Source organism: Pseudomonas frederiksbergensis, from assembly GCF_001874645.1.
GTDB classification, from domain to species: Bacteria; Pseudomonadota; Gammaproteobacteria; order Pseudomonadales; family Pseudomonadaceae; genus Aquipseudomonas; species Aquipseudomonas frederiksbergensis_B.
In genome coordinates this window covers 1233596-1291266 of sequence record NZ_CP017886.1, presented here as the reverse complement: position 1 = coordinate 1291266, position 57671 = coordinate 1233596, and the positions used below count along the sequence as shown (strand labels likewise).

The 57671-nt window shown below is 59.5% G+C and carries 54 protein-coding genes (2 of these 54 running past the window's edge); 53 read left to right on the top strand and 1 reads right to left on the bottom strand.

What is annotated here, in order from left to right:
* The 44 genes from BLL42_RS06485 to flhB form a co-directional block, all read left to right on the top strand.
* A protein-coding gene (locus BLL42_RS06485; RefSeq protein ID WP_071551311.1) for a flagellar hook-associated protein 3 crosses the window boundary here: on the top strand, positions 1-927 show its 3' portion. Its footprint begins 642 nt before the window's first position; 927 of the gene's 1569 nt are visible here — the last part of the coding sequence; its start codon lies off the left edge, out of view; its stop codon occupies positions 925-927.
* 114 nt (positions 928-1041) lie between these two features.
* Positions 1042-4638 carry a glycosyltransferase gene (locus tag BLL42_RS06480; RefSeq protein ID WP_071551310.1) on the top strand — a complete coding sequence of 1199 codons (3597 nt, stop codon included), beginning with the start codon at positions 1042-1044 and terminating at the stop codon, positions 4636-4638.
* A gap of 302 nt (positions 4639-4940) precedes the next feature.
* Positions 4941-5714, top strand: a complete 774-nt coding sequence (rfbF, locus tag BLL42_RS06475; protein WP_071551309.1) for a glucose-1-phosphate cytidylyltransferase — start codon at positions 4941-4943, stop codon at positions 5712-5714.
* Complete coding sequence (rfbG, locus tag BLL42_RS06470; RefSeq protein WP_071551308.1) at positions 5696-6778, top strand: CDP-glucose 4,6-dehydratase; 1083 nt, start codon at positions 5696-5698, stop codon at positions 6776-6778. Before rfbF ends, rfbG begins: the two co-directional genes overlap by 19 nt.
* A complete protein-coding gene (locus BLL42_RS06465; RefSeq protein WP_071551307.1) occupies positions 6775-7335 on the top strand; it encodes a dTDP-4-dehydrorhamnose 3,5-epimerase family protein in 561 nt (186 codons plus the stop codon). The genes rfbG and BLL42_RS06465 overlap by 4 nt, the downstream gene beginning before the upstream one ends.
* Positions 7332-8558: a class I SAM-dependent methyltransferase gene (locus BLL42_RS06460; protein WP_071551306.1), complete on the top strand. Its 1227-nt coding sequence runs from the start codon at positions 7332-7334 to the stop codon at positions 8556-8558. The genes BLL42_RS06465 and BLL42_RS06460 overlap by 4 nt, the downstream gene beginning before the upstream one ends.
* Positions 8555-9676, top strand: coding sequence for a DegT/DnrJ/EryC1/StrS family aminotransferase (locus BLL42_RS06455; protein WP_071551305.1), 1122 nt, complete (start codon positions 8555-8557; stop codon positions 9674-9676). Before BLL42_RS06460 ends, BLL42_RS06455 begins: the two co-directional genes overlap by 4 nt.
* Positions 9673-10338, top strand: coding sequence for an acetyltransferase (locus BLL42_RS06450; RefSeq protein WP_071551304.1), 666 nt, complete (start codon positions 9673-9675; stop codon positions 10336-10338). The genes BLL42_RS06455 and BLL42_RS06450 overlap by 4 nt, the downstream gene beginning before the upstream one ends.
* Before the next feature lie 25 nt (positions 10339-10363).
* Complete coding sequence (locus BLL42_RS06445; RefSeq protein ID WP_071551303.1) at positions 10364-11092, top strand: cephalosporin hydroxylase family protein; 729 nt, start codon at positions 10364-10366, stop codon at positions 11090-11092.
* Between the two features lie 55 nt (positions 11093-11147).
* Positions 11148-14078: a TIGR00180 family glycosyltransferase gene (locus BLL42_RS06440; RefSeq protein ID WP_071551302.1), complete on the top strand. Its 2931-nt coding sequence runs from the start codon at positions 11148-11150 to the stop codon at positions 14076-14078.
* A 110-nt stretch (positions 14079-14188) separates the two neighbouring features.
* Positions 14189-15358 carry a UDP-4-amino-4,6-dideoxy-N-acetyl-beta-L-altrosamine transaminase gene (gene pseC, locus BLL42_RS06435; RefSeq protein ID WP_071551301.1) on the top strand — a complete coding sequence of 390 codons (1170 nt, stop codon included), beginning with the start codon at positions 14189-14191 and terminating at the stop codon, positions 15356-15358.
* 34 nt (positions 15359-15392) lie between these two features.
* Positions 15393-16013 carry a pseudaminic acid biosynthesis-associated methylase gene (locus tag BLL42_RS06430; RefSeq protein WP_071551300.1) on the top strand — a complete coding sequence of 207 codons (621 nt, stop codon included), beginning with the start codon at positions 15393-15395 and terminating at the stop codon, positions 16011-16013.
* Positions 16010-16720: a pseudaminic acid cytidylyltransferase gene (gene pseF / locus BLL42_RS06425; protein ID WP_071551299.1), complete on the top strand. Its 711-nt coding sequence runs from the start codon at positions 16010-16012 to the stop codon at positions 16718-16720. Before BLL42_RS06430 ends, pseF begins: the two co-directional genes overlap by 4 nt.
* Positions 16717-18222: a UDP-2,4-diacetamido-2,4,6-trideoxy-beta-L-altropyranose hydrolase gene (pseG, locus tag BLL42_RS06420; protein WP_071551298.1), complete on the top strand. Its 1506-nt coding sequence runs from the start codon at positions 16717-16719 to the stop codon at positions 18220-18222. Before pseF ends, pseG begins: the two co-directional genes overlap by 4 nt.
* Positions 18215-19267 carry a pseudaminic acid synthase gene (gene pseI, locus BLL42_RS06415; RefSeq protein WP_071551297.1) on the top strand — a complete coding sequence of 351 codons (1053 nt, stop codon included), beginning with the start codon at positions 18215-18217 and terminating at the stop codon, positions 19265-19267. Before pseG ends, pseI begins: the two co-directional genes overlap by 8 nt.
* 227 nt (positions 19268-19494) lie before the next feature.
* The gene (locus BLL42_RS06410) at positions 19495-20421 is read left to right on the top strand and encodes a ketoacyl-ACP synthase III (RefSeq protein WP_071551296.1); all 927 of its coding nucleotides are present in this window, start codon (positions 19495-19497) and stop codon (positions 20419-20421) included.
* A gap of 82 nt (positions 20422-20503) precedes the next feature.
* Positions 20504-21796, top strand: coding sequence for a motility associated factor glycosyltransferase family protein (locus BLL42_RS06405; protein WP_071551295.1), 1293 nt, complete (start codon positions 20504-20506; stop codon positions 21794-21796).
* Positions 21793-22065 carry a hypothetical protein gene (locus BLL42_RS06400; RefSeq protein WP_071551294.1) on the top strand — a complete coding sequence of 91 codons (273 nt, stop codon included), beginning with the start codon at positions 21793-21795 and terminating at the stop codon, positions 22063-22065. The genes BLL42_RS06405 and BLL42_RS06400 overlap by 4 nt, the downstream gene beginning before the upstream one ends.
* 249 nt (positions 22066-22314) lie before the next feature.
* Positions 22315-23166, top strand: a complete 852-nt coding sequence (locus BLL42_RS06395) for a flagellin domain-containing protein (RefSeq protein WP_071551293.1) — start codon at positions 22315-22317, stop codon at positions 23164-23166.
* A 74-nt stretch (positions 23167-23240) separates the two neighbouring features.
* On the top strand, positions 23241-23591 hold the full coding sequence (locus BLL42_RS06390) for a flagellar protein FlaG (RefSeq protein ID WP_071551292.1): 351 nt from the start codon (positions 23241-23243) through the stop codon (positions 23589-23591).
* A gap of 83 nt (positions 23592-23674) precedes the next feature.
* The gene (gene fliD / locus BLL42_RS06385) at positions 23675-25090 is read left to right on the top strand and encodes a flagellar filament capping protein FliD (protein ID WP_071551291.1); all 1416 of its coding nucleotides are present in this window, start codon (positions 23675-23677) and stop codon (positions 25088-25090) included.
* 130 nt (positions 25091-25220) lie between these two features.
* Complete coding sequence (gene fliS, locus BLL42_RS06380) at positions 25221-25616, top strand: flagellar export chaperone FliS (protein WP_071551290.1); 396 nt, start codon at positions 25221-25223, stop codon at positions 25614-25616.
* Between the two features lie 10 nt (positions 25617-25626).
* The gene (fliT, locus tag BLL42_RS06375; protein ID WP_071551289.1) at positions 25627-25923 is read left to right on the top strand and encodes a flagellar protein FliT; all 297 of its coding nucleotides are present in this window, start codon (positions 25627-25629) and stop codon (positions 25921-25923) included.
* A 170-nt stretch (positions 25924-26093) separates the two neighbouring features.
* On the top strand, positions 26094-27569 hold the full coding sequence (locus tag BLL42_RS06370; protein WP_071551288.1) for a sigma-54 dependent transcriptional regulator: 1476 nt from the start codon (positions 26094-26096) through the stop codon (positions 27567-27569).
* A 128-nt stretch (positions 27570-27697) separates the two neighbouring features.
* Complete coding sequence (locus BLL42_RS06365) at positions 27698-28897, top strand: sensor histidine kinase (protein WP_167368555.1); 1200 nt, start codon at positions 27698-27700, stop codon at positions 28895-28897.
* Positions 28897-30297 (top strand): sigma-54-dependent transcriptional regulator, encoded by a 1401-nt coding sequence (locus BLL42_RS06360; RefSeq protein ID WP_071551286.1) that lies wholly within the window; start codon positions 28897-28899, stop codon positions 30295-30297. The genes BLL42_RS06365 and BLL42_RS06360 overlap by 1 nt, the downstream gene beginning before the upstream one ends.
* A 225-nt stretch (positions 30298-30522) precedes the next feature.
* Positions 30523-30852, top strand: a complete 330-nt coding sequence (gene fliE, locus BLL42_RS06355; RefSeq protein WP_071551285.1) for a flagellar hook-basal body complex protein FliE — start codon at positions 30523-30525, stop codon at positions 30850-30852.
* A gap of 15 nt (positions 30853-30867) precedes the next feature.
* Positions 30868-32655 carry a flagellar basal-body MS-ring/collar protein FliF gene (gene fliF / locus BLL42_RS06350; protein ID WP_071551284.1) on the top strand — a complete coding sequence of 596 codons (1788 nt, stop codon included), beginning with the start codon at positions 30868-30870 and terminating at the stop codon, positions 32653-32655.
* The gene (gene fliG / locus BLL42_RS06345; protein ID WP_019692390.1) at positions 32648-33667 is read left to right on the top strand and encodes a flagellar motor switch protein FliG; all 1020 of its coding nucleotides are present in this window, start codon (positions 32648-32650) and stop codon (positions 33665-33667) included. Before fliF ends, fliG begins: the two co-directional genes overlap by 8 nt.
* A gap of 4 nt (positions 33668-33671) precedes the next feature.
* Positions 33672-34481 (top strand): flagellar assembly protein FliH, encoded by an 810-nt coding sequence (fliH, locus tag BLL42_RS06340; protein WP_071551283.1) that lies wholly within the window; start codon positions 33672-33674, stop codon positions 34479-34481.
* Entirely contained in the window at positions 34471-35829 is a 1359-nt protein-coding gene (gene fliI, locus BLL42_RS06335) for a flagellar protein export ATPase FliI (RefSeq protein WP_071551282.1), read from the top strand. The genes fliH and fliI overlap by 11 nt, the downstream gene beginning before the upstream one ends.
* 6 nt (positions 35830-35835) lie before the next feature.
* Complete coding sequence (fliJ, locus tag BLL42_RS06330) at positions 35836-36285, top strand: flagellar export protein FliJ (RefSeq protein ID WP_071551281.1); 450 nt, start codon at positions 35836-35838, stop codon at positions 36283-36285.
* A gap of 162 nt (positions 36286-36447) precedes the next feature.
* Positions 36448-36747, top strand: a complete 300-nt coding sequence (locus BLL42_RS06325; RefSeq protein WP_071551280.1) for an STAS domain-containing protein — start codon at positions 36448-36450, stop codon at positions 36745-36747.
* A 5-nt stretch (positions 36748-36752) separates the two neighbouring features.
* Entirely contained in the window at positions 36753-38459 is a 1707-nt protein-coding gene (locus BLL42_RS06320; protein WP_071551279.1) for an ATP-binding SpoIIE family protein phosphatase, read from the top strand.
* A 30-nt stretch (positions 38460-38489) separates the two neighbouring features.
* On the top strand, positions 38490-38834 hold the full coding sequence (locus BLL42_RS06315) for an Hpt domain-containing protein (protein WP_071551278.1): 345 nt from the start codon (positions 38490-38492) through the stop codon (positions 38832-38834).
* Positions 38835-38938: 104 nt separating this feature from the next.
* Complete coding sequence (locus tag BLL42_RS06310; protein ID WP_071551277.1) at positions 38939-40318, top strand: flagellar hook-length control protein FliK; 1380 nt, start codon at positions 38939-38941, stop codon at positions 40316-40318.
* A gap of 228 nt (positions 40319-40546) precedes the next feature.
* Positions 40547-41047 (top strand): flagellar basal body-associated protein FliL, encoded by a 501-nt coding sequence (fliL, locus tag BLL42_RS06305; RefSeq protein ID WP_071551276.1) that lies wholly within the window; start codon positions 40547-40549, stop codon positions 41045-41047.
* A gap of 9 nt (positions 41048-41056) precedes the next feature.
* On the top strand, positions 41057-42025 hold the full coding sequence (fliM, locus tag BLL42_RS06300; protein ID WP_071551275.1) for a flagellar motor switch protein FliM: 969 nt from the start codon (positions 41057-41059) through the stop codon (positions 42023-42025).
* 69 nt (positions 42026-42094) lie between these two features.
* Positions 42095-42556, top strand: coding sequence for a flagellar motor switch protein FliN (fliN, locus tag BLL42_RS06295; RefSeq protein ID WP_071551274.1), 462 nt, complete (start codon positions 42095-42097; stop codon positions 42554-42556).
* Positions 42557-42988: a flagellar biosynthetic protein FliO gene (gene fliO, locus BLL42_RS06290; protein ID WP_071551273.1), complete on the top strand. Its 432-nt coding sequence runs from the start codon at positions 42557-42559 to the stop codon at positions 42986-42988.
* Positions 42988-43737 (top strand): flagellar type III secretion system pore protein FliP, encoded by a 750-nt coding sequence (gene fliP, locus BLL42_RS06285; protein ID WP_071551272.1) that lies wholly within the window; start codon positions 42988-42990, stop codon positions 43735-43737. The genes fliO and fliP overlap by 1 nt, the downstream gene beginning before the upstream one ends.
* Positions 43738-43761: 24 nt before the next feature.
* Positions 43762-44031 carry a flagellar biosynthesis protein FliQ gene (gene fliQ / locus BLL42_RS06280; RefSeq protein WP_071551271.1) on the top strand — a complete coding sequence of 90 codons (270 nt, stop codon included), beginning with the start codon at positions 43762-43764 and terminating at the stop codon, positions 44029-44031.
* Between the two features lie 3 nt (positions 44032-44034).
* Positions 44035-44817, top strand: a complete 783-nt coding sequence (fliR, locus tag BLL42_RS06275) for a flagellar biosynthetic protein FliR (RefSeq protein ID WP_071551270.1) — start codon at positions 44035-44037, stop codon at positions 44815-44817.
* A gap of 3 nt (positions 44818-44820) precedes the next feature.
* A complete protein-coding gene (gene flhB / locus BLL42_RS06270) occupies positions 44821-45960 on the top strand; it encodes a flagellar biosynthesis protein FlhB (protein ID WP_071551269.1) in 1140 nt (379 codons plus the stop codon).
* Positions 45961-46364: 404 nt separating this feature from the next.
* Here flhB and BLL42_RS06265 read toward each other — a convergent pair whose 3' ends face one another.
* Positions 46365-46661: a DUF3077 domain-containing protein gene (locus tag BLL42_RS06265; protein WP_071551268.1), complete on the bottom strand. Its 297-nt coding sequence runs from the start codon at positions 46659-46661 to the stop codon at positions 46365-46367.
* Between the two features lie 579 nt (positions 46662-47240).
* On the opposite strand from BLL42_RS06265, the gene flhA reads away from it, so the two are divergent.
* From flhA to BLL42_RS06220, 9 genes are all read left to right on the top strand, one after another.
* On the top strand, positions 47241-49370 hold the full coding sequence (flhA, locus tag BLL42_RS06260; protein ID WP_071551267.1) for a flagellar biosynthesis protein FlhA: 2130 nt from the start codon (positions 47241-47243) through the stop codon (positions 49368-49370).
* An 11-nt stretch (positions 49371-49381) separates the two neighbouring features.
* Positions 49382-50713: a flagellar biosynthesis GTPase FlhF gene (gene flhF, locus BLL42_RS06255; RefSeq protein ID WP_071551266.1), complete on the top strand. Its 1332-nt coding sequence runs from the start codon at positions 49382-49384 to the stop codon at positions 50711-50713.
* Between the two features lie 114 nt (positions 50714-50827).
* A complete protein-coding gene (gene fleN, locus BLL42_RS06250) occupies positions 50828-51658 on the top strand; it encodes a flagellar synthesis regulator FleN (RefSeq protein WP_019692370.1) in 831 nt (276 codons plus the stop codon).
* Positions 51655-52395, top strand: coding sequence for an RNA polymerase sigma factor FliA (fliA, locus tag BLL42_RS06245; RefSeq protein ID WP_007894214.1), 741 nt, complete (start codon positions 51655-51657; stop codon positions 52393-52395). The genes fleN and fliA overlap by 4 nt, the downstream gene beginning before the upstream one ends.
* A 165-nt stretch (positions 52396-52560) precedes the next feature.
* On the top strand, positions 52561-52932 hold the full coding sequence (locus BLL42_RS06240; RefSeq protein ID WP_064378627.1) for a chemotaxis response regulator CheY: 372 nt from the start codon (positions 52561-52563) through the stop codon (positions 52930-52932).
* A 31-nt stretch (positions 52933-52963) separates the two neighbouring features.
* A complete protein-coding gene (locus tag BLL42_RS06235) occupies positions 52964-53752 on the top strand; it encodes a protein phosphatase CheZ (RefSeq protein ID WP_071551264.1) in 789 nt (262 codons plus the stop codon).
* A 53-nt stretch (positions 53753-53805) separates the two neighbouring features.
* A complete protein-coding gene (locus BLL42_RS06230; RefSeq protein WP_071551263.1) occupies positions 53806-56040 on the top strand; it encodes a chemotaxis protein CheA in 2235 nt (744 codons plus the stop codon).
* A gap of 49 nt (positions 56041-56089) precedes the next feature.
* On the top strand, positions 56090-57229 hold the full coding sequence (locus BLL42_RS06225) for a protein-glutamate methylesterase/protein-glutamine glutaminase (RefSeq protein WP_071551262.1): 1140 nt from the start codon (positions 56090-56092) through the stop codon (positions 57227-57229).
* Positions 57229-57671 carry the 5' portion of a flagellar motor protein gene (locus BLL42_RS06220; RefSeq protein WP_071551261.1) on the top strand. 298 nt of this gene lie beyond the right edge of the window, so the window shows 443 of its 741 coding nt (coding positions 1-443); it begins with the start codon at positions 57229-57231; its stop codon lies off the right edge, out of view. Before BLL42_RS06225 ends, BLL42_RS06220 begins: the two co-directional genes overlap by 1 nt.

Here is a 57671-nt window from a genome sequence, read left to right as displayed (position 1 = left end):
AATAGCGCAACGTTCGATTCCAAGTTCGCCGCAGGTCAGCCTTACACCGTGAGTTTTGTCAGCAGCACGCAGTTGAAGATCACCGATGCACTGGGTGCCGATGTCACCGCCGAGGCCAGCCAGAACGGTGTGATCAGTAATAAAGACGCGTCTAACCAGACGGTCAGTTTCCGCGGTGTAGACATGACGCTGAACATCAATCTGAAGTCTGGTGATATCGTTCCGGACGCGGTGATTGCAGGCCATAGCTTCCAGTTGGCGGTCAAACCGGACACCATCAACGCTTCGCGCAGCCCGGGCAATCCGTCCACGGCAGTGATCTCCGGTGCGACCCAAAGCAACTCGACGGCCTATAACAGCACCTTCCCCACGGGTGAGGCGATCCTCAAGTTCACCAGTGCCACTGCTTACGATCTGTATGCGTCGCCGATCACGGCGAACAGCAAGCCGGTTTCTTCGGGCACCATGGCCGGCTCTACGGCGACTGCTGCAGGGGTCACGTTCACGCTTGGCGGTACTCCGGCAGCCGGCGATCAGTTTGTTATCCAGCCCAATAACCACCAGACCCAGAACGTTTTGGATACCCTGGGCCAGTTGCAAGCGGCATTGAATACCCCGGCGGATAACAACGCTGTGGCCTTGCAAAAAATGCAGGCAGCTGTCGCCTCGGGCATTGGCAACCTGGACACTGCGCAGGCGCAGGTGGGGTCGGCAATCACTGCCGTGGGCGTGCGTGGTCAGGCCCTGGATGATCAGACGGCAACCAACCAGAGCCTGGGCCTGGCCAACACCACCAGCCAGGCGGCTATCCGCGACTCTGACCCGGCGGCGGTCATGACCCGTCTCACGTTGCAGCAAACCATGTTGCAGGCCGCGCAACTGGCGTTCAGCAAAATCAGTCAACTGGGTCTGTTCAACAAGATCTAAGGGGGCCTGGCGCGAAAGCGCCCGGCCGTAAACCGCCGAATATCAATCGCCTTTTTTCAGCGGTTTCAGGGGCTCACCCGACCGGGTGAGTGTCCGCCGCTTGAGAGCCCCGCCGTGAATCCAGCCTCGTTAGTCAGCCTCGTCATTCCCGCCTTCAATCCACGCTTCTTCGCTCAGGCCCTGCGCAGTGCCCTGATCCAGCAATACGCCAACCTCGAAATCATTGTCTGCGACGACAGTCGCGGCGATGAGATCCAGCAGGTTGTCGAGTCGCTGACGGGCGACGCAGCGGAGCGAGTGCGGTATGTACGAAACCCGCAGACGCTGGGGTTTGTCGGCAATCTGCTGGCGTGTCTGGGTGAGGCAAAGGGCGAGTACATCAAGTTCCTCTGCGATGACGATCAGCTGTCTCCTGCGTGTATCGAACGTCAGGCGCAGGTCCTGAGCGAGCAGGCGGACATCAATCTGGTGCTGGCCCAGCGGGTGCTCTGGGATGCTGACGATCACCCGCTGCCCTCACGGCTGGAGAACAGCACGCTGTCGCCGGTTTGTGGGATATTCAAGGGCGATGACCTGCTGGCGATTTTCGAGAGCTTCCCGGTCAACTTCCTCGGTGGTTTCAGCAATGCGCTGTTCCGCCGCAAGGATATGCAGGAGCTGATGCCTGCCCTGACTCAGCCTGGCCATTGCTTTGTCGCGTCGCTCGATCTGGCCTTGTACATCTGCCTGATGCGCCGGGGCAACATAGTGCAGCTCAACTACGTGTTGAGTGTCGAGCGCTTGCATCCAGAGCGTTTGATTCGTCAGCAGCCGATGAAAGATGCGGCGGAGCTGGAAAAACAGTGGCTGGTGCAAATGCTCAAGGTTCGTGGTGGCGAGGGCGCACCGGCGGCGGGTTGGGTTCGTTACATGCCGTTGAGCCGCGCCAGCGAGGCACCGCGCGTCTGGGACGAGCTGCCCCTGAGTCGAACCCTGGGCGCTCGCCAGGCCAACCAGGAATATCGGGTGGGTATCGCCAGCGAAAGTTTTTCCCAGCTGTACACGCAGTGGCTGGCGTGTCGCACGCTCAGTGAGACTCAGCGACGTTTGTTGCCGGAAACCGTGGCCGGTTGGGCGCGGCAACCGAAAATCGTCCCGATCATCATCGATGAGCAGGCCAGCCGAGCCAATCTGGATCTCACCCTTGAAAGTCTTGCTGGACAGCTCTATGCGCCGGAGCTGACCCTGGTGTTGTCCAGCGCGTGTACCGAAGCTCAGCTCGATGAGCGGGTGTTCAACCTGCCGTTGCAGGAGGACTGGTGCGCGCAGCTCAATGCATTGCTGGCGCAACTCGACGGAGTCGACTGGTTCTACGTGCTGCGTGCCGGCGATCGTCTGGTGGAGCCGGCGCTGTTGCTGCTGGCCGAGCGCATCAGTGCATCGCCGAGTGCGTTGTGTGTGTATGGCGACGAAGGCGGGTTGCGCGACGGTGAGTCGGCAGACCCGGTCTTCAAGCCGGATTTCAATCTGGACCTGATGCGCAGTTATCCCTACGTCGGGCGATCCCTGGCGTTCCAGCGTGAGCGTTTCCTGGCGCTGGGTGGATTCAATTCAAGCTACGGCGAGCTGGCGCCTCACGATGTACTGTGGCGCATGGTCGAGGATGACGGCATCAAGGTCGTCGAACATATTGCCGAGGTGATGCTGGAGTCGACGCTCGGCCTGGCACAGTGGCTGGCACTACCCGAAGTCATTGAGCTCAACCCGCAAGTGTTGGAGGCGCATCTTCAGCGATTGGGCGTTGCCAACGAAATTCGCCAGGGCAGTTTTACCTTGCTCAATCGTGTCGATTACTTGCACGCGGATCGGCCGCTGGTGTCGATCATCATTGTCTGCAAGGATCAGTTGGCAGTGCTGCAACGGTGTGTCGAAAGCCTGTTGGAGAAAACTGCCTACAGCGAGTACGAGTTGCTGCTGGTCGACAACGGCAGTGAGTCTGCGCAGACGCTTGAGTGGCTGAGCGCCATGGCGCAGTTGGGCTCAGACCGGTTGCGGGTGCTGACGTATCCGCAGCAGGGGAATGTCGCGGCGACGCGCAACTTCGCGGCACAGCAGGCTTGTGGTGAATACGTGCTGATGCTTGACCCCTATGTGGTGGTCACCCGTGCGGACTGGCTGGATGAGTTGCTCAACCATGCGCAGCGTCCAGAAGTCGGTGTGGTCGGGGCCAAGCTGTTCAATCCTGACGGTTGCGTGCTGCATGCCGGCCTGATTCTCGGGCTGCAAGGGCCGGCCGGTTCACCGTTTTTCGGTGACTCGCTGAACGCCGCCGGCTACATGCATCGTTTGCAGGTGGTTCAGGACTTGAGCGCGGTCGGTGCTGATTGCCTGATGGTGCGCAAGGCGGTGTTCGAGAGTGTCGGTGGGCTTCAGGCGCAGGATTTTGCCTTGACCCTCAACGAGGTGGACCTGTGTTTGCGGGTCCGTCAAAACGGCTATCTGGTAGTGTGGACACCGTACGCCCAATTGGCTCTGGGGACACAGCCCGCGGTCGTGCCGGACAAAGCCGAGCTGGCGCTTCGCACGCAAGAACAGGAAACCTTCTACCGGCGCTGGCTGCCCATCGTTGCTCGCGACCCGGCGTACAACCCGAACCTGATGCTGAGCACGCTGGGAGGCTCCAGTTACAGTCTGGAACCCGGATTGCGCACCGGTTGGAGCCCGTTTTCGGTTCGCCAGGTACCGAAGGTCATGGCGTTGCCGGTCAATTCCTCGGCGGTCGGTCATTATCGGACGATCCAGCCGCTGGTCGAACTGGAGAAGGCTGGTCGGGCGACCGGGCGGATCTACTACGACCTGCCGTCGGTCATCGAGATCGAGCGTGAGTCGCCGGACGTCATCATTTTGCAGGGGCGATACAGTGAAGGGCCGATCAACGAGGTCGCCGCCTTCAAGCCCTACACCAACGCCCGACTGATTTTCGAGCTGGATGACTATGTCATCAAGGCGCCGAAGAAGAACGCGCACATTCGTAATATGCCGGACAACGTCGAGATGGAGCGTCTGGTCCGTCGCGGCATCGGCCTGTGCGATCGGGTGGTGGTGTCGACTCAACCACTGGCCGACGCGTTGTCGTCCATGCATCACGACATTCGGGTCGTGCCAAACATGCTCGCGACTCATCTTTGGGATGGCCTGCGCAGTCAGCGTCGCACCTCGAAAAAGCCACGGGTTGGCTGGGGTGGCGGTACCAGTCACTCGGGCGACCTAGCGATCATTGCCGACGTCGTTCGTGAACTGGCCAGCGAGGTGGATTGGGTGTTCTTCGGCATGTGTCCCGAAGAGTTGCGCCCTTACATGCATGAGTTCCATGGCGTGATCGACCTCAGTGTCTACCCGGCGAAACTGGCCAGCCTGAACCTGGACCTGGCACTGGCACCGCTGGAGTTTCATATCTTCAACGACTGCAAGAGCAATCTGCGTCTGCTGGAATACGGCGCCTGCGGCTACCCGGTGGTCTGTACCGATACCGAGGCGTACCGGGGTTATCTGCCATGCACTCGGGTTGTCAGCAACAGCACCGATGAGTGGTTGCAAGCCATCCGCATGCACCTGGCGGACCCGGACGCCAGCTACCGCATGGGCGATGAACTGCGCGAAGCGGTGCTGCGCGACTACATGCTGCGCGGAGATAACGTGCGGTACTGGGAAAGTGGCTGGTTGGCCGATTGACGCTCATTTGCTTTCTTGCTTTCTTGCTTTCTTGCTTTCGTAGGAGCTGCCGAAGGCTGCGATCTTTTCAATAGCGCAATCAAAAGATCGCAGCCTTCGGCAGCTCCTACGCCCCTTTCCGTTTCTGTTCCTGTGTCAGTAGCAGCTGGCGCGTTTCCTGCAAGTCCCCCTGAAAATCGCCATAAATCGAGCATGTGCGGTGCAGCCGGAAGGTGATGGGTGCAGCCTCATACGATTTATCCAGACGGTCGCAAAGCCTTGTAGGGCTTGGGCTGGCCCTGTGACGAACAAGAGGGGACAAGATGAAGGCAGTTATTCTGGCGGGTGGCCTGGGCACGCGGATCAGCGAAGAGTCGCACCTCAAGCCCAAGCCGATGATCGAGATCGGCGGCAAGCCAATTCTCTGGCACATCATGAAGCAGTATTCCGCGCACGGAATTCACGACTTCGTGATTTGCCTGGGCTACAAGGGCTACGCGATCAAGGACTTTTTCGCCAACTATTTCCTGCATACCTCTGACGTCACGTTCGACATGTCGAACAACCGCATGGACGTTCACCAGAACTACAGCGAGCCTTGGCGTGTCACCTTGATCGACACCGGCGAAGAGACCATGACCGGTGGCCGTTTGCGTCGTGCCAGCCGCTATCTGGAGGATCAGGAGGCGTTCTGTTTTACCTATGGCGACGGTGTTTCGGACCTGAATATTGGCGCGCTGGTGGATTTCCACTTGAGCAGCGGCAAGCTGGCTACGGTCACGGCGGTGCAGCCACCCGGACGCTACGGCGCGCTGGAGCGCGACGGTGATCTGGTGCGTGGCTTCATCGAGAAACCTCGTGGTGATGGCGGCTGGATCAACGGCGGCTTCTTTGTCTTGTCGCCCAAGGTGCTGTCGCTGATCACCGCTGACGAGACGGTCTGGGAGTCCGAGCCGTTGATGACGCTGGCGGCCGAGGGGCAACTGAATGCCTTCCAGCACGATGGTTTCTGGCACCCGATGGATACCCTGCGTGACAAGAACCATCTGGAGCACCTGTGGCAGAGCGGGGAGGCCCCATGGAAGCTGTGGGACTGAGCCCGCAATTCTGGCGCGGCAAGCGGGTACTGGTCACCGGGCACACCGGTTTCAAAGGCAGTTGGTTGACGCTGTGGCTACAAAGCCTGGGGGCTGAGGTCACAGGTTTTGCCCTTGACCCGTCCACCGAACCCAGTCTGTTCGAACTGGCACGCGTTGCTGAAGGCATTACTGACCAGCGCGGTGACTTGCGTGACCTGGGTGCGTTGCTGGAACTGATCGCCGAGGTTCAGCCTGAAATCGTCCTGCATCTGGCGGCGCAGCCGTTGGTGCGCGAAGGCTACCGTGACCCGCTCGGGACTTACTCGAGCAACGTCATGGGCACGCTCAATCTGCTGGAAGCGATTCGCCAGATCGGCGGGGTGCGCGCGTGCGTGCTAGTGACCACCGACAAGGTCTACGCCAATCAGGAGTGGCTGTGGCCCTATCGCGAGAACGAAGCCCTTGGCGGCCATGATCCTTACAGCAGCAGCAAGGCGTGCTGCGAGTTGTTGGCGCAGTCTTACGCGGCCTCGTTTTTCCCTGTCGAGCGGCATGCCGAGCACGGTCTGGCATTGGCCACGGCGCGTGCCGGGAATGTGCTCGGAGGCGGTGATTTCGCCCCGGAACGGTTGATTCCCGATGTGCTCAAGGCGTGGTCGGCGAATGAACCGGTGACCCTGCGTTACCCACAAGCCGTTCGCCCTTGGCAGCACGCGCTGGAGCCGCTGGCCGGTTACCTGCAATTGGCGGCGGGTCTGTATGAGCACGGTCCGCAATTCGCCGGTGCGTGGAACTTCGGGCCGAGTGAAAGCGATATGTGCAGCGTCGGTGAAGTGGTTGAACTGCTCTCCAGGCGTTGGCCGCACGCGCGAGGTTTGCGCGTCGAACCGAGCGAGTTGCATGAGGCCGGCCTGTTGCGCCTGGACAGCAGTCGCGCCCGTCAATTGTTGGCATGGCAGCCGCGCTGGTCGCTGCAAGACTGCCTGACGCACACTCTGGATTGGCACCTGGCCTGGGAAAATGGCGATGACATGCGTGCCGTCACCTTGAGCCAGTTGAACCTGTATCGGGGGCTGCGGTGAGCGAAATCCGCATCAGTGCGTTACCTCTCCAGGGCTTGTTCAGTGTTCAGCACAAACGCCATGAAGATCAGCGCGGGCACTTCGCCCGGCTGTTCTGCGAGGGCAGCCTGAGCGCCTTTGGCGAGCCGTTCCATATTCGTCAGATCAACCAGTCCTGCACCCGTGAGCGCGGCAGCGTGCGCGGTTTGCATTATCAGAATGCCCAGGCCCCGGAAGCCAAACTGATCACCTGCCTGCGCGGTGAAGTCTGGGACGTCGCGGTCGACCTGCGACCGGACTCGGCGACCTTTTTGCAGTGGCACGCCGAGCACCTGCGCGCCGGTGATGGTCGCAGTCTGTTGATTCCTGCCGGTTTCGCCCATGGCTTTCAGACCTTGAGCGACGATGCCGAGCTGCTCTATTTGCACAGCGCCGATTACGCCCCGGATCACGAGGGTGGCCTGTCGGTGCTCGATCCGCGTCTGGCGATTGCCTGGCCCGAGCCTGTCAAAAATCTGTCGACCCGGGATGCCGCCCATCCCTGGCTTGATGACCATTTCCCTGGAGTGCGTCTATGAACTGCCGAGGTTGCGGCACCCCGTTGGCGTTGCCGTTGATCGATCTGGGCACCTCGCCGCCATCCAACGCGTACCTGCGGGCCGAGCAGTTGGAGCAGGCCGAGCAGTGGGTCCCGTTGAAAGTCGCGGTCTGCCAGGAATGCTGGCTGGTGCAGACCGAGGACTACACCCGCGCTGACATTCTGTTCGATGCGGACTATGCGTACTTCAGTTCCTTTTCCAGCACCTGGCTGGCCCATGCCGATCGGTATGTAGCCGAGATGGTCGAGCGTTTCGGGCTAACCACCGACAGTCGTGTCGTGGAAATTGCCGCCAACGATGGCTACTTGCTGCAGTACGTTGCACAACGCGGCATCCGTTGCCTCGGCGTCGAGCCGACTCGCAGCACGGCACAGGCCGCTCGGGAAAAGGGCCTGGACATACGCGAGCTGTTCTTCGGTCGCGACAGCGCCTCGCAGTTGCTGAGCGAAGGCTGGGGCGCGGACCTGATGGCCGCCAACAATGTGCTGGCGCATGTGCCGGATATCAATGATTTCCTCAGCGGTTTCGCGACTCTGCTCAAGCCCACGGGCGTGGCGACCTTCGAGTTCCCGCAGTTGCTGACGCTGATGGCCGGGCAGCAGTTCGACACCCTTTACCACGAGCACTATTCCTACCTGTCGCTGACCGCCGTACAGCGTTTGTGCGAGCGCAATGGCCTGGAAGTCTTCGATGTCAGCGAGCTGCCGACTCATGGCGGTTCGCTGCGGGTGTTCGTGCAGCGTGCCGATGGAGTGCGCCGTGAAGTGACACCTGCGGTGCAACAACAGTTGCAGGTCGAGCAGGCGGCCGGCGTGAAAACCTCTGCCTATTACGCAACCCTGGCCCCGGCCGCGGAACGGATCAAACACGGACTGCTGCGGTTCCTCTTGCAGGCCAAGGCCGACGGCAAACGCGTGGTTGGTTATGGCGCCGCCGCCAAAGGCAACACCTTGCTCAACTATGCCGGGGTCAAGCCAGACCTGCTGGCGTGGGTGGCCGATGCCAGCCCGCACAAGCAAGGCAAGTTCTTGCCGGGCAGTCGCATTCCGGTGGTGTCTCCCGAGCGGATTGAAATCGAGAAACCGGACTATGTCCTGGTGCTGCCATGGAACCTGCTGGATGAGATCACCCAGCAATACGCGGTTGTCCGCAGTTGGGGCGCGAGTTTTGTCGTTGCCATTCCGGAGTTGAGCTTCAGATGAGCCGAATTCACTACACCAAGCCCAGTGTGGGCGAGCTGGAAGCCAGGTACGTGCTGGATGCTGTGCAGCATGGCTGGGGCGAGCGTTGCTACGAATACATCACACGTTTCGAGAAGTCCTTCGCGCAGCACATGGACGTACCGTACGCGATCGCGACGTCCAGTTGTACTGGCGCCTTGCACATGGGGATGGCCGCACTGGGCATCGGCCCGGGCGATGAAGTGATTCTGGCCAACACCAACTGGATCGCCTCGGCGGCACCCATTGATTATCTGGGCGCGACGCCGGTTTTTGTCGACGTGTTGCCGGACAGCTGGTGCCTGGATCCGGAGCAGGTCCGGCACGCCATTACGCCGCGGACCAAAGCCATCGTGGCGGTACATTTGTACGGCAACCTGTGCGATCTGGACACGTTGTTGGCGATTGGCCGCGAGCACGGGATTGCGATCATCGAAGACGCCGCCGAAGCCATCGGCTCGCAATGGCGTGGCAAAGCTGCGGGTTCGCTGGGGGCCTTCGGCGCGTTCTCCTTTCATGGCACCAAGACCATGACCACCGGGGAAGGCGGGATTTTCGTGACCTCGGACAAGGCGCTGTACGAGCGAGTGCTGACACTCTCCAACCACGGTCGGGTCAGTGGCAGCACGCGTCAGTTCTGGCCGGATTTCATTGGCTTCAAATACAAGATGAGCAACCTGCAGGCCGCCATCGGTTGTGCGCAGATTGAACGTGTCGATGAGCTGATCGCCCGCAAACGCGCGATCTTCAATCGGTATGCCGAGGGACTGCTGGATATCCCGTTGCTGTCCATGAACCCGCAACCGGATCATTCCAGGAACGGTTACTGGATGCCCACGGTGGTGTTCCATGAAAGCACCGGTATTACCCGGGAGCTGTTGATCGAAGCCTTTCAAGCGGCGGATATCGATGCACGGGTGTTTTTCTGGCCGTTGTCGGCGTTGCCGATGTTTGCCGATAAACCGGTGCACACGCCGACGGCGTTTTCGCTGTCGGAACGGGCGATCAATCTGCCGAGTTACCACGACATGACCGACGCCGATCAGCAGCGGGTGATCGAGGTGATTCGCACAGTCTGCAAGCAAAGGAATGTGCTGTGAAGGTCTACCTGTTGGGCGCGGCGAATCCTGAAGCAGTGCGCATGATCGGCTCCGTCAAACGGGCCAACCCTGCTGTGGAATTTGCCTTCCTCGACAACGATGCAGCCAAGCACGGCACGCTGTTTTACGGCGTGCCGGTGATCGGTGGGGTAGAGCGTGTGGCCGACTTGAAAGGCCCCGACACGCACTTCGTGAACCTGATCACCCGCGACACCAAAACCCGTTACGAGACGACACGGCAGATCATCGAGGCCGGCGGAACGCTGGGCAACTTCCTGCACCCCGGTATCGATCTGAGCATGACGCGCATGGGCACCGGCAACTATCTCCAGGAAGGCGTGATCATTCAGGCCGAAGTGTCCCTGGGCGATAACAGCAGCATCAGTTACGGCAGCCTGATCGGGCACGAAGGCCGGATCGGGCACTCCGTGTTCATGGCGCCCGGCGTAGCCATCGCCGGCTGCGTCGAAGTGGCTGACGGCGCTTTCATCGGCACCAACGCCACGATCCTGCCGCGTTTGCGGATTGGCCGCTGGGCAACGGTCGGCGCCGGTGCCGTGGTCACCCGGGACGTTCCCGACTATGCAGTCGTCGTGGGCAATCCCGCACGAATTATCAAGACTCAGGCTGTCCCTTATCGGGACGGTCGGGTTTTCAACTAACAACACCCCGTATCGGAGCGTTTGCATGAATCCTCATGAGCAGTTTCGCGAAGAAGTAAGCCAGAATATCGAAGGCTTGCAGCAGGACAAAAAACTTCAGTCCGAGTCGCTGGACTGGGTCGGTGTCACGGCCAAACACAAATACACCTACAACTTCAGCTGGATGGGCCGGCCGATCATTCAGTTTCCTCAGGACATGGTTGCCATGCAGGAAATCATCTGGGACCTGCGCCCGGATGTGATCGTCGAAACGGGCATCGCCCACGGCGGCTCCCTGGTGTTTTACGCCTCGATGCTGGAACTGATCGGCCACGGCGAAGTGCTGGGTGTGGACATCGACATTCGTCAACACAACCGCGAAGCTATTGAAGCCCACCCGATGGCGCGTCGGATCAGCATGATCCAGGGTTCGAGCATCGATCCGGCCATCGTTGATGAAGTTCGTGCGCGGGTTGCCGGCAAGAAAGTGCTGGTGGTTCTCGATTCCAACCATACCCATGAACACGTGCTTGAAGAGTTGCGCCTGTATGCACCGCTGGTTTCGCTCGGCAGCTACTGCGTGGTGATGGACACCGTGGTCGAAGACATGCCGCAAGACGCCTTCCCGGATCGTCCGTGGGGCAAGGGTGATAACCCGAAAACTGCTGTCTGGGCCTACCTGGAAGAAAACCGCGACTTTGAAATCGATGCGCGGATTCACAGCAAGCTGCTGATCACCGTGGCGCCGGACGGCTATCTGCGTCGGGTTCGTTAAGCAACGACATCATTGTTGAGTTCATCGGGCGATACGCCGGTTGTGGGGAAAGACTATGCAAGGCGAGTACGGTACTGAAAGCGGATTACCATTGAACGAGTTGTTGACGGTGGTACTCATCACCCACAACCGACCGGCCTTTGTGCGCCGGGCGGTGAAGTTTTACAGCGCCTTGCCTTGCAGGATTCTGGTGCTGGACTCTTCGACCCAGGTCACCGATGGCATCGACGGCGTGTACCCCTCGGTCGACTATCAGCACCTGCCACAGTACGGTTATTGGGGCATTCGGGCCAAGCTCGACTACGGCGTGCAGCAAGTCACCACGCCCTACATGGTGTTTGCCGCCGACGATGACTTCATTGTGCATGACGCCCTCGATGCTTCGGTGTCGTTCCTGGAAGCGAATCCGGATTACGGCATGTGCCATGGCTATTGCCTGATGTACCTGACCCTGGCCAACAGCGTGAGCTACTACCGTCGGGACAAGAAGGTCTGTGAGGACTATTCATCCGAGCGCGCGCAGGACCGGGTCATCGACTTCATGCATCAGTACATCCCGCCGTTCTATGCTGTTCACCGCACTGAGCTGTTGCGTGACTGGTACGCGGTCATGCCGGAGGACACCATCTTCGAATGGCAGGAAATCGGCCATGCGTACTACATGCTGGCAATGGCCAAGGCGCGAATTCTGCCGATCCCGTATGTGGTGCGAGAGGTCAATTACCTCGAGTCGGAACACAACACCGAGATCTACAGCACCCTGACCCTAGCCGATGCCAAATCGGTAGCGGATCGTGAAGCGTTTGCCCAATTGCTGGCGACGTTGCCGAGTACCCGCACCGGTCTTGACGCGGAGCAGGCCAGGCAATTGGCACTGGACAGTTTCGAGGCGATGGCCGACAGCCTGCGCAACCGTCGGGCGCTGACTGCCGAGCCGATTTTCGAGTCGCGCTGGAACGATGTGCAAAAGGGGCCAGACCGTCGATTCGGGCTTTCGCAATACGTCGAAATGCCTTTCTACAATCAAAAGTTCTTCGACCTGTTGAGCCAATTTGAATTCCTGCTGCATGCGATGCCGGCCGGTCGTGTTCAGCTTCAGGGGCTCGAGGGTATCTGGGCGATGCAGGCCGACATGATGCGGCCACGCAACAACGACACCGCCGAAAGCGTCGTCGAGCGCCTGGGATACGCGTACGGCAGCAACCCGTTCAACCGTCAGGTGGTCAAGCGTCTGGCGCAGCAGTTGGAGCTTCTGGGCGAAGCGGACGACGCGCGGGACATGTTCGCCTGGGCCGAGCGCCTGGACGCAGTATCGACTCAAGGCAATGACGAGGTGTTCGGTGCCATGCGCTCCGGTCGCCTGCTCAAGTGGCTGGCGGCGCGCACCCCGGACGCTGACGAAGTCGCGGCGACGTCGCGTTATCTGGCTGCCCACAACGGCGGTCCACAGTTTGGCATTCTGGTGCTGGATCTGGACAACGACGCGGCCAAGCTACAGATCACCCTCGACAGTCTGCTGGAAGGTCACAACCACGCCTTCAAGATCGTGGTGTTCACCACGGGCGAGCCGCTGGCGGCAACGACGGTGCACAATACCTTGCACTTTGTTTGCGTGACGCAGGCCAACTATGTCGACAAGCTTAATCAGATCGCGCGTCAATCGCCGTGCGACTGGTTGCTGCTGGCCGAGGCGGGGGACGAGTTCACCGCTGGCGGCTTGTTGCGCGCAGGTCTGGAACTGCACGCCGCGCCCGACTGTCGAGCGGTAGCAGCGGACGAGATTCAGCGTGACGCCAATGGCGCGTTGGTTGATGTATTCCGACCAGGCTTCAACCTCGACCTGCTGCAAAGCCTGCCAACGCTGATGGCGCGGCATTGGCTGATCCGCAAGGATGTGTTGTTGGAAGCGGGTGGTTACCAGGCCGACTTCAGCAAGGCGCTGGAGTTCGACCTGCTGCTGCGCATCATCGAGCAGGGCGGCCTGGCCTGGCTAGCTCATTTGGACGAGCCGTTGCTGATCACTCGCGCGCCGGTGCTGGAAGACAATGCCCACGAACGTCAGGCGTTGATCCGTCATCTTGCGACCCGTGGCTACAAGGCGCAAATCAGCTCCGCCGAGCCGGGTACTTATCAAATCGATTACCGTCACACCGAGCGTCCGCTGGTGTCGATCATCGTGGCAAGCCAGGACAATCTGGAGCAGCTGCAACGGTGCCTGACCGGCATTGTGCAACGAACCCGCTACACCCGTTACGAAGTGCTGATCGCCGATAACGCGAGTCAGTCACCGGACATCCTGCAATGGCTGGACGGCCTCGGGCAGCCGGGCGACAAGGTCCGTGTCCTGCGGGCGCATGAGCGTCTCAGCTTGTCGGCGCTGTACAACGAGGCCAGTCAGCAGACCCAGGGTGAATACCTGGTGCTGCTGGCGGCGGACAGTGAAGTGGTCAACCCGAACTGGCTCGATTCCCTGCTCAACCAGGCCCAGCGCCCGGAAGTTGGCGTGGTCGGCGCGAAGCTGCTGGATCGCGACGGCAAAGTGACTCAGGCCGGGCTGATTCTGGGCATGAACGACGGCGTCGGTTCGGCCTTCGTCGGCGAGCCGAAGGATGCCAAGGGCTACCTGAATCGACTGGTGCTGGAGCAGAATTATTCAGCCGTCTCGGCGGTGTGCCTGATGATCCGCAAAGCGCTGTTCGACGAGGTTGGCGGGCTGGGCGAACACGCGTTTGCCAACGCCTACGGCGATGTCGATCTGTGCCTCAAGGCCGGTCAGGCCGGCTATCTGGTGGTGTGGACGCCGCAGGTGCAAGTCATTCACCCAGGCGCCTTGCCAGATGCACCGCAGGCGCTTGCGGCCTTGCGTGAAAAATGGGTCGGGCCGTTCCAGCACGATCTGGCTTACAACAAGAACCTCGCCCTGTCCGGCAAGGGTTTCACCCTTGGCAATGCGACCAGCGTGGATTGGGCGCGGTTGCTGGTTTAATTCTGGCGTAACGGTAGAGGGGCACTGCCCATGTTCACTGGCAAATTGATTCCCGCTTCCGGCAGCCGTCGGGAGTGTCTGGATGGGGTACAGATCAGCGGGTTCCAGTCATGCTGACCTATCAGATTCCTTATGGTTGCCAGAGCATCGAGCAAGCGGATATCGATGCGGTGGTGCAGGTGCTCCAATCGCCCTGGTTGACCCAAGGGCCAACCATTGCACGTTTCGAGAGCGCAATAGCCGAGCATTGCCAGGCTGATTTTGCGGTGGCCGTGTGCAACGCCACGGCGGCATTGCACATTGCGTGTCTGGCGGCAGGGTTGGGGTTGGGGGATCGGTTGTGGACCAGCCCGAATACCTTTGTCGCGTCCGCTAACTGTGGGCGCTACTGCGGGGCCGAGGTGGACTTTGTCGACATCGATCCGCTGACCTTGAACCTCGACGCCCGGTTGCTGGCCGCGAAACTTGAAGTTGCCGAAGCGGCCGGACAATTGCCCAAGGTCGTCGTGGCGGTGGCCTTTGCCGGTCAGAGCTGCGACATGCGCACCTTGGCTGCGCTGGCCGAGCGTTACGCTTTCACCTTGATTGAGGATGCCTCCCATGCGGTGGGCGCTTCGTATCTCGGCCGGCCGGTGGGGTGTGGTGAGTTTGCGGCGATGACGATTTTCAGCTTTCATCCGGTGAAGATCATCACCTCGGCCGAAGGCGGCATGGTGTTGACCAATCGCCCGGAACTGGCCGAGCGCATGCGGCGCTTGCGCAGCCATGGGATCACCGGCGATCCGGCGCAGATGGAGGTGCCCGATCACGGCCTGTGGTATTACCAGCAACTGGAGCTGGGCTTCAATTACCGGATGACCGACCTGCACGCGGCGCTGGGACTGTCGCAGATGGCCAGGCTTGACAGTTTCGTCGCCAAGCGACGTCAATTGGCCGCCCGCTATGACCGTTTGCTGGCGGATTTTCCGCTGGTATTGCCGGTCGCCCAGGCGGGCGCTGAATCAGCGTGGCATCTGTACGTGGTGCGTTTGCGGCTCAACGAGATCAGCGTCACGCAACGCGAAGTATTCGATACGCTGAGAGCTGCCGGGATCGGTGTGAACCTGCACTATATTCCCGTGCACCTGCAGCCGTACTACCGTGGATTGGGCTTTGAAGAGGGTGATTTCCCTGAAGCCGAACGTTATTTCAGTGAGGCAATCAGTTTGCCGCTGTTCCCGCTTCTGAGCGATGAGCAGCAGGACTACGTGGTTGAGCAACTTCGAAATATCGTCGCTTAAACGACATTCCGTGGCCCGATGATGAGTGAGAAACATGCGTGAGTTAAGCGAGCAGGAAGTCTTCTGGCAGGGCGAGTTCGGCGATGAGTACGTGGCTCGCAACCAGGGGCAGGCATTGATCGCTGCCAACCTGGCGTTGTTTTCCAAGGCGCTGGCGAGAACCGCGCGCCTCGACAGTCTGCTGGAGTTGGGCACCAATACCGGCAACAACCTGCGCGCCTTGCATCAACTGCTGCCCGGCTGTGCCTTGCAGGGCGTCGAGATCAACGCCAAGGCCTGCGAGCAAGTACGGGCCCTGGGAATTGCGCAAGTCTGGCAGGGGTCGTTGTTCGACTTTCCTCGCGAGCAGTCTTTCGAGTTGACCTTGAGCAAAGGCGTGTTGATTCATCTGGCGCCGGAGTTACTGCCGGCGGCCTACGCACAGCTCTATGAACTAAGCCGGCGGTATATCCTGATTGCCGAGTATTACAACCCGGTACCGGTTGAAGTGTCTTATCGTGGCAACAGCGGCAAGTTGTTCAAACGCGATTTTGCCGGGGAAATGCTCGACCGTTACAGCGATCTGCAACTGCTCGATTACGGATTCAGCTATCGACGCGACCCGCAGTTCCCGACGGACGATATCAACTGGTTTCTGTTGGAAAAACGCCCTTGAGTGCAATCGCAATTATCCCGGCCCGTGGCGGCAGCAAGCGCATCCCGCGCAAGAACCTCAAGCTGTTTCACGGCGAGCCGATGATTGCTCACTCGATTCGCGTCGCCCTGGAATCGGGCCTGTTCGACGAGGTGATAGTCAGTACCGAAGACGAGGAAATCGCCGCGCTCGCCCGGACCCTGGGGGCGCAGGTGCCGTTCATGCGGCCGGCGGAACTGGCGGACGATTTCACCGGGACGGCGGCGGTGATCGTGCATGCCCTTGAAACCATGCAGAAGCTGGGGCGTTTTTTTGACCAGGCCTGCTGCATTTACGCGACCGCGCCATTGTTGCAACAACGCTATTTGCGTCAGGGGGCAGAGTCGCTGGCCCTGCATCCGGAAAAATCCTTTGCCTTTTCAGTCTGCGATTTCGGCTTTCCGGTGCAGCGCGCCTTGACCCTCAATCCGCAGGGCGCCTTGACCCCGCTGTATCCCGAGTATCGCAACACGCGCTCCCAGGACCTGCCGACCGCCTATCAGGACGCCGGACAATTTTACTGGGGACGCAGCGAGGCCTGGCTGCAAGGGACGGTTCTGTACTCTGAACAGAGTGTGCCAGTGATGTTGCCCCGGCATCTGGTCCAGGACATCGATACCGAAGAGGACTGGGTGCGCGCGCAATACCTGTACACGGCACTGCAAGCGGCCGGGGAGCTGGAACCGTGAGAGTACTGATCCGCGCCGATGCCTCATCGGCCATTGGCAGTGGCCATGTGGCGCGTTGTTTGACGTTGGCCCAGGTGTTGCGCGATAGCGGTGCGCAGGTCCTGTTCGCCTGCCGCGTGTTGCCGGGCAATTCTCTGGCGCGGCTCCAGGCGCAAGGTTTTCGTACCGTTGCCTTGCCTGCGGACTATCCGGGAGAAAACCCGTCACTGGGGATCGAGGCGTTGTTGCCGTGGCAAGCGGACATCGCCGCGCTGGGCGATTGTCTGGCGGCAGAGGGCCGCTTCGACTGGATTGTGGTTGATCACTACGGTCTTGATCATCAGTGGCAAGGCGCGGCCCGTCAGTGGGCTCGGCGCATCGCCGCGATCGACGACCTGAACAATCGCAAGCATGCCGTCGACCTGCTGTTCGATCAAAACCTGACGGCTAACGATCGGGCGTACGCACAGCGCGCGCTGAACCCATGCCGGCAACTGTTCGGTCCTCGTCATGCGCTGATTCGCGACGAATTCCGGCGTGTGCCCTTGCCGATCAACCCTCGGCCGGCTCGGGTACTGGTGAATTTCGGCGGCCTTGATGGCGCGGGTGAGACCTGGAAGGCCATGCGCGCGCTGGCCGACTTTACCGAGCTGGAAGTGGATTTTGTTGCCGGTGCCGCCAATCCGGCCCTGGAGCAGATGCAAGCAATGGCAGCACAGCGTCCCAAGTGGCGGTTGCAGACCTTCGTCAGTGACTTTGCGCAGTTGATGGCGCAGGCGGACCTGTTCATTGGCGCGGGCGGTGGAACCACTTGGGAGCGCGCAGCGCTGGGCCTGCCGACCCTCTGCATTGCCGTGGCGGGAAACCAGCAAGCCAATGCCGAGCGCCTGGCGGCGGCGGGTGCCCATGTGTACCTGGGCACCAGTGAGCAGGTGGATGTCGATTGTCTGCGTCAGGCCACCGGTTTTGTGTTGAGCAACATCAGCCTGCGGCAAAGTCTGGCGCAATGCTCTCGCCGTTTGGTCGATGGCCTGGGTGCTCGGCGTTTTGCCGTCGCGTTGAGCGGCGAGAGCTTGCAACTGCGCCAGGCGGGAAGCGCTGACGAACGGCTGTTGTTTGACGGGCGCAATGCCGTGACCGTGCGTCGCTGGTCAGTCAATCAGGCCCTGATCAGTTGGCAGGCTCATCGAGCCTGGATGACGGCAAGCCTGGCCAATGCGCAGCGTTTGTTGCTGATCGGCCAGACCACGGACGGCCCGGTCGGCGTGCTGCGCTATGACCGCTGCGGCACACGGGCCGAGGTCTCGGTGTATCTCTTCGAAGGACGTTTTGGCGTGGGCTGGGGCAGGGAGCTGTTGGCGCGTGGTGAGGCGTTCGTGAGCCAGCATTGGCCAGATCTGACGGCTATAGAGGCTCAGGTGCTGCCCGCCAACGCAGCCTCGATCAAGCTATTTGATGAGGCCGGGTACACTCAGTCGGCCTGTCGCTTCGAGCGCGTATTAAAGGATCAGAATCATGACTAGTTTCAGGATTGGCTCACGGTTGATCGGGGCGCAGGCGCCGCCGTTCATCATCGCCGAGATGAGCGGCAACCATAATCAGTCCCTGGAGGTCGCGCTGCAGATCGTCGAGGCGGCGGCCAAGGCCGGTGCGCATGCCTTGAAACTGCAAACCTACACCGCCGACACCATGACCCTGAATCTGGATCACGACGAGTTTTTCATTCAGGACCCTGGCAGTCTGTGGGCCGGCTCTTCGTTGTATGCGCTGTATGAGAAAGCGCATACGCCATGGGAATGGCATGCGCCGATCTTTGCCCGAGCCAGGGAGCTGGGCATGCTGGCGTTCTCGACACCGTTCGATGAGACGGCCGTGGATTTCCTCGAAAGCCTGGACGTGCCGGCCTACAAGATCGCCAGTTTTGAAAACACCGACTTGCCGCTGATTCGCCGAGTGGCGGCCACCGGTAAGCCGTTGATCATTTCCACCGGCATGGCCAGCATCGCCGAGCTCGATGAAACCGTGCGTGCGGCGCGTGCGGCCGGCTGCAAGGATCTGGTGCTGCTCAAATGCACCAGCACCTACCCGGCCACGCCTGCCAACAGCAATGTGCGAACCATTCCACACCTGCGCGAACTGTTTGGTTGCGAAGTGGGGCTGTCCGATCATTCGATGGGCGTCGGGGTCTCGGTGGCGGCGGTGGCCCTTGGGGCGACGGTGGTGGAAAAACACTTCACCCTGGATCGGGCGGCGGGAGGCGTCGACGCGAGTTTCTCGCTGGAGCCGGCCGAACTGGCCAGCCTGGTGGTCGAGACCGAGCGCGCCTGGCAGGCCATGGGGCAGGTGCGTTATGGCGCCACCGAGGCCGAGCAGAAGTCGTTGGTGTATCGCCGTTCGCTTTACGTCGTCCAGGACATGGCCGCCGGCGAGGTGTTCACGTCGGAGAATCTGCGAGCCATTCGTCCGGGGCTGGGCCTGGCGCCCAAGCATGCTCAAAGCATTATCGGACGACGTGCCCGCGAGCCTCTAAAGCGCGGCACGCCGCTGGCCTGGTCGCTGATCGAATGACTGCTTGTACGGCTGATTGCGCAAAATAGCGTGACCTGCGAGTCATAACGGGCATCTTCACTGTATTGTATTGATCGGGAAGATGGCGCCTGGCCGGTAATCGGCTCAGTGATAGCCCTTTAGGCTTTCCGTTGGTTGCCCGTTGCGGGCAGCGCAAACTCTATGTGTCGGCGCCCCTCGATTCGTGCGAACGGGGGTATTCAGCTGTTTATTATTGGGAAGCCGTAATGATTGGCATAAAAAGCATTGCGAGCTACGTACCTGTAGCCGGCGTGGACAATTACGCACAAGGTGCAAAATTCGAAAAGGATGAGGAATTCATCCTGGGCAAGATCGGTTCCGCTTTCCTGCCGCGCAAAGATGCCGGACAGGAAACCTCGGACCTGTGTGTCGAAGCGGTCAATACGCTATTCGCCAATAACCCTGAGCTCAAGCGCGAATCGATCGACGTGCTGATCGTCGTCACCCAGAACGGCGACGAAGAAGGTCTGCCGCACACGGCTGCGATTGTTCAGGACAAGCTCGGTCTGCCGACCACCGTTGCCGCCTTCGATATCTCCCTGGGCTGCTCCGGCTACGTTTACGGCATCTACGCGATCAAGGGCTTCATGGAAGCCGCGGGCCTGAAGAATGGCCTGTTGGTGACCGCCGACCCTTACTCGAAAATCGTCGACCCCGAAGACCGCAACACCACCATGCTGTTCGGTGATGCCGCCACCGCGACCTGGATGGGCGAAGACGCTCCGTGGCAGCTGGGCAAGGCCAAGTTCGGCACCGACGGCTCCGGCGCCCCGCACCTGAAAGTCACTGACGGGGTGTTCTTCATGAACGGTCGTCAGGTGTTCAACTTTGCATTGCTGAAAGTCCCGGCGCATTTGCACGAGTTGCTCGACGAGTCCGGTCTGCATGCCGACGATATCGATGCATTCTGCATTCACCAAGGCAGTGCGGCGATTGTTGACGCGGTGGCGCGGCGCTTCGAAGGTGATCCGCAGAAATTCATCAAGGACATGGTCGAGACTGGTAATACCGTCTCTTCGAGCATTCCGTTGTTGCTGGAAAAACACGTACTCGATGCCAAATGGAAGCGCGTTGCACTGAGTGGTTTTGGTGTAGGGCTCTCGTGGGGTTCGGCGATTATCTATCGCCCTTGAACGAAATCTTGTGGCATAAAAATAGCGTCCAAGGTGTAACCTTGAACGCTATTTTTTTTGCCTGAATGACAGTCGAGGCAGTATGAGCGACAGCGTTGAAAACAATTTCCAGGTGATAGAGAGTCGCTGGCCGGCGCTGCATGTGCGGTTGATGACTGAAGACAGCGCGGCGGTTCAGGCTGAACTGGTGGAAGGATTGGGTTCGACCCTGAGCATTGCCGGCATTCAGCTCACCAGTCGCCATGACCGTACGCGTGAAGCGCGGTTGCAAGCGACCAGCCTGCCGCCGGAAAGCAAGGTGGTGCATGTCTACGGCACAGGGCTGGGTGACTTGCCGTGTGTATTGCTTGAAAGCACCGAGCTTCAGCGCTTGTACGTGCATATCCTCAATGGCGCGATTTTTTCGTTGGCGCTGCAGTTGCTCGATCAGCGGCAGTGGCTCAGTGATCCACGGGTCGAGTTGATCTATGCCGGCGACTTGTCCGACATCCATCTGCCGTTTTTTGCGTTGCCGTCCGAGATGTTGCTGGCAGATGACTTCAACGCCAGGATTCGCGATCGCCTCGTCAGTGAAGTGCACCTCAGTTTCAATAATCGTGAGTTCGACCCGCAGTCCCCGGCGATCATCCAGCGGCTGGAGGAGAGTCGTGAGCTCGTCAGTCGTGATCGCGATGTGGCCGAGTTGTTCGAGACGTGTGCAGGTCGTGAAGTCTATGTGATCGGCACAGGGCCAAGCCTTGAGCTGCATTTCGATCAGCTTCGGGCGATACGCGAGCGTGATCAGCGGCCGTTGTTCATCAGTGTCGATACTGCCTACCGACCGTTGCGCGAGCATGGCATCAGGCCGGATCTGGTGGTCAGTATCGACCGGCGCATCAGCTTCAGGCACTTGCCGCCCGAGGACACCGACAACATCCCCTTGGTGTACCTGCCAATGAGCGACCCGCAGGTGTTGAAGGCCTGGCAGGGCACGCGTTACGTCGGGTATTCCGCCAGCCCGGTCTATGCCTCTATCCGCCAACAGATCAGCAAGGCTGAACTGTATGTCGGTGGCAGCGTGATTCATCCTGCCGTGGATCTGGCGGTGAAGATGGGTGCAGACCGTATCACTCTGTTCGGTGCCGACTTTGCGTTCCCGATGAACAAAACCCATGCCGGCTGGAATGATGGCGATCTGGGGCAGGGGGTGAACCTGGCCAAGCACTGGGTGCTTGATGGGCATGGGTTGCGGGTTCGAACGCAGTTGAATTTCCGCAGTTACCTGTGTGAGCTGGAGCGCTACATTGCCGGGCATCCGCAGGTACGCTTTTTTAACAGCAGCCGGGCAGGAGCAATGATTGTGGGAGCGACGTTCAATCAGGAGTTCGTGCAATGAGCGGGCTTGCACAATGCATGATCGATTGCCGGCAGTGCGCCGGGTTGTTTCGTCTGGGGCGTGATGTCGAGGCAGCGCTGACCATGGTCGATGTGTTCGATAAGGTACAAGACCAACTGTGTCAGGCCTCGGCAGATGTTCAGCAGCAGTGGGCACAACTGCTCGTGTCGATGCTGTTCGCTCAGGAGGCGCAGGACTGGTTGGGGCTGGCCGACACCATGGAGTATGAATTGATCGATTTGCTGGAAACAGCTCACGCTCACCACTGAATAGTTTTCTGCCGACAAAGGCGAGCCTCTCGCTGCTCTGTTGTCGGCAATTTCCTGGCGTCATTTTTCTCTCGTGGGTCTCGTGCAGGCCTTTGTTTTCGCGGGGGTGGCAGTGTGATGGCAATTTTTTTCAAAAAAGCCCTCAAGCAACCTGCGATCGCGACGATAACTACTACGAAGGTTCTCTAGGCCACACCCGGCGGTTGCCAGGGCCGGAAGCCGCAGTACCCAACCAACGAGGAACTCACCATGTCTTTAGGCGTAAACACTAACGTCGCTTCTCTGTCTGTTCAGAAGAACCTGAACAATGCTGCTAACGCTCTGCAGCAATCGATGACTCGCCTGTCTTCCGGCCTGAAAATCAACAGCGCCAAAGACGACGCTGCCGGCCTGCAGATCGCTACCCGTATGAGCAGCCAGATCCGCGGTCAGACCGTAGCTATCAAAAACGCCAACGACGGCATCTCGATGGCTCAGACTGCTGAAGGCGCTCTGCAAGAGACCACCAACATTCTGCAGCGTATGCGTGAACTGGCTGTACAGGCACGTAACGGCACCAACGGCACTGCTGACCAGACCGCGACCAACGCGGAATTCACTCAGATGTCCGACGAGCTGACCCGTATTTCCCAGGCCACCAACCTGAACGGCAAAAACCTGCTGGACGGTTCCGCTGGCAGCATGACCCTGCAAGTGGGTTCCAACACCGGTACTGCCAACCAGATCACGCTGACCCTGAGCAGCAAGTTCGACGCCGTCAGCCTGTCGGTAGGTAGCGGTACTACTGTTCTGACCGGTGCTACCAGCGCTGCTGCCGGTTCCGCCATCGACGGCGCAATCACTGCAATCGACGCTGCAATCGCCTCCGTTGGTGCTGTTCGTGCAAACCTCGGTGCTGCACAGAACCGTCTGACCAGCACCATCTCCAACCTGCAGAACGTCAACGAAAACGCCACCGCTGCACTGGGTCGCGTACAAGATACCGACTTCGCTGCGGAAACTGCTCAGCTGACCAAGAACCAAACCCTGCAATCGGCTTCCACCGCTGTTCTGGCACAAGCCAACCAGCTGCCTAACGCCGTACTGAAACTGCTTCAGTAATATATTGCAGTGAGTTTTGGCGGGGGGGGCGCTGGGCGTGCTCTTCCGCTTTTTTACTTTAGGAGGTGATGGACATGGATATGAGCGTAAAGCTGAACTTGTCTTACCCGGCTGTTAAACCGGTGAGCAGCATTACCGATAAACCGGCTGAGGCGCCTCAGGTCGACAGCGCACAGCCTGTGGCTGGCAGTAAAGACTCCGATTCGGAGAAGTTGAAAGCTGCCGTACAGGAAATCGAAAAGTTCGTGCAGTCGATCAAGCGCAACCTGGAATTTTCGATCGATGAAGCGTCCGGCAAGGTTGTTGTAAAAGTGATCGCCACGGCAACGGGTGAAGTGGTGCGACAGATCCCTTCCGAAGAGGCCTTGAAGCTGGCGGACAGTTTGAATACGGCGAGCAATGTGTTGTTCGACGCAAAGGCCTGACAACTGGCATGAATAGTGTTTGCACGTTCGTTTGACGGCGTGAGTGGTCAAAAGACCGGCGACAAACAGAAAGGGAGAAGTACATGGCAAGTCCAATTTTACCGGGCACAGGTCTGGGTTCCGGCCTGGATATCGGTTCGATCGTTACAGCGTTGGTCAACAGCGACAAAGCTGCCAAGCAGGGTCAGATCACCTCGCAGACCACGCTCAACACCTCGAAGATTTCCGGTGTGGGCTCGCTCAAAAGTGCTTTGGCCGCTTATCAGGCCGCCATGGACAAGCTCAATAGCTCGACAAGCCCTGCGTTTGCGGGTTTTGCGGCAACTTCGTCGACTCCGGCGACCTTGACCGTGACCTCTGATAACACCGCCGTAAACGGTACTTACAACGTTAAAGTCAACAACCTGGCTAGCGGTTCCAAAGTTGCCAGTGCTTCATTTGCAGGCGGTGCTACCAGTGCCATTCCGACTGGTACTTTGAAAATCAGTCAAAATGGCACTGACTACAACGTCACTATCCCATCCGGTGCGACGTTGCAGTCCACTCGCGATGCGATCAACACTACCCTGAAAAACCAGGGCGTCACGGCCAACATCGTCACTGACAGCAGTGGTTCACGACTGGTGCTCGGGTCGACCACGACGGGCAAGGGCTCGGACCTTACTGTCAGTGGTATTGCCGGCCTGGAAATCGACGGCACCCAGGTGATGGGCGCTACACCTGCTCCGACCAGTGCCGGTACTATCGGCGCGCTGGCCGCTGATGCGAGCCTGACGATTGATGGTCTGACAGTGACCAGCAAAACCAACACCGTCAATCAGGCGGTGGGCGGCTTGAGCATGACGCTGGTTGCGCCGGGCACCTCGACGGTGAGCGTGGCGACCAACACCACCGGTTTGCAGACGGCGGTACAGTCGTTTGTCGACGCCTATAACACGCTGGTCAAGACGGTGACCTCGCTGACCCAGGCCTCGGCCGATGCCAATGGCAAGCTGACCGTCTCTGCTGCGCTGACCGGTGACTCGGTGCCTCGCACGCTGATTGCCAATATTCGCAATCAGTTGGTGACTCCTGGGCCGGGGGGGCAATTGGCGGTGTTATCGCAGTTGGGCATCACGACCGATCAGAAACTCGGTACGCTGAACTTTGACTCTACCAAGTTCAGCGCTGCGATGACTACCCAGGGGTTGGGTAGTCAGGTTCAGACGCTGTTCACCGGCACCAACAGCACCAATGGCCTGCTGGCCCGGATGGGTACGGCGATCAAGCCTTACTTGCAGACTGGCGGCATTCTTGATCAGCGCACCACCAGCCTGAACAAGCAGAAAAACGATCTGAGCAATCAGCAGGTAGCGTTGGACTTGCGTGTTACCACTATGACTGCAACGCTGACGGCCAAGTACAACGCCATGGACCTGTTGGTCGGGCAGATGAAGGCGACGTCGACCAGTATCAGCTCGTTCTTCACCTCCTTGAACGCGCAGAAGTCCGGCGGCTAGCCTTTGAGCTAGCGCCAAAAACCCGGCTGCGTTTTTAACGCGCCGGGTTTTTGCCATTTGAATTTAAAGTTTTTTGACTCGTAGACGATACATTGGTTATACGAGCCCTTGAATTGTGATGAGGTAGAGCATGAATCCGATGTTAGCCCTTCGGCAATATCAGAAAATTGGAGCGCAGGCCCAAACCTCCGAAGCCAGTCCGCACCGCTTGGTGCAGATGCTGATGGAAGGTGGGTTGGATCGTATTGCCCAGGCCAAAGGCGCCATGGAGCGCAAGGATATTCCGGGTAAAGGCGTATTGATCAGCAAGGCCATCGACATCATTGGCGGCTTGCGTGAAGGCCTGGACCTTGAGAACAAGGCGGATGAAGTGGGGGAGTTGGATAATCTCTACGTCTACATGATGAAGCGTCTGGCGGAGGCTAATATCAAGAGCGATCCGAAGATCCTCGACGAAGTCGCCGATTTGCTGGGTACAGTCAAAGAAGGCTGGGATGCCATCGCAGCGCCAGGTCCGCAGTTTTAAGGAGATCACCATGAGTCTTGTACTGCAGCGCATCGAACAAACCCGTGAAGCTCTGGTCAATGCACTGGCCGAGCGTAACTGGGAAGCTATCGGTCAATTGGACCTGGATTGCCGTTCCTGCATGGAAGACGTTTTGAGTGAGGCTTTGCTGGATGAGGCGGCGTTGCGCGATAACCTCGAGGGGTTGCTTGGGGTATATCGGCAGTTGTTAGAGGCGGCAACGGGGGAGCGTCAGGCAATATTCGATGAGATGTCGCAGATCCATCAAGCACAGAACGCGGCAAAGGTTTACCATCTGTTCGGTTAATCCTCAGTTAATCCGACCGTAGTGCGCCATAAATTTGACTGTGCACGGTTTTTTGACTTAACTAGTGGCTGTTTGAAGATTTCAGGCGTCTATCAGGCTTAACGTGCCTGCAAGCGTCTAGCTTGCCCACTCATTTCGGGCATTGAGTTGACTACGGAAGTTGCTATTGCATGTGGCGTGAAACCAAAATTCTGCTGATTGATGACGATAGCGTTCGCCGCCGCGACCTGGCGGTGATTTTAAATTTTCTTGGCGAAGAAAATTTACCCTGTGGTAGCCATGACTGGCAGCAGGCTGTCGGCTCTTTGTCATCAAGTCGTGAAGTGATCTGCGTCCTGATCGGGACGGTAAATGTTCCTGGCGCTCTTCCGGGTCTGTTAAAGACACTCGCTACCTGGGATGAGTTCCTTCCGGTTTTGTTAATGGGCGATAATTCTTCCGTTGACCTGCCGGAAGACCAGCGTCGCCGGGTGCTTTCCACGCTGGAAATGCCGCCCAGCTACAGCAAGTTGCTCGACTCCCTGCACCGCGCCCAGGTTTATCGCGAGATGTACGACCAGGCCCGCGAGCGCGGTCGTCACCGTGAGCCCAATCTTTTCCGTAGTCTTGTCGGCACCAGCCGGGCGATTCAACACGTCCGCCAGATGATGCAGCAAGTGGCCGACACCGATGCCAGCGTGCTGATCCTCGGTGAGTCCGGTACGGGCAAGGAAGTGGTCGCGCGCAACCTGCACTATCACTCCAAGCGTCGCGACGCGCCGTTCGTTCCGGTCAACTGCGGTGCGATCCCGGCCGAGCTGCTGGAAAGCGAATTGTTCGGCCATGAGAAGGGCGCCTTTACCGGGGCCATCACCAGTCGCGCCGGGCGTTTTGAGCTGGCCAACGGCGGTACGCTGTTTCTCGACGAGATCGGCGATATGCCATTGCCGATGCAGGTCAAGCTGCTGCGGGTATTGCAGGAGCGCACCTTTGAGCGCGTGGGGAGCAACAAGACCCAGAGCGTCGACGTGCGGATCATCGCTGCGACCCACAAGAATCTCGAAAGCATGATCGAGGTCGGCAGCTTCCGTGAGGATCTGTACTACCGCCTCAATGTCTTCCCGATCGAAATGGCGCCGCTGCGTGAGCGTGTCGAAGATATTCCGTTGTTGATGAACGAGTTGATCTCGCGGATGGAGCACGAGAAGCGCGGTTCCATTCGCTTCAACTCGGCAGCGATCATGTCGCTGTGCCGTCATGGCTGGCCGGGCAACGTCCGTGAGTTGGCCAACCTGGTCGAGCGCATGGCGATCATGCACCCGTACGGCGTGATCGGTGTGGTCGAGTTACCGAAGAAATTCCGTTATGTCGATGACGAAGACGAGCAATTGGTTGATAGCTTGCGCAGCGATCTTGAGGAGCGGGTAGCCATCAATGGGCATACCCCGGACTTCACCGCTAACGCCATGCTGCCGCCAGAAGGTCTGGACCTCAAAGACTACCTCGGTGGTCTGGAGCAGGGCCTGATTCAGCAGGCGCTGGACGATGCCAATGGCATCGTGGCGCGTGCTGCCGAGCGTCTGCGTATTCGACGCACCACCCTGGTGGAGAAGATGCGCAAGTACGGCATGAGCCGTCGCGAGGGTGATGAACAGGCGGACGATTGACGCCTGTTTTTCAACTCACTGAATAATGGGTGGTTTTTTTTAGGCACGGGTATTGCTACGTTCCTCGCAACGTTCCGTTTAACTGACGGTCAGCCAAGCGAGAGAGCACGATGCCCCACGCCGCCCAAATGTCTCCTGTCTCCGAAACCTCGGGGCAATCGTCCTCTGTAGAACAGGCAAGTCGGCTTGGCCTTGAGCAGACGTTCGCGCTGTTCAGTCAGATGTCGAGCCAACTGACCGATTCCTACAGCATGCTTGAAGCTCGGGTCACCGAGCTCAAGGGCGAACTGGCGGTGGTCAGTGCTCAGCGCATGCAAGAACTGGCCGAAAAAGAGCGCCTGGCCAACCGGCTGCAAAACCTTCTCGACTTGTTGCCTGGTGGCGTCATCGTCATTGATGCTCAGGGTATGGTGCGCGAAGCCAATCCGGCAGCGAGCGAGCTGCTGGGTCTGCCGCTTGAGGGCGAGTTGTGGCGTCAGGTCATTGCACGCTGCTTTGCTCCACGCGAAGACGACGGTCATGAAATTTCCCTGAAGGATGGTCGACGCCTGTCGATTGCCACGCGCTCGCTGGATGCCGAGCCGGGTCAGTTGGTGCTGCTCAACGACCTGACCGAAACCCGACACTTGCAGGATCAACTGGCTCGCCATGAACGCTTGTCGTCCCTCGGGCGGATGGTCGCTTCTCTGGCGCATCAGATTCGTACGCCACTGTCCGCAGCATTGCTGTACGCCAGTCATTTGACTGAGCAAGAGCTGCCGGTCGCCACCCAGCAGCGGTTTGCCGGGCGTTTGAAAGAGCGCCTGCATGAGCTCGAACATCAGGTGCGCGACATGCTGGTGTTCGCTCGCGGCGAGCTGCCGTTGACTGATCGTGTGACGCCCAGGGCGCTCCTGCAATCGCTGCAAGCGGCGGCATTGACTCATGTTCAGGATTATCCGGTGCGTTGGCAGTGCGACAGTCACGCCGGGGAGTTGCTGTGTAATCGTGACACGCTGGTCGGCGCACTGCTGAACCTGATTGAAAATGCGATTCAGGCCAGTGCCGGCGAAGTCCGTCTGAAAGTTCATCTGTACACCCGTGAAAACACTCTTCGACTGTGTGTCAGCGATAGCGGTGGTGGTATCGACGCGGCGGTGCTGGCGCGCCTGGGTGAGCCGTTTTTCACTACCAAAACCACCGGCACCGGCCTTGGCCTGACCGTGGTCAAGGCGGTGGCCCGTGCTCATCAGGGAGAATTGCAGTTGCGCTCGCGGCCGGGCCGCGGCACGTGTGCGGTGGTGGTCTTGCCGTTGTTTTCCAGCGCTCAAGGAGTGGAACGAGGCTGATGGCAATCAAGGTTTTACTGGTCGAGGATGACCGCGCACTGCGCGAAGCGTTGGCGGATACGTTGCTGCTGGCCGGTCACGACTACACCGCGGTGGGCTCGGCCGAAGATGCGCTGGAGGCCGTGGCGAGCGAGTCATTCAATCTGGTGGTCAGTGATGTCAACATGCCGGGCATGGATGGTCATCAGTTGTTGGGCTTGTTGCGAATTCGTCATCCGCAATTACCGGTGTTGCTGATGACTGCTCATGGCGCGGTTGAGCGCGCCGTCGATGCGATGCGTCAGGGGGCGGCGGATTATCTGGTCAAGCCGTTCGAGCCCAAGGCATTGCTGGATCTGGTGGCGCGCCATTCCCTGGGTTGTCTCGGTGCCTCAGAGGGCGAAGGCCCGGTAGCGTTCGAGCCGGCCAGTGCGCAGTTGCTTGAGCTGGCAGCCCGTGTGGCGCGCAGTGATTCGACGGTGTTGATCTCGGGTGAGTCGGGTACCGGCAAAGAGGTGCTGGCGCGTTACATTCATCAGCACTCGCGTCGCGCCAGTCAGCCGTTCATTGCAATCAATTGTGCGGCGATCCCGGACAACATGCTCGAGGCAACCTTGTTCGGTCATGAGAAAGGCTCGTTCACAGGTGCTATTGCGGCTCAGGCCGGCAAGTTCGAGCAGGCCGATGGCGGGACCATTTTGCTCGACGAGGTTTCCGAAATCCCCTTGGGGCTTCAGGCCAAGCTGCTGCGCGTTTTGCAGGAGCGTGAAGTCGAGCGTGTGGGCGCGCGCAAGCCCATTGCGCTGGATATTCGGGTGGTTGCGACCACTAACCGCGATTTGGCGGGCGAAGTGGCGGCAGGGCGCTTTCGTGAAGATCTTTACTATCGCCTGTCGGTATTTCCGTTGGCCTGGCGTCCGTTGCGTGAGCGCACTGCCGATATCTTGCCACTGGCCGAGCGTCTGCTGGTCAAGCACGTCAATAAAATGAAGCATGCCGCCGCCAGGCTATCGCCAGAAGCTCAGGCTTGCCTGATCGGTTATCCGTGGCCGGGCAACGTGCGTGAGCTGGACAACGCCATTCAGCGGGCGCTGATTTTGCAGCAGGGTGGTTTGATTCAGCCGCAGGACTTTTGTCTTGCGGGGCCGGTCGCTTGCGCACCACTGCCGGTATTGGCGCCGGTTCCCATGTCGTCACGAATGCTCGAGGTCGAGGCGCCGCAAGGCGATTCGGCGGGCGCGCTGGGCGATGACCTGCGGCGTCGCGAGTTTCAGATGATCATCGATACGTTGCGTTCCGAGCGCGGGCGGCGCAAGGAAGCGGCCGAGCGCCTGGGTATCAGCGCGCGGACCTTGCGCTACAAACTGGCGCAAATGCGTGATGCGGGAATGGATGTCGAAGGTTATGTGTTCGCGACCTGAGCTCCTATACGCCGCATACCGTAGGAGCTGCCACAGGCTGCGATCTTTTGATCTTCGATGTCCTTGAATACGCCAAAAGATCGCAGGCTTCGCCAGCTCCTACAGGTAAGGCGCCGGCCAAGACTTTTATGAAAGGTCGCCATGGAGCTGGCACCCTTGTTGCTAACACCACTCTATCCGCCGAGTGAGTGTCAAAAAATTGCGGGTCGTCAGAGAGAGTAGACCATGAGCCAAGGTATTGAATTTAATCGGTTGATGTTGGACATGCGGTCCATGCAAATGGACGCCATGGCTCAGCCGAAAGCGGCAGTCGCGGGGCCGGAAATGGGCGGTAGCAGCTTTGCCGCCATGCTCGGTCAGGCCGTCAACAAGGTCAACGACACCCAGCAGGCTTCGAACCAACTGGCCAATGCTTTCGAAATTGGCAAAAGCGGCGTCGACCTGACAGACGTAATGATTTCCTCGCAGAAGGCCAGCGTGTCTTTCCAGGCGTTGACCCAAGTGCGTAACAAGCTGGTTCAGGCATACCAAGACATCATGCAGATGCCGGTTTAAGGACGAGATTGAGTCATGGCAGAAGCAGTCGCCGATAACGTTCCGGCCAAGGTCACGCCTGCAGACGGCAAACCGCCGTTGTTTGGTCTGTCCTTCCTGGAAAACCTCTCCGAGATGACCATGCTGCGTCAGGTGGGCCTGTTGGTTGGCCTGGCTGCGAGCGTGGCGATTGGTTTTGCCGTGGTGCTGTGGTCGCAGCAACCCGACTATCGGCCGCTGTACGGCAGCCTTGCCGGTATGGACGCCAAACAGGTCATGGAAACCCTGGCTGCTGCCGACATTCCATACACCGTTGAGCCCAACTCCGGTGCCTTGCTGGTCAAGGCCGACGATGTGGCGCGTGCGCGGCTCAAGCTCGCCGCTGCTGGTGTCACTCCCAGCGACGGCAACATCGGTTTTGAAATTCTCGACAAGGACCAGGGTCTGGGGACCAGTCAGTTCATGGAGGCGACCCGTTATCGTCGCGGCCTTGAGGGTGAGCTGGCGCGGACCATTTCCAGCCTGAACAACGTCAAGGGTGCACGTGTGCACCTGGCAATTCCGAAAAGCTCGGTATTCGTGCGTGATGAACGCAAGCCAAGCGCATCGGTACTGGTCGAGCTCTATTCCGGTCGATCGCTGGAACCTGGTCAGGTCATGGCCATTATCAATCTGGTGGCAACCGCCGTTCCCGAGTTGAGCAAGTCGCAGATCACCGTCGTGGACCAGAAGGGCACCTTGCTCTCCGATCAGGCGGAAAACTCCGAACTGACCATGGCCGGCAAGCAATTCGATTACAGCCGCCGCATGGAAAGCATGCTCACCCAGCGTGTTCACAATATTCTGCAACCGGTGCTGGGCAACGATCGCTACAAGGCTGAAGTCTCCGCCGACGTGGATTTCAGTGCGGTCGAGTCGACTTCGGAGCAGTTCAACCCGGATCAGCCAGCACTGCGCAGCGAGCAATCGACTTCCGAGCAGCGCACCGCCAGCAACGGCCCGCAAGGCGTTCCCGGTGCTCTGAGCAATCAGCCGCCATCGCCGGCCTCTGCACCACAAACCACCGGTGGCTCGAGTGCTGCCGCTGGCATGGTGCAGCCGGGTCAGCCACTGCTTGATGCCAACGGCCAGCAAATCATGGACCCGGCAACCGGTCAGCCGATGCTGGCACCGTACCCGGCGGACAAGCGTCAACAATCCACCAAGAACTTCGAGCTCGACCGTTCCATCAGTCATACCAAACAACAGCAGGGTCGTTTGAATCGCCTGTCGGTTGCGGTCGTTGTGGATGATCAGGTCAAGGTCAACGCGGCCAACGGTGAAACCACTCGTGCGCCGTGGAGCGCCGATGAATTGGCGCGCTTCACGCGTCTGGTGCAGGACGCTGTCGGTTTTGACGCCAGCCGTGGCGACAGCGTCAGCGTGATCAACGTGCCGTTCTCGGCCGAGCGCGGCGAAGTCATCGCAGACATTCCGTTTTACTCGCAGCCCTGGTTCTGGGATGTGGTGAAACAGGTTCTCGGCGTGTTGTTCATTCTGGTGCTGGTGTTCGGCGTGCTACGTCCGGTGCTCAATAACATCACCGGCGGCGGCAAAGGCAAGCAACTGGCGGGTCTTGGCAGCGATGTCGAGCTCGGTGGCATGGGCGGTCTGGACGGCGAACTGGCCAACGACCGCGTCAGCCTCGGCGGCCCGCAAAGTATTCTGCTGCCTAGCCCGAGCGAAGGCTATGACGCACAGTTGAACGCAATCAAGAGCCTGGTGGCCGAAGATCCGGGTCGTGTGGCTCAGGTCGTGAAAGAGTGGATTAACGCAGATGAGTGATAACCGAGCCGCTATCGCCAAACTCAGCCGGGTCGACAAAGCCGCGATTCTGCTGCTGTCCCTGGGTTCAACCGATGCCGCGCAAGTGCTACGCCACATGGGGCCCAAAGAGGTCCAGCGTGTGGGGGTGGCCATGGCGCAAATGGGCAATGTGCACCGTGAGCAGGTCGAGCAGGTGATGAGCGAGTTCGTCGACATCGTCGGTGATCAGACCAGCCTCGGCGTCGGTTCCGATGATTACGTGCGCAAGATGCTCACCCAGGCGCTCGGTGAGGACAAGGCCAACGGACTGATCGACCGTATTCTGCTGGGTGGCAACACCAGCGGCCTGGACAGCCTGAAGTGGATGGAGCCGCGTGCGGTGGCGGACGTGATCCGTTACGAGCACCCGCAGATCCAGGCCATCGTCGTGGCGTATCTCGACCCGGATCAGGCCGGCGAAGTGCTTGGCAACTTCGACCACAAAGTGCGGCTGGACATCATTTTGCGGGTCTCGTCGCTGAATACTGTGCAACCGGCAGCCCTGAAAGAGCTGAACCAGATTCTCGAGAAGCAATTCTCCGGCAACTCCAACGCTGCGCGTACCACCCTGGGCGGTATCAAACGTGCCGCCGACATCATGAACTTCCTCGACAGCTCGATCGAAGGTCAGTTGATGGACTCGATCCGCGAAGTCGACGAAGACCTGTCCGGTCAGATCGAAGACCTCATGTTCGTGTTCAACAACCTGTCCGACGTCGACGATCGCGGAATTCAGGCATTGTTGCGCGAAGTGTCCTCGGATGTGCTGGTGCTGGCCCTCAAAGGCTCGGACGAAGGCGTCAAGGAAAAGATCTTCAAGAACATGTCCAAGCGTGCGGCCGAATTGCTGCGCGACGACCTGGAGGCCAAGGGCCCGGTGCGCGTCAGCGACGTCGAAACCGCGCAGAAGGAAATCCTCACCATTGCCCGCCGTATGGCCGAAGCCGGAGAAATCGTTCTCGGCGGGAAGGGCGGCGAGGAAATGATTTAACGCTATGGCATCCAAGAGTGATGAGTCGCCCACCGACCTGATCCGTGCGCGTGATGTCAGTGGTTTTGATGTCTGGTCGTTGCCCAGCTTCGACCCTTACGTTCCGGAACCTGAGCCCGAGCCTGAGCCCGAGCCGCCGGAGATGGAAGAAGTGCCGCTGGAGGAAGTCCAGCCACTGACCCTCGAAGAACTCGAAAGCATTCGTCAGGAAGCCTACAACGAAGGCTTTGCCACCGGCGAGAAAGAAGGTTTTCACAGCGCCACGCTCAAGGTTCGTCAGGAGGCTGACGTGGCCCTGAGCGCGAAGCTCGCCAGCCTTGAATTGCTGATGGGCAATCTGTTCGAGCCGATTGCCGAGCAGGACACGCAAATCGAGAAATCCCTGGTCGGTCTGGTTCAGCACACCACCAGGCAGGTGATTCAGCGCGAACTGGCCATCGACTCGACACACATCGAACACGTCATGCGTGAGGCCCTGAAGTTGCTGCCGTTGGGCGTCGGGAATGTGCGTCTGTACATCAATCCGCAGGACTTTGAGCAGGTCAAAGCCCTGCGCGAGCGCCATGAAGAGACCTGGCGCATCGTCGAAGACGAAGCCCTGTTGCCGGGCGGATGTCGGGTCGAGACCGAGCACAGCCGTATCGACGCGACAGTCGAAACCCGCATCACGCAAATCATGGTCAAGCTGTTTGATCAGTTGCACGACCAGGCATTGCATCCGGCCGAGGCGGATCTGACGCTGGAACTTCCTGTCAGCGAAAAGCCGTCTGTCGCAGTGGATGAGCCAGAGCTGGAAATCGCTGATGCGCCTTGATCGCACCAGCTTCGGCAAGCGCCTGAGTACGTATGCGCACGCCACTGAGTTGCCCGGTCAGCCAATTCTCGAAGGGCGCTTGCTGCGCATGGTGGGCCTGACGCTTGAGGCCGAGGGTTTGCGCGCTGCCATGGGCAGCCGCTGCATGGTGATCAACGACGACAGTTATCACCCGGTTCAGGTCGAAGCGGAAGTCATGGGCTTCTCCGGCAGCAAGGTGTTTCTGATGCCGGTCGGCAGTGTCGCCGGCATCGCCCCGGGCGCCAGGGTTGTCCCTCTGGCCGATACCGGTCGCTTGCCGATGGGCATGAGCATGCTCGGGCGCGTACTGGACGGCGCTGGCCGTGCGCTGGACGGCAAGGGCGGGATGAAAGCCGAGGACTGGGTGCCGATGGATGGTCCGACCATCAACCCGCTCAAGCGCGACCCTATCAGCCAGCCGCTGGACGTGGGCATTCGCTCCATCAACGGATTATTGACAGTCGGTCGCGGTCAGCGCCTTGGCCTCTTCGCCGGCACCGGCGTCGGCAAGAGTGTGCTGCTGGGCATGATGACCCGCTTCACCGAGGCCGACATCATCGTGGTCGGGCTGATCGGTGAGCGGGGTCGCGAGGTCAAGGAGTTCATCGAGCACATCCTTGGTGAAGAGGGGCTCAAGCGCTCCGTGGTGGTTGCATCTCCCGCGGACGATGCGCCATTGATGCGTTTGCGCGCCGCGATGTATTGCACGCGAATCGCCGAATATTTCCGCGACAAGGGCAAGAACGTCTTGTTGCTGATGGATTCCCTGACTCGTTTTGCTCAGGCACAACGGGAAATCGCCCTGGCTATCGGCGAGCCGCCCGCGACCAAGGGTTATCCGCCGTCGGTATTCGCCAAGCTGCCGAAACTGGTGGAGCGTGCCGGTAATGCCGAGGCGGGTGGAGGTTCGATCACCGCGTTTTATACGGTCCTGTCCGAAGGCGACGACCAGCAGGATCCGATCGCCGACGCCGCGCGGGGCGTGCTCGATGGGCACATCGTCCTGTCGCGGCGCCTGGCGGAAGAGGGGCACTACCCGGCGATCGACATCGAGGCGTCCATCAGTCGGGTCATGCCGTCGGTGGTCAGTCCGGATCACATGACGCGTGCGCAGTACTTCAAGCAGCTCTGGTCGCGTTACCAGCAAAGTCGCGACTTGATCAGCGTCGGCGCCTATGTGGCGGGCGGTGATCGGGAAACCGATCTGGCAATCTCGTTGCAGCCACAACTGGTCAAGTACCTGCGTCAGGGGCTGAACGACAGCATCAGTCTCGGTGAGAGCGAGGCGTATCTGGCCTCGATCTTCGCCCCGGCGGCTGGCGGCTAACCCCTCATGGCCCAGAGCCGGTCAGCCCGCTTGGCGCCCGTGGTCGAGATGGCTGAAAAGGCCGAAAAGACTGCCGTCCAGCGCCTGGGTCACTTCCAGGGTCAGGTGCGATTGGCCGAGAGCAAACTCGCCGACCTCGAAAGTTTCCGCCTCGAGTATCAGGAGCAATGGATCGAGCGCGGCAGCCGTGGCGTCTCGGGGCAGTGGCTGTTGGGGTATCAGGGCTTTCTCGCACAACTGGGCACCGCTATCGATCAGCAGCGCCAAAGCCTGGCCTGGCATCAGAACAACCTGAACAAGGCGCGTGAAACCTGGCAGCAGGCTTTTGCCCGGGTTGAAGGGCTGCGCAAACTGGTGCAGCGTTACATGGATGAAGCCCGCCAACTCGAAGACCGGCGCGAGCAGAAGCTGCTCGATGAGCTTTCCCAGCGCCTGCCGCGCCACGATCCGTATTGAGCGCTGGTTTCAAAAAGATCGCAGCCTTCGGCAGCTCCTACGAGATCGGGTTTGCATGTGGTCAATGTAGGAGCTGCCGAAGGCTGCGATCTTTTGACCTTGCTCATGCCCTCCGCAAGTGCTAAACCTTCTACACGTTGCCAATGACAGGGAAGCCGTAACATGTCAGTCGTTACAGAAGTATCATCGGATGGGCAAAAACTCACCATTTCGGTCAAAGGGCGGTTCGATTTCGCCAAGCATCAGGAGTTTCGTGAGTCCTACGAGGATAAGGAGCTCTCTGCGGTTGTCGTCGACCTGAAAGAAGCGACCTACCTCGACAGCTCGGCGTTGGGTATGTTGCTGTTGCTGCGCGATCACGCAGGTGGAGACAACTCCGATATTCGCGTGGTCAATAGCAGTTCCGATGTGAAGAAAATCCTCGCTATTTCCAATTTCGACAAGCTGTTCGACATCAGTTGATCGTCATGTCGACGCTGCCCGAGCCGCTGACCGTGCTGATCGCTGAAGACAGCGCGGCCGATCGCTTGCTGCTGTCGAGTATTGTTCGTCGACAGGGGCATGAGGTGTTGACCGCGGCCAATGGTGCCGAAGCGGTTGAGCTGTATCAGCAGCAGCGTCCTCAACTGGTGTTGATGGACGCGATGATGCCGGTGATGGACGGTTTCGAAGCGGCGCGGCAGATCAAGCTGCTGGCCGGCGAAACCCTGGTGCCGATCATCTTCCTGACCTCATTGACGGAAAGCGAAGCCTTGGCGCGTTGCCTGGAGGCGGGTGGCGACGACTTTCTGGCAAAACCCTATAACCAGGTGATCCTGGGCGCCAAGATCAAGGCGATGGACCGATTGCGGCGCTTGCAGGCGACGGTCCTGGAGCAGCGCGATCTGATCGCCCGGCACCATGAGTACCTGCTCAATGAGCAGCGGGTGGCCAAGGCGGTATTCGACAAGGTCGCTCACTCCGGTTGCCTGAGCGCGCCCAATATCCGTTATTCGCAGTCCCCCTATGCGTTGTTCAACGGCGACCTGTTGCTGGCGGCATTCACCCCGGCCGGTGACATGCATGTGCTGCTGGGGGATTTCACCGGTCATGGCCTGCCGGCGGCGGTCGGCGCCATGCCGCTGGCGGAAGTGTTCTACGGCATGACCGCCAAGGGATACGGCCTGGCGGAAATGCTGCGTGAGATGAACGCCAAGCTCAAACGTATCCTGCCGGTGGACATGTTCTGTTGTGCGACCCTGTTGTGCCTGAGTTTTCAGCGGCGTTCAGTGGAGGTCTGGAACGGCGGTATGCCGGATGGTTATCTGCATGATATCGCCAACGGCAAGCGCACCACGTTGCTGGCGCGGCATCTGCCGCTGGGTGTGTTGAGTTCGCAAGCCTTTGATGATCGCACCGAGGTGTTCCCGATGGCCCTCGGCGACCGGGTGTTCCTGTTGTCGGACGGCGTGATCGATACCTGTGATGCCGACGAGCAGCTGTTTGGTGTCGAGCGATTGGAGCGAGTGTTTGCCGACAATCGCCTGCCAGAACGGTTGTTCGAGGAGATTGAACAGGCGCTGCGGGATTTCCGTGGCGAGGCGCGAGATGATGTCAGCATGGTGGAGGTCAGCCTGCTCGAAGCCACGCAACTCAGGCCTGCGACCATTGTGTATTCCGACAGTGGCGAGTCTTGCCCGCTGGACTGGTCGGTGAGTTTCGAGTTTCGCGCAGACACGCTCAAGCGCTTCAATCCGTTGCCTTATCTGTTGCAGTTGTTGCTTGAGGTGCATGGGCTGCGGGCGCAAAGCGGGGCACTTTACAGTGTGCTGGCCGAGCTCTATTCCAATGCGCTGGAGCATGGTGTGCTGGGACTGGATTCGAGTCTCAAGCGCGATGCGTCCGGGTTTGCGCGGTATTATGAGCAACGCAATGCGCGCCTGGAGGCGCTTGAGGACGGCTACCTGCGGGTGCATATGCAAGTGTCGCCGCAAGGTGCAGGTGGCTGTCTGGTGGTTGAAATTGAAGACAGCGGTGCAGGGTTCGACGTGCAGCGAGTCATGGCTCGACCTGTCGACGGCGACCGCTTGTCGGGTCGCGGGGTGAGTCTGGTTCGCCAATTGAGCCACAACGCCAGTTGGTCGGACAATGGCCGACGTGCCCGCGTAGAGTTTTCCTGGGCGGCTCAGGCATAATCCGCGCATTCTTGATCAAGGAGCGAACAAGTGACTGACATTCATCTGGACCCGGAAGTGCTGAGTGCGTTGAAGGAGGTCATGGAGGATGAGTACCTGACACTTCTGGATACTTTTCTTCAGGACTCCGAAACGCGCTTGACCCAACTTCACGGGGCCCAGGACCCTGATCAATTGCTCAGTGCCGCCCACAGCTTCAAGGGCAGTAGCAGCAACATGGGGGCCAGACGCCTGGCTGAGCTATGCAATGAGCTGGAGCAGCGAGCCAAACAAAAAAGCCTTGCGGGAATTGAAGAGCTGGTCGGAGAAATCGACGGCGAATTCGCCATCGTCCGACGACTGTATCGTGAAGAGCGCCAGCGTTTTCATTATTAAAAGCGTCATCGGTACAGGTTTTTCTAGCGTCTGATCAAACTTGGCTCGACCCTTGCATTTTGTTTCTCAACTGTACCTACGATCCCAGTGCAGCGGAGACCGTTATGCCCCTCGCCCCGAATATGCTTCTTCAGGCCGCATCGCAGGCCAAGACTCAGGCTGCGTCTGCGACCGTGGCTGTCAATGCGCCGGTAACGCCCGCAGAGTCAAGGGATAAGGCCGCAAGTTTCTCTCAGGTCTACGCCAAGCAGTCGCAAGCGACTCCTGCGTCAGGCACTGAGGTTGCCGGCAAAACCGTGCGTGACAAAGTGGCGGACAACTCCGGCAAAAAGGTCTCGCCTGACAACAAGTCTGCCGCTCCGGAGGCGACGGTTGCCGATAACGGCAAATCCTTGCCCGCCGACAAACCGGCGGATACCGGCGATAAGTCCGCAAGCGACGCTGCGGCGGCCAAGGATACCCCGGTGGCTGATAGCGCTCCGGTCGACCCTGCTCTCGATCCGGCATTGGCGCAGGCGGTGCAACCGGCGCCAGTGCCGGTACCAGATCCACAAGCACCGCCCGTGATTGCTCCGGCTCAGGTTCAGACCCCGCCTCAGGTCGACGCAGCGCTTGCGGCTACAGTGACGCCTGCGCCGGCTCAGCCTGCGGTGGCGCCTGACCCCTCGTTCGATCCTGCATCCGATCCTTTGGATGCGATGCCGGCCTTGCGTCTGGCGCTGGAGCAAAGTGGTCACGTGTCGGCGTCCAGTCAGTCCCCGGCAAAGGCGACACCGGATCAGGCTGATGGCGAGCCCACTGCGGCGCAGAACTTTGCCAATGGCATGGCGAGCATGCTTGAGGTGCAAACCGACAAGGACAGCACCAGTCAGGGAGGCGAAAAGTCTTTCAGTGGGTTGATCGACGACGGGCTCAAGGATTTGAAGTCGGCGAGCAGTGACACGCGTGTTGATGATTTTGCCAATCGTCTGGCGGCGATGACCCAGGCCGCCACACCAAAGACCGCGAATGCGTTGCCGGTGAATCAACCGATCGCCATGCATCAGAGCGGCTGGACCGAGGAAGTGGTCAATCGGGTCATGTACCTGTCGAGTGCCAACCTCAAGGCGGCTGATATTCAGCTTCAACCAGCGGAATTGGGTCGCCTGGATATTCGGGTGAACATGGTCCCCGATCAGCAGACTCAAGTGACCTTCATGAGTGCTCACGTTGGCGTGCGTGAGGCGCTGGACAGTCAGATGCATCGTCTGCGCGACATGTTTGCCCAGCAAGGCATGGGGCAGGTTGATGTCAACGTGTCCGACCAGTCTCGCGGCTGGCAAGGACAGGGACAACAGCAGGCACAGCAAGGTCAAAACGGGCCCACCAGTGCCAATGGTGGTCGCCTGGGCTCGGCGGATGAAGAGCTGCCAGTGAGCGTGGCTGAAGCGGCTGCCAACACCACCAGCGTCATCGGTTCCAGCGCAGTCGACTATTACGCCTGACAAGTTGCAGCGACCCGAACAGATCGCAGCCTTCGGCAGCTCCTACGGATTGGCGTACGCCTCGCCTTTGTAGGAGCTGCCGAAGGTTCGGGTCGCGTTCGGACGATCTTTTGACTTTGGCATTTGCCAACCCCCCCCCTCCATTTTCCTCTCTGACACTTCTGGCATAACACTTGCTCTTGCCTTGCCGTGCACCTGTGAAAACTCGAATAGTGACGGATTATTGGCATGGCGAAGAGCGAAGCAGCAGTGAAAGACCCTGCCGGGAAAGGCAAACTCAAGCTTATTCTCGTGATTGTGCTGGCCGTGCTGCTGGCGATCGGTCTGTCCGTGGGCGCGACCTGGTACTTCATGCACAGCGCTCAGAGCAAGCCTGCGCCTGCTGCCGAGGCCGCCAGCAACGTCAAGCCTGCGGCGATTTATGAGCCCATGGCCCCAGCCTTCGTGGCCAACTACAACCAGAATGGCCGTCAGCGCTACATGCAGGTGAGCATCACCCTGCAGGCGCGTAACCAGGCGGATCTGGATGCGCTGAAAGTGCATATGCCGGTGATTCGCAACAACCTGGTCATGCTCTTCTCCGGGCAGAGCTTCGACACTCTGGCGACCCCGGTCGGTCAGGAAATGCTGCGCCAGAAAGCCACTGCCAGTGTGCAGGAGGTAGCGCAGAAGGAAGTCGGCAAAGTCGTTATCGACCAGTTGCTCTTTACCAATTTCGTACTGCAGTAGGAACACGACATGGCCGTGCAAGACCTGCTGTCCCAGGATGAGATCGATGCGCTGTTGCATGGCGTCGATGACGGTCTGGTACAGACCGACAATGCTGCAGAACCGGGCGGTGCCAAAAGCTACGACCTGACCAGCCAGGATCGCATCGTTCGCGGACGCATGCCGACCCTGGAAATGATCAACGAGCGTTTTGCACGCTACACCCGCATCAGCATGTTCAACATGTTGCGTCGCTCGGCAGACGTTGCCGTCGGTGGTGTACAGGTGATGAAGTTCGGCGAGTACGTGCACTCGCTGTATGTGCCGACCAGCCTCAACCTGGTCAAGATCAAGCCGTTGCGCGGCACTGGGCTGTTCATTCTGGATGCCAAGCTGGTGTTCAAGCTAGTGGACAATTTTTTTGGCGGTGACGGTCGTCACGCCAAGATCGAAGGTCGTGAATTCACCCCGACCGAGTTGCGCGTCGTGCGCATGGTGCTGGAACAGGCCTTCATCGACCTGAAGGAAGCCTGGCAGGCGATCATGGAAGTCAACTTCGAGTACATCAACTCGGAAGTGAACCCGGCCATGGCCAACATCGTCGGGCCGAGCGAAGCGGTGGTGGTCTCGACCTTCCACATCGAACTTGATGGCGGTGGCGGCGATCTGCACGTGACCATGCCGTACTCGATGATCGAACCGGTCCGAGAAATGCTTGATGCCGGCTTCCAGTCGGACCTCGACGATCAGGACGAGCGTTGGGTCAACGCCTTGCGCCAGGACTTGCTGGATGTCGATGTTCCGCTGAGCGCCACCGTCGCCCGTCGCCAGTTGCGCCTGCGGGACATCCTGCACATGCAGCCGGGTGATGTGATCCCGGTGGAACTGCCGGAAGAAATGGTCATGCGCGCCAATGGCGTGCCTGCATTCAAGGTCAAACTGGGCTCCCACAAGGGCAACCTGGCGTTGCAAGTGATCGAGCCGATCGAGCGCCGCTGATCGGCGCTCGTACACATTCGCTTTTAACTGACGGCTCCTAATAGATTGGTTGCCCGCTGAGGACAAATGATGGCTGACGAAATGAATACCCAGGACGACCAGGCGCTGGCCGATGAATGGGCTGCGGCTCTCGAAGAAACGGGTGATGCCGGGCAGGACGACATTGATGCCTTGCTGGCCGCCGATGCGGCGACTTCGTCGTCCTCCAGTCGTCTGGCAATGGAAGAGTTCGGCAGCGTGCCGAAGAACAACGAACCCGTGACCCTCGACGGTCCTAACCTGGACGTGATTCTGGACATTCCGGTGTCAATCTCCATGGAAGTCGGCAGCACCGATATCAACATTCGAAACCTGCTGCAGCTCAACCAGGGCTCGGTGATCGAGCTTGACCGTCTGGCCGGCGAACCGCTGGACGTACTGGTCAATGGCACGCTCATCGCTCACGGCGAAGTGGTGGTGGTCAACGAGAAGTTCGGCATCCGCCTGACCGACGTGATCAGTCCAAGCGAACGCATCAAGAAGCTGCGCTGAGTGAAGGCGTTTCTCGGCGTATTGCTGGCCTTGCCGCTCAGTGCATGGGCGGCGGAACCGGTAGCGGCGGTCTCGACACCTGCGGTCGGCAGCGGCGTGGCCGGGCAGTTGACTCAGCTGGTGCTGGGATTGCTGCTGGTGCTGGGCCTGATCTTCTTTCTCGCCTGGTTGTTGCGCCGCGTCCAGCAGGCGGGTCCTGCGGGCAAAGGGCAAGTGATCGAGCTGATCGGCTCGCGCGCCCTCGGGCCGCGTGATCGCCTGGTACTGGTGCAAGTCGGAAACGAGCAGATTCTGCTTGGGCTGACCCCAGGCACCATTACCCCGTTGCATGTGCTCAAGGAGCCGGTGCAAGTGCCGAGCACCGAGCAGGCGACCCCCGAGTTTGCCCAGCGCCTGATGGAGTTACTGGGTAAAGATAAGGATAAGAAGTAATGCCGTTGCGCATCCTGTTGACGCTGGTCCTGATGCTGGCTGCGCCGTTGGCGTTTGCTGCCGACCCGCTGTCGATCCCGGCGATCACCCTGGGCACGAACGCCAATGGCGCTCAGGAGTACTCGGTCAGTCTGCAAATCCTGCTGATCATGACCGCGCTGAGCTTCATTCCTGCGTTCGTCATGCTGATGACCAGCTTCACCCGGATCATCATCGTGTTCTCGATCCTGCGCCAGGCCCTGGGTTTGCAGCAGACGCCGTCGAACCAGATCCTCACCGGCATGGCGCTGTTCCTGACCATGTTCATCATGGCGCCGGTCTTTGATCGGGTGAATCAGGATGCCTTGCAGCCTTATCTGGCCGAGAAGCTTACGGCTCAGGATGCAGTGGCCAAGGCGCAAGTACCGATCAAGGACTTCATGCTGGCGCAGACCCGCAGCAGTGACCTTGAGCTGTTCATGCGTCTGTCCAAGCGCACCGACATCGCGACGCCGGATCAGGCGCCGCTGACCATCCTGGTACCGGCGTTCGTGACCTCGGAATTGAAAACTGCATTCCAGATTGGTTTCATGATCTTCATTCCATTCCTGATCATCGACCTGGTCGTTGCCAGTGTGCTGATGGCCATGGGCATGATGATGCTCTCGCCGCTGATCATTTCGCTGCCGTTCAAGATCATGCTGTTTGTGTTGGTGGATGGCTGGGCATTGATCATCGGTACGCTGGCGAGCAGTTTCGGCGGTGTTTAGACATCTGTGGGCGGGTAGGGCGATATGACTCCTGAAGTTGCGGTAGACCTGTTCCGGGAAGCGCTCTGGCTGACCACCATGATGGTCGCCATATTGGTCATTCCAAGTTTGCTGGTGGGCCTGCTGGTGGCGATGTTTCAGGCTGCCACCCAGATCAACGAACAGACCCTGAGTTTCCTGCCGCGTTTGCTGGTGATGCTGGTCACGCTGATCGTTGCCGGTCCGTGGCTGATACAAACCTTCATGGAATACATACTGCGCTTGTACACCAGTATTCCGCAGTTGATCGGCTAAGCCATGTCGCTGCTGGCGCTGACCGACGCGCAAATCAGTACCTGGGTGGCCAGCTTCATGCTCCCGTTATTCCGGGTTGGCGCGGTGCTGATGACCATGCCGATTTTTGGTACGACCCTGGTGCCAAAGCGTATTCGGCTGTACTTCGCGCTGGCGATAACGGTGGTTATCACGCCGGGTTTGCCGCCGATGCCGCAGGTCAGTCCGCTGGACTTGAGTGGTCTGCTGCTGATTGCCGAACAGATCCTGATTGGCGCGTTGCTGGGGTTCTCCTTGCAGTTGTTCTTTCAGGCGTTCGTGGTGGCCGGGCAGATTATTTCGATTCAGATGGGCATGGGCTTCGCGTCCATGGTCGACCCCACCAACGGCGTGTCGGCGGCCGTCATCGGGCAGTTTTTGACGATGCTGGTGACGCTGCTGTTTCTGGGCATGAATGGTCATCTGGTGGTGTTTGAAGTCCTCACGGAAAGCTTCACGACCCTGCCGGTGGGCAGCGGCATGCTGGTCAATCACTTCTGGGAAATGGCCGGCAAGATGGGCTGGGTGCTGGGAGCCGCGCTGCTGCTGGTGCTGCCGGCTATCACCGCGCTGCTGGTGGTCAACATTGCCTTTGGGATCATGACCCGCGCGGCGCCGCAACTGAATATCTTCTCTGTCGGTTTTCCGCTGACCCTGGTGCTGGGCCTGGTGATTTTCTGGGTCAGCCTGGGGGACATTCTCAATCAGTACCAACCGTTGGCCACCGAGGCCTTGCAGTTGTTGCGTGATATGGCACAGGCGCGCTGAGTCATGGCTGAAAGCGAGAGCGGTCAGGACAAGACGGAAGACCCCACGGACAAGCGCAAAAAGGACTCCCGTGAAAAGGGCGAGATCGCTCGCTCCAAAGAACTCAATACCTTGGCGGTGATGCTGGCCGGGGCGGGCGGGTTGCTGATCTACGGCGGCGGTCTGGCGCTGGATCTGTTGGAAATCATGCGGCTGAACTTCTCCCTGCCGCGTGAGGTGGTGCTTACTCCGGACGCCATGGGCCTGTATTTATTGAAGTCGGGCAAGATCGCGATTATCGCGGTGCAGCCGGTGCTGCTCACCTTGCTGCTGGCGGCAATCATTGGTCCGATTTCCCTGGGGGGCTGGCTGTTTGCGGGCAGTAGCCTGGCGCCCAAGTTCAGTCGAATGAACCCGGCCAATGGCCTCAAGCGGATGTTTTCCTCCACGGCCTTGATTGAGTTGCTTAAGGCCTTGGCAAAGTTTCTGTTGGTACTGTTCGTCGCGCTGAGTGTGCTGCGGTCGGACATCGACGCCTTGTTGCGAATCGCCCATGAACCGCTGGAACAGGCGATTATTCACAGTGTGCAACTGGTGGGCTGGAGCACCTTGTGGATGGCGTGTGGGTTGATTCTGATCGCGGCGGTCGATGTGCCGGTTCAGCTTTACCAGAGTCACAAAAAACTGCTGATGACCAAGCAGGAAGTGCGTGATGAGCACAAGGACCAGGAAGGTCGTCCCGAGGTTAAGCAGCGGATTCGCCAGTTGCAGCGCGAGATGTCCCAGCGGCGGATGATGGCGGCGATTCCCGAGGCTGACGTGGTCATCACCAACCCGACCCACTACGCGGTGGCGCTCAAGTACGATCCGGAGAAGGGTGGAGCGCCGATGCTGGTCGCCAAGGGTAATGACTTCCTGGCGCTGAAAATCCGCGAAATCGCAGTCGCTAACAACGTTTTGCTGCTCGAGTCGCCGGCCCTTGCACGTTCGATCTATTACTCCACCGAGCTCGATCAGGAAGTTCCCGGTGGGCTCTATCTGGCGGTCGCCCAGGTGCTGGCTTACGTCTATCAGATTCGCCAGTACCGCGCCGGCAAAGGAAAGCGGCCGGAGCCGCTTAAGGATGATTTGCCGATTCCGCCGGATTTGCGCCGGGATTCCTGACCGGCTCATCTCTTGGCGGTGTACGCCGATCAAAATTGTGGGACGGGCCGGGCGACGTTCGTTTGCCTGCGATGGCGGCCTGACAGCCGACCTGTCTTTCGCAGGTGTACATATCCATTTCTGCGGTAACGGCCACTTACGGTTTCGCCCTTACGGCGCCTCACTTTTCCAGACGCCGAAAAGTAAGCAAAAGGCTTCGCCCCAAGCGTACGGCACCTCGCTAAGGCTCGGCGTTCCTTCGCTCCGGCATTCATCAGGGGGCATCGCCTACGGTCGGCTTCGCTTCGACCTCCTCTCGATGTGTTCGACTGCGTCGAACTGCGCTGCGCGCCTTCCCCCTGATGAACGCCTCCACTCAGCCTCCCGAAGGGGCGGGTGGATCAAGATCAAGAGCTGCAGGCGAGCTAACGCTCGGCCTGTTGATGGTTGTTCGATACGGCTATGACTTTCACCACGTCATCAATGACGGCTTTGCTCATCTCCTGCAAGTAGTGGGAGGCCCAGGCATAGCGGTCGGTTTTGCGCTCCATCGCTGCATCTTCGGCCAGCATCTTGGAGAGGTGGAGCAGGTCAGAGACGTGGGACAAGGCAGTGAGCAGCGGGACACCACTGTTGACGCGGAACAGGGCTTGATCGTGGTGGATGGAGAAGGGGGTGAGGCCGGCGGTTTTCAGGTCTTGGAGATGGGGAGCTTTGTGCATGGTGAGTTCTCGTTTACTGGTTGGAGCTGCCTCGTTCGTTTCCAAGCGAATGGGTGGCAGCTGTACGCAGGTTGGAAACCGGGGTAAACGAGCCCGGCAGACCCGAAGGTCTCCCGCGCACAGCCGCCATAAAGCATGGGCGTAAAAAAGCGCCAGCATACGTTATGAAGGGCGCTTTTGCGCCGTTTACACTTCGGGTTTCCACGCCCGGCCACTGATTTGGCAGCGACCACCGAAGACTAGTGATGCGATTTCCGAGGGGCAACCTTGAAAACCTGTCGGACGTTTCCCGGTGTTTTGCAGGTTTGTGGTCGTATTCTTAGGACAGGCGTTGAATGTTCCGGCCCCATCGCGGGCAAGCCACGCTCCTACAGAGGTCGGCGCTGACCGCAAAATCAGCGTTCGACACAGAACCTGTAGGAGCGTGGCTTGCCCGCGATGAGGCCGGCCCAGACACCACAAATCCTCCCGCAACTCCTTCTGTTTCAAACCCCCGCAAAAGTTGGAAGGCTTCTTGCAATAGCCGGTCTGCGCCCGCTTCAGGCGTCAAAAGTTTGCTTCAAGGAACGGGGAATACCGGTGGATCGCTCTCAGTTAATCAACAGTGCCCGCAGCAACCTGGCAGACCTCAGTCGAGGCAATCTGGGTGTGCCGCTGTTGCTGCTGGTCATGCTGGCCATGATGATGTTGCCGGTCCCGCCGTTCCTGCTCGATGTGTTCTTTACCTTCAACATTGCGCTGTCGATCGTCGTGCTGCTGGTCTGTGTCTATGCCTTGCGGCCGCTGGACTTTGCGGTGTTTCCGACGATCCTGCTGGTCGCCACGCTGATGCGGTTGGCGCTGAACGTGGCCTCGACCCGGGTGGTGATGCTTCACGGTCAGGACGGTCATGCCGCCGCCGGTAAGGTGATTCAGGCCTTCGGTGAGGTGGTGATCGGCGGTAACTACGTGGTCGGTATCGTCGTCTTCGCGATTTTGATGATCATCAACTTCGTCGTGGTGACCAAGGGTGCTGGACGGATTTCCGAGGTCAGCGCACGTTTCACCCTCGATGCGATGCCAGGCAAGCAGATGGCTATCGACGCCGACTTGAACGCCGGCCTGATCGACCAGCCCCAGGCCAAGCTACGTCGTATGGAAGTGGCCCAAGAGGCTGAGTTCTACGGTTCGATGGACGGTGCCAGCAAGTTCGTGCGCGGTGACGCCATCGCCGGTCTGTTGATCCTGTTCATCAACCTGATTGGCGGCATGGCGGTCGGGATCTTCCAGCATGGCATGACCTTCGGTGATGCTGGCAAGGTCTACGCATTGTTGACCATCGGTGACGGTTTGGTGGCGCAATTGCCATCACTGCTGTTGTCCACCGCTGCGGCGATCATGGTGACTCGTGCTTCCGGTTCGGAAGACATGGGCAAGCAGATCAATCGGCAGATGTTCGCGTCCCCCAAAGCGTTGGCAGTGGCGGCCGGTTTGATGGCGGTCATGGGCCTGGTGCCAGGCATGCCGCACTTCTCCTTTCTGAGCATGGCGGCTGTGGCCGCGGGCGCCGCGTACCTGTTCTGGAAAAAGCAGAACGTCACCAAGGTTCAGGCTCTGGAGGAGGTCAAGCGCCAGCAGGAGCTGCTGCCTTCGCCGGCACGGGCCATGGAAACCAAAGAGCTGGGCTGGGATGACGTGACCCCGATCGACATGATCGGTCTGGAAGTCGGTTACCGGCTGATTCCGTTGGTGGATCGCAACCAGGGTGGCCAGTTGCTGGCGCGGATCAAGGGGGTGCGCAAGAAGCTTTCCCAGGATCTGGGTTTCCTGATGCCGACCGTGCATATTCGCGACAACCTCGACTTGGCGCCGAGTGCCTACCGTCTGACCCTGATGGGGGTGATTCTCGCCGAGGCGGAGATTTATCCGGATCGCGAACTGGCGATCAACCCTGGACAGGTCTACGGCACGCTCAATGGCATCACCGCCAAAGATCCGGCCTTTGGTCTGGAGGCGGTCTGGATCGAAATCAGTCAGCGCCCGCAGGCACAGTCTCTGGGCTACACCGTGGTCGATGCCAGTACGGTGGTGGCGACTCACCTCAATCAGATTTTGTACAAGCACTCCAGCGAGCTGATCGGCCACGAAGAAGTTCAGCAACTCATGCAATTGCTGGCCAAAAGCTCGCCAAAGCTGGCCGAGGAGCTGGTGCCGGGCGTTGTTTCACTGTCGCAACTGCTCAAAGTGCTGCAAGCCTTGTTGGCCGAACAGGTTCCGGTACGCGACATTCGCAGCATTGCCGAAGCCATCGCGAACAATGCCTCCAAGAGTCAAGATACTGCCGCTCTGGTGGCCGCCGTGCGGGTTGGCGTATCGCGCGCTATCGTCCAAAGCATTGTAGGCACTGAGTCCGAGCTGCCTGTGATCACCTTGGAGCCAAGGTTGGAACAAATATTGCTCAATAGTCTTCAGAAGGCAGGACAAGGCTCGGAAGAGGGTGTTTTGCTGGAGCCAAGCATGGCAGAGAAGCTGCAGCGTTCGTTGATCGATGCCGCGCAGCGTCAGGAAATGCAAGGTCAACCGGTGATTCTGCTGGTAGCAGGTCCGGTACGCGCGATGCTCTCGCGGTTCGGACGTCTGGCAGTCCCGGGGTTGCATGTGTTGGCGTATCAGGAAATTCCTGACAACAAGCAAGTGACCATCGTTGCGACAGTAGGGCCCAACGGCTGAGGTAGTGGTTTATGCAAGTTAAGCGTTTTTTCGCCGCCGATATGCGTCAGGCCATGAAGCTGGTTCGCGACGAGCTGGGCGCGGATGCCGCGATTATCGGTAATCGCCGGATCGCCGGTGGTGTCGAGCTGACGGCCGCCCTGGATTACAAGCTGTCGGCCCTGGCCCCGCGTGTGCCGAACATCGAACTCGAAGACGAGTTGCGCAAGACCCAGTCGCGGATCGTCACGGCTCAGGCTGAATTGAGCCTGCGTGGCGATGGTGAGGGCGACGCGAGCGTCGGTACCAATCGCCAGCTGTTCGCCGGCCTGCCGCTGACTGCTGCGGAACCTTTGGTCGAGCCGAGCTTCGCTGAGCGGTCGCGTCCTGCTCCCGCGCCAGCACCGGCTGCCGGGGTCGATCCGCGCGCTTTCGACTCGATGCGTTTCGAGCTCAATGGTTTGCGTGAATTACTCGAAGTGCAGTTGGGTTCGCTGGCCTGGAACCAGTTGCAAGGCAGTCGTCCGCAGCAAGCCAATCTCTGGCGTCGCCTGCAACGCATCGGCCTGTCCGGCCCGCTGTCGCGCGATCTGCTGGAACTGATTACTGAAATTGAAGAGCCCCGTCAGGCCTGGCGCATGTTGTTGGCGCACCTGGCGCGGATGATCGTCACCCCTGAGATCGAACCGCTCGAAGAGGGGGGCGTGATTGCCATGGTCGGCCCTGCCGGCATGGGCAAAACCACGACACTGGCCAAGCTGGCCGCACGTTATGTGCTCAAGTACGGCGCGCAGAACATCGCGCTGGTGAGCATGGACAGCTTCCGCATTGGCGCTCAGGAACAACTCAAGACCCTGGGGCGTATCCTCAATGTCCCGGTGACTCACGTCGACCCGGGCCAGTCCCTGGCTCAAGCCCTTGATCCGCTGCTGCGCAAGCGTGTGGTGTTGATCGACACCGCCGGTCTGCAGGCCAGTGACCCGGCATTGCGCATGCAGCTGGAAAGCCTGGCCGGTCGCGGGATCAAGTCGAAGAATTATCTGGTGCTGGCCACTACCAGCCAGAAACAGGTGCTGACGGCCGCTTATCACAGTTACAAGCGGTGCGGGCTGGCAGGCTGCATCCTGACTAAACTGGATGAAACGGCGAGTCTGGGCGAAGTGCTGAGCCTGGCAATCAGTCACGAATTACCTGTCGCTTATCTGACCGATGGGCCAAGGATCCCGGATGATCTACATTTACCGCGCCGGCATCAGTTGGTCAGTCGCGCAGTAAGCGTGCAGATGCAGGAAGAACCCAGCGAAGAAGCCATGGCTGATATGTTCGCTGACCTCTACCACAGCCCGACCAAGCGCGTCGGCTGAGGTAATAATGAATAGATTTGTATCTACATCGATGGCCTGCCATGCATTGTTCCGAAGTGAGCGCGCAGCCAGTCATGTAGCCCGCGTCTAAGCAAGACAAGGTAAAGAACGAACATGGGCAGCATGCATCCCGTACAGGTGATCGCAGTGACCGGCGGCAAAGGTGGCGTCGGGAAGACTAATGTGTCAGTGAACTTGTCCCTGGCTCTTGCTGAGCTCGGCCGGCGCGTCATGCTGCTGGACGCCGATCTGGGGCTGGCGAACGTCGACGTCCTGCTGGGGCTTACGCCCAAGCGTACGCTGGCCGACGTCATCGAAGGCCGCTGTGAACTGCGTGATGTATTACTTCAGGGGCCGGGCGGAATTCGTATTGTTCCCGCAGCGTCCGGTACCCAGAGCATGGTTCATCTGAGCCCGGCCCAGCATGCAGGCCTGATTCAGGCATTCAGCGACATTGGCGATAATCTCGACGTATTGGTGATCGACACGGCAGCGGGTATTGGTGAGTCGGTCGTCAGTTTTGTTCGCGCAGCCCAGGAAGTGTTGCTGGTGGTTTGCGATGAGCCGACCTCGATCACCGACGCCTACGCGCTGATCAAACTACTCAACCGCGATTACGGCATGAACCGCTTCCGCGTGCTGGCCAACATGGCGCAAAGCCCTCAGGAAGGACGGAATCTGTTCGCCAAGTTGACCAAGGTCACGGACCGCTTTCTCGACGTCGCCTTACAATACGTCGGTGCGGTTCCTTACGACGAATGCGTGCGCAAGGCCGTGCAGAAGCAGCGCGCTGTGTATGAAGCGTTTCCTCGCTCCAAATGTGCGCTGGCGTTCAAGGCCATCGCGCAGAAAGTCGATACCTGGCCGCTGCCTGCCAACCCGCGTGGGCACCTGGAGTTTTTCGTCGAGCGTCTGGTGCAGCAAACTGCGGGTCCGGTTCTATGACAGCCAGCGGTTACAACCTGTACAAAAAGTCGGCGCGTGACGCGCAGTACGAGCTGATCGAGCGTTACGCGCCACTGGTAAAACGCATTGCCTATCACCTGCTGGCCCGCTTGCCGGCCAGTGTTCAGGTCGAAGACCTGATCCAGGCAGGAATGATCGGTTTGCTTGAAGTGTCGACCAAATACGACGCGAGCAAAGGCGCGAGTTTCGAGACGTACGCGGGGATACGTATCCGTGGCGCGATGCTCGATGAAGTCCGCAAGGGTGACTGGGCGCCACGCTCGGTCCACCGCAATACCCGGATGGTGAGTGACGCGATTCGCTCAATTGAAGCTAAAACCGGGCGTGACGCTAAAGATCACGAGGTTGCGGCCGAACTCCAATTGAGTCTCGACGATTATTACGGGATTTTGAATGACACCTTGGGCAGTCGCCTATTCAGCTTCGACGATCTGTTGCAGGACGGCGAGCATGAAGGACTGCACGAGGATGGCGCGAGTGCTCATCTCGAACCGTCGCGTGACCTGGAAGATGAACGCTTTCAGGCTGCACTGGCGGATGCGATTGCCAATTTGCCGGAGCGTGAGCGACTGGTGTTGGCGCTGTACTACGACGAAGAGCTGAACCTCAAGGAAATCGGTGAGGTCCTGGGGGTCAGTGAATCGCGGGTCAGCCAGTTACACAGCCAGTGCGCGGCCCGTTTGCGGGGGCGTTTGGGGGAGTGGCGAGCGCGCTGACAGCAGTGTGGGGACACTGCGAACGAAACAGGCATGGCGTAAAGCTGTGTCGGTCTTCATCCGTTGTGCTCCGACAGTCGTTGAGTGCTCTGCCTGATTGATTGAATGGCGTGTTCAGGTGCTGAACGCGTTTAAGACTGCTTGGAGGTCGAATTGGACAAGAACATGAAAATCCTCATCGTTGATGACTTCTCAACGATGCGGCGGATCATAAAAAACCTGTTGCGTGACCTTGGGTTCACCAACACGGTCGAGGCCGACGATGGCGTCACTGCCATTCCGGTACTCAACAGCGGGAGCATCGACTTTCTGGTAACGGACTGGAACATGCCTGGCATGACCGGTATCGATTTACTGCGTCACGTGCGCGCCGATGAAAAGCTCAAGCACCTGCCGGTGTTGATGGTCACTGCCGAAGCCAAGCGCGAGCAGATCATCGAAGCCGCTCAAGCCGGTGTAAACGGCTATGTGGTCAAACCCTTCACGGCCCAGGCGTTGAAAGAGAAGATCGAAAAAATATTCGAACGCATCGGTTGATGTGCGGAGCCACTGCGCCACGGGGGGAGCTATGGAGCAAAGAGAATCTTCACAGGGCGATTTCGAATCGACTCTGAAAAAACATGCCCAGGAACTGGTCGAAAGCCTTGAAAAGGGCAGGTTCGGCGACGCTGTGCAACTGATCCATGAGCTCAACCAGACCCGTGACCGCGGCCTGTACCAGGAGGTGGGCAAGCTCACTCGTGAATTGCATAGCGCGATCGTCAATTTTCAGATTGACCCGCACATGCCGCAAGCCGAGGAGGTTTCGCAGATCACGGATGCTACCGAGCGCCTGTCCTATGTGGTCAAGCTGACCGAAGCGGCCGCGAACCGGACCATGGACCTGGTCGAGAACAGTACTCCGCTGGTCAATGGTCTGAGCACTGACGCGCAGGCCTTGAGCGCAGACTGGGGGCGCTTCATGCGCCGCGAAGTCGGTGCCGAAGAGTTTCGTGAGCTGGCCCGGCGCGTCGACGGTTTCCTGACGCGTAGCGTCGAGCAGGCTCAGGTCGTCTCGGGCAACCTCAACGATATTCTGTTGGCTCAGGATTACCAGGACCTGACCGGTCAGGTGATCAAGCGCGTGACCCAATTGGTCACCGAAGTCGAAAGCAACCTGCTCAAGCTCGTGCTCATGGCCAGTCAGGTGGACCGCTTTGCGGGCATCGAACATGACCGTGAAGCGATGCTGGCTGAAAAAGATCCGCAAAAACATCTCTCGCAGGGTGAAGGTCCGCAGATTCATGCCGATAAACGAGAAGACGTTGTGTCCGGTCAGGACGATGTGGACGATTTGTTATCCAGCCTAGGATTTTAGAGTTTTAGCATTTTAGGTTTTTTAGGTTTTTAGACCTTTAGGAGCACCCCTTAATGAGCTTCGGCGCCGATGAAGAGATCCTTCAGGATTTCCTGGTTGAGGCCGGCGAGATTCTAGAGCAACTGTCCGAGCAACTGGTCGAGCTGGAAAGCCGGCCAGATGATGCGGATCTGCTCAATGCAATTTTTCGCGGTTTTCACACTGTAAAAGGGGGCGCCGGCTTCCTCCAGCTCAACGAGCTGGTGGAGTGCTGTCACATCGCCGAGAACGTGTTCGACATCCTGCGCAAGGGTGAGCGTCGCGTCGACTCGGAACTGATGGACGTGGTTCTCGAAGCGCTGGACGCGGTGAACAGCATGTTCAGCGAAGTCCGTGAGCGTGCACCGATCACTGCGGCTACGCCAGAACTGCTGGCAGCTCTGGCCCGTCTGGCCGAACCTCAATCGGCCGATGTGGCGGCACCTGTTGCCGAGGTGGTCGAAGCACCTGTCGCTGAAAGCGAATCGGGCGACATCACCGACAACGAATTCGAACTGCTGCTCGACTCGCTGAACGCGGTCAAGGCTGAGGCCCAAGCATCCGTTGCCCAGGCACCTCAAGTGGCTGCCGGCAGCGATGAAATCACCGATGCCGAGTTCGAGTCGTTGCTCGATCAGCTGCACGGCAAAGGCCAGTTCGCCGCCGACGCGGTGGCAGCGCCAACCGCACCGGCTGCCCCGAAAGCGGCAGGCGACAGCTCCGACATTACCGACGACGAATTCGAAGCACTGCTCGATCAGTTGCATGGCAAAGGCAACTTCGCCGTTGATGCTCTGGAATCGGCGATTGCTGCCGTTCCGGCGCCAGCGGTACCTGTGGCTGCTGCCGCTGGCGGTGATCTGATCTCCGATCACGAGTTCGAATCGCTGCTCGACGAATTGCATGGCAAAGGCCAGTTCACTGAGGTCGGCACAGGTTCTGCTGCTTCGGTGGCGGCTCCGGTCGCCAAGGCCGCGGCACCCAAGCCTGTCGCAGCAGCGCCCGAGCCAAAAGCTGAAGCGCCGAAGCCTGCCGCCGCTGCTGCACCGGCTCCAGCTCGCGCACCTGCTTCACCGCCACCGGAAAAACCGGCCAGTGAAGCCGAGACCACCGTACGTGTGGATACCGCGCGCCTCGACGAAATCATGAACATGGTCGGCGAACTGGTACTGGTGCGTAACCGTCTGGTTCGTCTGGGACTCAACAGCGGCGACGAAGCCATGTCCAAGGCCGTGTCGAACCTCGACGTGGTCACGGCCGACTTGCAGACCGCGGTGATGAAGACCCGGATGCAGCCGATCAAGAAAGTCTTCGGGCGCTTCCCGCGACTGGTTCGCGACCTCGCGCGCCAGTTGAAGAAAGAGATCAACCTGGAGCTGGTCGGCGAAGAAACCGACCTCGACAAAAACCTCGTCGAGGCCCTGGCCGACCCGCTGGTCCACTTGGTGCGCAACTCCGTCGACCACGGTATTGAAGAGCCGGCTGATCGCGAAGCCATGGGCAAGCCCCGCAGCGGCAAGGTGATCCTGTCCGCTGAGCAGGAGGGCGACCACATCCTGCTGTCCATCTCTGATGACGGCAAGGGCATGGACGCTGATGTTCTGCGCGGTATTGCCGTGAAGAAAGGCTTGATGGACAAGGATGCGGCGGACCGTCTCAGCGAGACCGACTGCTTCAACCTTATCTTCGCTCCGGGCTTCTCGACCAAGACCGAGATCTCTGATGTCTCCGGGCGTGGCGTGGGCATGGACGTGGTGAAAACCAAGATCGCCCAGCTCAACGGCACCATTAATATCTACTCGACCAAGGGCAAGGGTTCGAAGATCGTCATCAAGGTCCCGTTGACCCTGGCGATCATGCCGACGCTGATGGTCATGCTCGGCAACCAGGCCTTCGCCTTCCCGCTGGTCAACGTCAACGAGATTTTCCACCTCGACTTGTCGCGCACCAATGTAGTCGACGGTCAGGAAGTGGTGATCGTGCGGGACAAGGCACTGCCATTGTTCTACCTCAAGCGCTGGCTGGTCAGCTCCGCCGCTCACGAAGAGCAGCGTGAAGGCCATGTGGTGATCCTTTCGGTGGGCACTCAGCGGATCGGCTTCGTCGTCGATCAGTTGGTGGGCCAGGAAGAAGTGGTCATCAAGCCATTGGGCAAAATGCTCCAGGGAACCCCGGGCATGTCCGGCGCCACCATTACCGGTGACGGCCGCATCGCCTTGATTCTCGATGTTCCGAGCATGCTCAAGCGTTACGCCGCACGGCGTATTTGATTCTGGCGGAGCGGGGCGACTGAGCCTCGCTCCGTCTAACGGAGTGTTTATGGCAGTCAAAGTCCTGGTGGTGGATGATTCTGGTTTTTTCCGCCGCCGCGTCTCGGAAATTCTTTCGGCGGACCCTAGTATCCAGGTTGTCGGTACGGCGACCAACGGTAAAGAGGCGATCGATCAGGCCCTGGCCCTCAAGCCAGACGTGATCACCATGGACTACGAGATGCCGATGATGGATGGCATCACGGCGGTGCGGCACATCATGCAGCGCTGTCCTACCCCGGTGTTGATGTTCTCCTCGCTGACGCACGAAGGCGCTCGGGTCACGCTCGATGCGCTGGACGCTGGCGCGGTGGATTTCCTGCCAAAGAATTTCGAAGACATCTCGCGCAACCCCGAGAAGGTCAAGCAACTGCTGTGCGAAAAGGTCCACAGCATTTCGCGCAGTAACCGTCGTTTCAGCGCTTACAGCGCTCCAGCTCCAGCGGCCGCGCCAGCCCCAACGCCGGCACCTTTGAGTTTCGGCAGCAGTGCAGCTACAGCTGCGCCTGCGCCTGCGCGTCCGGTACCGGCACCGATTCCCGCGCGTGCGCCTGTTGCCAGCACATCGTCACCGGCACCGAAACGCAAAGCCTACAAACTGGTTGCCATTGGTACGTCAACCGGTGGACCGGTCGCGTTGCAGCGGGTGCTGACACAGCTGCCGGCCAACTTCCCGGCGCCGATCGTGTTGATCCAGCACATGCCGGCGGCCTTCACCAAGGCTTTCGCCGAGCGTTTGGACAAGCTCTGCCGGATCAGCGTCAAGGAAGCCGAAGATGGTGACATCCTGCGTCCTGGTCTGGCCTTGCTGGCACCGGGTGGCAAGCAAATGATGATCGACGGCCGGGGCGCGGTGAAAATCCTCCCGGGCGACGAGCGTCTGAATTACAAACCCTGTGTGGACATCACCTTCGGTTCGGCGGCCAAGTCCTACGGCGACAAAGTTCTGGCGGTAGTCCTTACCGGCATGGGCGCCGATGGTCGTGAAGGCGCGCGTCTGCTCAAGCAGGGCGGCAGTGCGGTCTGGGCTCAGGATGAAGCCAGTTGCGTGATCTATGGCATGCCGATGGCGATCGTCAAAGCCGATCTGGCAGACGCGATTTATGGCCTTGACGATATCGGCAAGCATTTGGCCGAGGCGTGCATCTGATGGATGTTTTAAGCCTTATCGGGATCATCATGGCGTTCATCGCCATTATTGGTGGCAACTACCTGGAAGGTGGTCATCTCGGTGCCCTGGCCAACGGCCCGGCGGCGTTGATCGTGCTTGGCGGGACTATTGGCGCTGCGTTGTTGCAGTCGCCGATGAGTGCCTTCAAGCGCGCCATGCAGATTTTTCGCTGGATCCTGTTTCCACCTCGCGTCGACCTGGCGGGTGGCATCGACCGTGTGGTCAACTGGAGTCTCACTGCGCGCAAGGAAGGTTTGCTCGGGCTTGAAGGCGTGGCGGACAGTGAACCCGACAGCTACTCGCGCAAAGGCTTGCAACTGTTGGTCGACGGCGCTGAGCCCGAGTCGATTCGCAGTATTCTGGAAGTGGATTTCTACACCCAGGAAAGCCGTGACATCGAAGCCGCCAAAGTCTTTGAAAG

Coding starts and splice junctions, on each gene's coding strand:
- fliN (WP_071551274.1), top strand. CDS start 42,095: ATGGCTGACGAAATGAATACCCAGGACGACCAGGCGCTGGCCGATGAA.
- fliF (WP_071551284.1), top strand. CDS start 30,868: ATGGCAGAAGCAGTCGCCGATAACGTTCCGGCCAAGGTCACGCCTGCA.
- BLL42_RS06320 (WP_071551279.1), top strand. CDS start 36,753: ATGTCGACGCTGCCCGAGCCGCTGACCGTGCTGATCGCTGAAGACAGC.
- fliS (WP_071551290.1), top strand. CDS start 25,221: ATGAATCCGATGTTAGCCCTTCGGCAATATCAGAAAATTGGAGCGCAG.
- BLL42_RS06370 (WP_071551288.1), top strand. CDS start 26,094: ATGTGGCGTGAAACCAAAATTCTGCTGATTGATGACGATAGCGTTCGC.
- BLL42_RS06430 (WP_071551300.1), top strand. CDS start 15,393: ATGCGTGAGTTAAGCGAGCAGGAAGTCTTCTGGCAGGGCGAGTTCGGC.
- BLL42_RS06395 (WP_071551293.1), top strand. CDS start 22,315: ATGTCTTTAGGCGTAAACACTAACGTCGCTTCTCTGTCTGTTCAGAAG.
- fliL (WP_071551276.1), top strand. CDS start 40,547: ATGGCGAAGAGCGAAGCAGCAGTGAAAGACCCTGCCGGGAAAGGCAAA.
- fliP (WP_071551272.1), top strand. CDS start 42,988: ATGCCGTTGCGCATCCTGTTGACGCTGGTCCTGATGCTGGCTGCGCCG.
- fliH (WP_071551283.1), top strand. CDS start 33,672: ATGGCATCCAAGAGTGATGAGTCGCCCACCGACCTGATCCGTGCGCGT.
- fliT (WP_071551289.1), top strand. CDS start 25,627: ATGAGTCTTGTACTGCAGCGCATCGAACAAACCCGTGAAGCTCTGGTC.
- pseC (WP_071551301.1), top strand. CDS start 14,189: ATGCTGACCTATCAGATTCCTTATGGTTGCCAGAGCATCGAGCAAGCG.
- BLL42_RS06455 (WP_071551305.1), top strand. CDS start 8,555: ATGAGCCGAATTCACTACACCAAGCCCAGTGTGGGCGAGCTGGAAGCC.
- flhB (WP_071551269.1), top strand. CDS start 44,821: ATGGCTGAAAGCGAGAGCGGTCAGGACAAGACGGAAGACCCCACGGAC.
- fliQ (WP_071551271.1), top strand. CDS start 43,762: ATGACTCCTGAAGTTGCGGTAGACCTGTTCCGGGAAGCGCTCTGGCTG.
- BLL42_RS06235 (WP_071551264.1), top strand. CDS start 52,964: ATGGAGCAAAGAGAATCTTCACAGGGCGATTTCGAATCGACTCTGAAA.
- BLL42_RS06365 (WP_167368555.1), top strand. CDS start 27,698: ATGTCTCCTGTCTCCGAAACCTCGGGGCAATCGTCCTCTGTAGAACAG.
- fliI (WP_071551282.1), top strand. CDS start 34,471: ATGCGCCTTGATCGCACCAGCTTCGGCAAGCGCCTGAGTACGTATGCG.
- BLL42_RS06240 (WP_064378627.1), top strand. CDS start 52,561: ATGAAAATCCTCATCGTTGATGACTTCTCAACGATGCGGCGGATCATA.
- pseI (WP_071551297.1), top strand. CDS start 18,215: ATGACTAGTTTCAGGATTGGCTCACGGTTGATCGGGGCGCAGGCGCCG.
- BLL42_RS06400 (WP_071551294.1), top strand. CDS start 21,793: ATGAGCGGGCTTGCACAATGCATGATCGATTGCCGGCAGTGCGCCGGG.
- BLL42_RS06410 (WP_071551296.1), top strand. CDS start 19,495: ATGATTGGCATAAAAAGCATTGCGAGCTACGTACCTGTAGCCGGCGTG.
- rfbF (WP_071551309.1), top strand. CDS start 4,941: ATGAAGGCAGTTATTCTGGCGGGTGGCCTGGGCACGCGGATCAGCGAA.
- fliD (WP_071551291.1), top strand. CDS start 23,675: ATGGCAAGTCCAATTTTACCGGGCACAGGTCTGGGTTCCGGCCTGGAT.
- rfbG (WP_071551308.1), top strand. CDS start 5,696: ATGGAAGCTGTGGGACTGAGCCCGCAATTCTGGCGCGGCAAGCGGGTA.
- fliR (WP_071551270.1), top strand. CDS start 44,035: ATGTCGCTGCTGGCGCTGACCGACGCGCAAATCAGTACCTGGGTGGCC.
- BLL42_RS06265 (WP_071551268.1), bottom strand. CDS start 46,661: ATGCACAAAGCTCCCCATCTCCAAGACCTGAAAACCGCCGGCCTCACC.
- fliM (WP_071551275.1), top strand. CDS start 41,057: ATGGCCGTGCAAGACCTGCTGTCCCAGGATGAGATCGATGCGCTGTTG.
- BLL42_RS06310 (WP_071551277.1), top strand. CDS start 38,939: ATGCCCCTCGCCCCGAATATGCTTCTTCAGGCCGCATCGCAGGCCAAG.
- BLL42_RS06460 (WP_071551306.1), top strand. CDS start 7,332: ATGAACTGCCGAGGTTGCGGCACCCCGTTGGCGTTGCCGTTGATCGAT.
- flhF (WP_071551266.1), top strand. CDS start 49,382: ATGCAAGTTAAGCGTTTTTTCGCCGCCGATATGCGTCAGGCCATGAAG.
- BLL42_RS06325 (WP_071551280.1), top strand. CDS start 36,448: ATGTCAGTCGTTACAGAAGTATCATCGGATGGGCAAAAACTCACCATT.
- fleN (WP_019692370.1), top strand. CDS start 50,828: ATGGGCAGCATGCATCCCGTACAGGTGATCGCAGTGACCGGCGGCAAA.
- fliA (WP_007894214.1), top strand. CDS start 51,655: ATGACAGCCAGCGGTTACAACCTGTACAAAAAGTCGGCGCGTGACGCG.
- BLL42_RS06360 (WP_071551286.1), top strand. CDS start 28,897: ATGGCAATCAAGGTTTTACTGGTCGAGGATGACCGCGCACTGCGCGAA.
- BLL42_RS06405 (WP_071551295.1), top strand. CDS start 20,504: ATGAGCGACAGCGTTGAAAACAATTTCCAGGTGATAGAGAGTCGCTGG.
- BLL42_RS06225 (WP_071551262.1), top strand. CDS start 56,090: ATGGCAGTCAAAGTCCTGGTGGTGGATGATTCTGGTTTTTTCCGCCGC.
- BLL42_RS06390 (WP_071551292.1), top strand. CDS start 23,241: ATGGATATGAGCGTAAAGCTGAACTTGTCTTACCCGGCTGTTAAACCG.
- BLL42_RS06230 (WP_071551263.1), top strand. CDS start 53,806: ATGAGCTTCGGCGCCGATGAAGAGATCCTTCAGGATTTCCTGGTTGAG.
- fliG (WP_019692390.1), top strand. CDS start 32,648: ATGAGTGATAACCGAGCCGCTATCGCCAAACTCAGCCGGGTCGACAAA.
- BLL42_RS06445 (WP_071551303.1), top strand. CDS start 10,364: ATGAATCCTCATGAGCAGTTTCGCGAAGAAGTAAGCCAGAATATCGAA.
- fliE (WP_071551285.1), top strand. CDS start 30,523: ATGAGCCAAGGTATTGAATTTAATCGGTTGATGTTGGACATGCGGTCC.
- fliJ (WP_071551281.1), top strand. CDS start 35,836: ATGGCCCAGAGCCGGTCAGCCCGCTTGGCGCCCGTGGTCGAGATGGCT.
- BLL42_RS06440 (WP_071551302.1), top strand. CDS start 11,148: ATGCAAGGCGAGTACGGTACTGAAAGCGGATTACCATTGAACGAGTTG.